The following is a 54,171-nucleotide window of genomic DNA, read 5'->3' as shown; positions in this document are numbered from 1 at the left end:
CGATCCGCACCCACTGATCGTCACGCAACGCGTATCGCCGCATTCCCCGGCTGCTCCACAACTTGCCGGCACCCTATGAATCACTCCAGCACCATCCTGGGAATCCCCCATCTGAGGACACGCCCTAGACCTGTGCCAAGTATTCGGGAGCGGAACATCGTGCAAGGCCGGTCACTCGTGCTGCTCCTGACGCTGGCGGTTGGCTGCGCCGCCCTCGCCATGGGGCTGCGACAGTCCTTCGGCCTCTATCTCGCCCCGATGACCACCGCCCTCGGCTGGTCAACAAGCGGCTTCGCCCTGGCCATTGCCATCCAGGTGCTGGTGAATGGCTTCAGTCAGCCCGTCGTTGGCCAGCTTGCGGACCGCTTCGGCGGGCGCGCCGTGGTGATGGGGGGCGCGCTGCTCTACGCCGTCGGCATTGCCGGCATGGCGCTGTCACCCAGCCTCGGGGCCTTCACCTTCTTCGCCGGGCTCATCATGGGCATCGCCGTCTCGGCGGCCGGCATGCCGGTGATCGTCGCCTCCCTCACCCGCCAGCTGCCCGAAACGATGCGCGGCCGCGCGGCGGCCCTCGGCACGGCGGGCTCCTCGATCGGGCAGTTCATGGTGGTGCCGCTCTCGGGCCTCGCCCTCTCCGGCCTCGGCTGGCAATGGGCGCTGCTGGCCATGGCCGCGGCCGCGCTGCTGATGATCCCCCTGGCCCTGTCCCTCGCCGGCCATCCTCCGGCCAAGGCCGCGGCGGCCGAGCCGGAGGAATCCGCCCGCGAGGCCCTTTCCCGCGCGCTGCGCTCCCGCATGTTCTGGTGCCTCTTCTTCGGCTTCTTCGTCTGCGGGCTGCATGTCTCCTTCCTGGCCGTGCACATGCCGGGCTTCGTCGCCCTGTGCCACCTGCCGATCCAGGTCGGCGCTTGGTCGATCTCGCTGATCGGGCTGTTCAACATCATCGGCTCGCTGGGCGCCGGGGAGCTGACGCAGCGCTGGAAGCGGCGGGAGCTTCTGGTGGCGATCTACGCCCTGCGCGCCCTGCTCATCGCCGTGTTCTTCATGGCCGAGAAGACCACCGCCTCGGTGCTGATCTTCTCCGCGCTGATGGGCGTGCTCTGGCTCTCCACAGTCCCGCCGACGGTCTCGCTTTGCGCCCGGCTCTTCGGCACGCGCTGGCTGGCCACCATCTTTGGCCTCGTCTTCCTGGGCCACCAGATCGGCGGCTTCCTCGGCGCCTGGCTCCCCGGTCTCATCTTCGACCGCACGGGCAACTACGACGCCATGTGGCTCATCTCCATCGCGGCGGGGGTCTTCGCGGCGCTGATCCACCTGCCGCTCCGCGAGCCGGCACCGGCGGCGGTGCCCGCCGCCGCGTGAATCCACGCCGGGCCGGGGTGGACAGGCGGCGCGTCCTCCCCTTTATCTGGCCGGACTTCCAGTCTTGAGGGGCGTGACATGCGGCGAAGCTGGGCGAAGTGGATTCTGGTCGCGGCACTGGCCGCGCCGCTAGCGGCGGCGGATGCGCAGCAGCAGCCACAGGCCGCGCCGCATGCCTGGCTCTTCGGCACCTGGACCGGCGGCATCTATCCGGCCACCGAGACCGAGGGCGCGAGCTGCGCCGCCCAGCCCACCGTCATTTTCACGCGGGACGTCATCATGCGCGTCTCGGTGCTCGAGGTCCCCTATCGTCAGCGCCTGATCGAGACGGTGGCCGGCGGCCCGGACAGCGTGGAGTTCCGCCTGGCGCCCGCCTCCGCCGCCATTGCACCCCTAGGCGGCCGCCTGCCGCCTGACAGCGCCTTCGGCTGCGCCAATCCCAATAACCTGCGGGTGGAGCGGCGCGGTCCGAACGAGATCGTCTTCCCGAACTGCGCCGAATTCCCCAGCCCGCTGAAGCGCTGCACCACGGCCCCGTGAGCGGCCATGCCGGATGACGCCCCGCCCATCCGGCTGACCGCACACAGCCTCGGCCCCAATCCGCCGGCCCTGCGCCCCTCCCCGGGGCGGCGGGGCTGGATGGATGCCACCCCCCAGGGCTTCGCCAACCGCTGCCTACCGCTGACCATCGCCAATGCCCATGGCTGGGAGGTGGTCGGCGACGGCAGCTACGAGGCCTGGTGGAACGGCGGCGGCGCCCCTGCCGACATCGCCATCCGCACGGAAAAGCCGGGCCGCCCCACCCCCACCAGCCATTTCGGCGCGGGGGTGCTGACCTTCCACATCGACCTGCTGTTCCGCACCGATCCCGGGATCAGCCTTTGGATCTCCGGCCCGCCCAATGCAGCGAAGGACGGCATCGCGCCGCTGACCGGTATCGTAGAGACCGACTGGTCGCCCGCCACCTTCACCATGAACTGGCGCTTCACCCGCCCGCGCCATCCGGTGCGCTTCGCCCCGGGCGAGCCGATCTGCTTCCTGTTTCCCATTCCGCGCGACCTGATCGCCCGCGTGCAGCCGGAAATCCGCCCGGTCGCCGAGGACCCAGCCCTCGCCGAGGCCCACCGCGCCTGGAGTGCCTCCCGCAGCGCCTTCAATGCCGGGCTGAAGGAGCCTGACAGCGAGGCCCGCGCCCAGGGCTGGCAGCGCGGCTACCACCAGGGCCGGATCGAGGGGAAGTCAGCGGAGGACCACCTGACCCGGGTACGGCCAAAGCCCTTCCGCGGCGGTTCCTGCCAATCGCAGCCCGCTCCTGACACGGAGCCCTGCTGAACCGGCGCGGAGAAGACGAGGCGGAGAAGGCGGGCGGCGGAAGCCATGTCGCGGCCACGGGGTCTGTGCCCCTTGCGTCTCTCCTGTCCCCCGATGAGCCTGCCTCCGTTCCGAATTGCGCCAACGCCGACATGAAGCGGGAGAACGGGCCCTCGCCCCCCCCCCCGCCTCGCCTGACCAAAGAGCTTCCATGTCCTCCGAACTCCCGCCTGCGCCCGAGTTGGCTGCCACCCTGGCCGTCGCCCTGCTCGCCGGGCTGGCGCGCGGGTTTTCCGGCTTCGGTTCCGCGCTGATCTTTATTCCCCTGGCCAGCGCCACCCTCGGCCCGCGGCTTGCGGCACCGCTGCTGATGTTGGTGGACAACCTCACGGCCTTCCCGCTGATTCCGGCCGCTTGGCGCCGCGCGGACCGGGGGGAGGTCGCCTCGCTGGTAGCCGGCGCCCTGGTCGGCGCGCCCGCCGGAACCTGGGTCCTCCTCCACCTGGATGCGGAGACGCTTCGCTGGGGAATGTGCGTCCTGGCCATCGCCATGCTGGCGCTGCTGGCCTCGGGCTGGCGCTATCACGGCCGCCCGGCCCTGCCCCTTTCCCTGACGGTCGGCGCGGCTTCGGGCCTGCTCTCGGGCGCCGCCCAGATGGGCGGTCCGCCGGTCGTCGCCTATTGGCTGGGCGGCGCCATCCCTGCCGCACGGGTGCGGGCGAACATCATGCTCTTTTTCGCCGCCAGCGGAGTGATCAGCGCCGTCACCTATCTGATCAGCGGGCTGCTGGCGCCGACCGTGCTGCTGCTGACGGCGCTCGTTGCCCCCGCCTATGCCCTCGGCATCTGGGGCGGCAACCATCTCTTCGGCCGGGCGAGCGAGAGAACCTTCCGCCGCGCCTGCTTCGTCCTCATCGCCTTGGCCGCCCTGCTCGGCCTGCCGGTCTGGGAAAGATGAGGCTCGACCACAGCCGCAAAAGTTGATATCAACACATCCTTCGAGGAGGTTGCCACGATGCCCAGCCACCCTGTCGTCACCCGCGAGGATTGGACCGCCCGCCGCAAGGCCCTTCTGGAAAAGGAGAAGGCCCATACCCGCGCCCGGGACGCGCTGAACGCGGAACGCCGCGCCCTTCCCTGGGTCCGGCTGGAGAAGGCCTACGCCTTCGACACCCCCGACGGCCCCAGGGACCTCGCCGGCCTCTTCGACGGCCGCGACCAGCTGATCCTCTACCATTTCATGCTCGCCCCCGGCTGGGCGGCGGGCTGCGAGGGCTGCTCCTTCATCGCCGACCACTTTGACGGCGCCCTGCCCCATCTCAATGCCGGCGGCGTCACCCTGGCCGCCGTCTCCCGCGCTCCTCTGCCGGAGATCGAGGCTTATCGCACTCGGATGGGCTGGCGCTTCCCCTGGGCCTCCTCCGCCGGATCCGACTTCAACTTCGACTTCGACGTCTCCTACACGCCCGAAGCGCGGGCGCGCGGCGAGGCCCGCTACAACTTCGCGCCGATGACCAAGGAATTCGACGAGTTGCACGGCATCAGCGTCTTCGCCCGCGAGGACGGGGAGGTCTTCCACACCTATTCCACCTATGCCCGCGGCATGGAGGAAGCGCTCGGCGCCTTCATGCTGATGGACCGCGTGCCCAAGGGCCGGAACGAGGACGGCACCATGAACTGGGTCCGCCGCCACGACGAATATGCCGCGACAGCGGCGCCTCGGTCCTGTTGCCACAGCTAGGGCGGAACGGCCGGAGGAGTTGATCCCGGTCTGGCGGCGTCAGGCCAGCCGCCGGCGCAGTTGGCGGGGCGCCTGCCCGGCAACATCTTGAACCCGTGTATCCGGAACGACGGCCAAGTGCATAATGCCCTGGTCCCGGTACAGAACGACTTTGCACCCGCCGCATCCCGACCGCTGCTTCATGCGGCCAACCGCCTGCCGGCCGGTCTCACGCCGGCAGCGTCACCAGCGCCGAAAGCCCGCCCTCGGGCCGGTTCTGCAATGCGACGTCCCCACCATGCGCGCGGAAGATGTTGCGCGCGATCGGCAGCCCGAGCCCGACCCCGCCCGTCTCGCGGTTGCGGCTCACCTCCAATCGCCGGAAGGGCTGGAACACGGCCTCCTGGCTCTCCTCCGGAATGCCCGGCCCGTCATCCTCGACGCGCAGCTGAATCTGCCCCGCCTGCGGCGGTGCCAGCACCACCCGGGCGTTGCCGCCGTAATTCGCGGCGTTGGCGACGAGGTTCGCCAGCGCCCGCTTCAGCGCGATCGGCCTGCCGCGTATCGTCAGCCGCTCCGGCCCCTCGAAGGCGAAGGCCTCCGGCTCGACATCGGGGCGCGCATCGGCCGCCTCGTCCAACACGGTGCGGCACAGGGCAGCGAGGTCCAGCGGCACCGAGGGCTCGGCCGCCGCGTCGTCACGGGCGAAGGCGAGAGTGGCCGTTACCATCGCCTCCATCTCCTCCAGGTCGGAGAGCATCTTCGCACGCTGCTCTTCGTCCTCCATGAACTCAGCACGCAGCTTCAGCCGCGTGATCGGCGTACGCAGGTCATGCCCGATCGCCGCCAGCATCTGCGTGCGATCGCCGACGAAGCGGCGGATGCGCTCGGCCATGGTGTTGAAGGCGTGCGCCGCGGTTGCCACCTCGCGCGGTCCGTCCTCCGGCATCGGCGGCGCGTTCACGTCACGCCCCAGCGCATTGGCAGCCAGCGCCAGGTCGCGCACCGGCCGCGTCAGCCGCCGGGTGGCCCAGACGATCAGCATCGCCGCCATTGCCGTCATCAGTACGAAGGCGACAAGGAAGGTCTCGGAATGCCAGGGCCGCAGCGGGGGGGCATGAACCCTGAGGTTCAGCCATTGCGTGCCCTCGGGCAGCCGCATGGAGACATAGAGGGTGCCGAAGCGCATCCCTGCCTGGATCTCGCGGGGCCGCAACCGCGGCGGGCCGCCCAGCAGGATCTCCGGCCGGATCATGCGCAGCACCGCCGGCGGCGCCGGCAGCATGCCCACCCGCACAACCGGCTGGTCATCCACCGCGGCCTCCAGCCCCGGAGGAAGCTCCAGCTCCGCGAGGATGGAGCTCCGCCGATCCGGCGCCGTCACGCTCATCGCGCGCCACAGAGCGAAGGTGCGCGCCGACATCTCCCGCTCGGTCGCCGCACGCTGCAGGTCCACGCGGTCCAGCGCATGGATCGTTAGCCCCGCTGCCTGCACCGCCATCAGCGCCAGCAGCAGGAACAGCGCGGTCCGTGCCGCCAGGGTGGCCGGCAGCACGCGCCGCAGCAGCGCCTTCATCGGATTGGATTCCTCAACGGGGCGGCGTCACGCCGCCCGCTCGACATCCGCGGCCAGCACGTAGCCGCCGCCCCGAACGGTCTTGATCAGGCTGGGGTTGCGGCCGTCATCCTCCAGCTTGCGCCGCAGGCGGGAGACCGCGACATCGATCGCCCGGTCGAAAGGCCCCGCCTGCCGCCCGCGCAGCAGGTCCATCAGCATGTCGCGGGTCAGCACGCGGTTGGGCCGCTCCACCAGCACTGTCAGCAGCTCGTACTCGCCGCCGGTGAGCGAGACCTCAACCCCGTCCGGGTTCAGCAGCCGCCGGCGCTGCGGCTCCAGCATCCAACCGCCGAACCGGATGGCGCTGGGCAACGGGTCCCGCCGCGTGCCCTCGCCATGGACGCGGCGCATCACGGCGCGGATGCGCGCCAGCAGCTCCCGCGGGTTGAAGGGCTTGGCGACATAGTCATCCGCGCCCAGTTCCAGGCCGACGATCCGGTCCGTCTCCTCCCCCATGGCGGTGAGCATGACGATCGGCACATCCGACTGGCTGCGCAGCCAGCGAGCGAAGTCCAGGCCGGACTCGCCCGGCATCATCAGGTCCAGGATGACGATGTGGTAGCGCCCGAGCGGCCAGGCCCGCCTCGCCTCCCGCGCCTCCCGCGCGGTGGTCACGCGGAAGCCCTGCTTCTCGAGGAAGCGAGCGAGCAATTCGCGGATTTCGCGGTCATCGTCGACGACCAGGATGTGCGGGGCGGGTTCCATGTCCTGTTACATAGCGCAGGCAGGCCCGGTGTCGCGGGGGCAGTTGTTACATTCCATGTCGGAACGGCCCTCCGTTGCGCGCCGTATCACCAAGCGCTGATCAGGGTTGGATTACCGCCCCTCCGCGCCCAAGTCCCGGTCAACGGCGGTGCCCTTCCCCCCAATCCCCGGGGCACTGCCGCAGGAACGGCGGCGGGACAGTCGCATCCCCCCTTGTCGCGGCGCCCGCCGCCGTTCACCTCCCTTTCCGATGCAGACCATCCCGGAATGGGCCGAACGCGGCCTCGCCGCCCTCGCCCTGTCCGATCCGGCGCTGCAGGGCGTCCTTGCCCGGGCCGGCCCACTGCCCTGGCGCGGCCGTCCGCCCGGCTTTCCGGGCCTGCTCCGCGCCATCTGCGGACAGCAGATCAGCAACCGCGCCGCCGGCGTCATCTGGGGCCGCCTTCGCCTCCTGCCTGGCGCGCTTGAGCCGGCGGGGCTGCTGGCCCTGGACGATGCGGAGCTCTGCGGTCTCGCGGGCCTCTCCCGCCCCAAGGCGGCCCATGCCCGAAGCCTCGCCACGGCCATTCTGGAGGGCCAGTTGCGCCTGGATGCGCTGCCCTCGATGGAGGACGAGGAGGCCGTCGCCCATCTGTCCGCTGTCCGGGGCCTGGGCCGCTGGACAGCCCAGGTCCATCTACTTTTCGCCGAGAACCGCCCGGATATCTTCCCGGAAGGTGACCTCGCCCTGGCCGCCGCCCTTGCCCATCTCCGCGGCCTGCCGGCCCGACCGACCCCGCGCGCCCTGGCGGCGCTGGCGGAGGAATGGCGCCCCTGCCGTTCCTTGGCTGCCCGGCTGCTCTGGCATCATTGGCGCCACGCCACCGGCCGCCCCGGCGCGGATCCCGAGGATGACGGCTGAGGCCTCCGGCAGGCCTAGGCCCCATCTGTGTCAGTAGCCGAGGGCGACTGCCACCTCACCCAGCATCCAGAAGGCCGGAAAGGCGATGACGAAGGCCAGCATGGCTTCGCGCAGCGCATCGTTCGGAATGATCGGGCGGGTCGCGGCATGGAGGTATCGCATGGACAGTAGTGAACAAATCATGAACGCAAACCGCAAGCACGGAATCGCCCGGCATGAGTCGCGGCCCCGGCCAGCGTGTCCCCCGCGCATCACACCGTTCCCCAGGACGCAACCGGGACCCATGGCCGCGCGTCTTCGCCAGTAGGCGACCCATGCGGCACGGACTACTCCGCCCCCTCGCCCGGCACGGCACTTGCTGCGACGATCGCATGGCGGCCTCTCTCGGCTGCACTAACGGAGGACAGGGTGGCGGCCTTCGACGAAATGAATGATGGGCGTGGGATACGTGCTCCCTACAGCGGTATTGCCCGGTATCTCGCCTCTGCGGGCGCGGAGGCGCTGGAAGCCAAGCGGCGCGAGGCGGAAATCCTGTTCCGCCGCATCGGCGTCACCTTCGCCGTCTACGACCAGGGCGGCGATCCGGAGCGGCTGATCCCCTTCGACGTGATCCCCCGCGTCATTGCCCGCGATGAATGGGAACGCCTTCGCCGCGGGCTGGAGCAGCGCGTCCGGGCCCTCAATGCCTTCCTGGCGGATGTCTATGGGCCGCGCCGTATCCTGAAGGAAGGCATCGTCCCCGCCGAGCTGGTGCTGAAGAATGAGGGCTACCGCGAGGCGATGGAGGGTTTCACCCCCCCTGGCGGCGTCTACACAGTCATCTCCGGCATCGACCTGGTGCGCACCGGCCCCGAGGAGTTCTTCGTCCTCGAGGACAATTGCCGTGTTCCCTCCGGCGTCTCCTACATGCTGGAGAACCGGGAGGCGATGGTGCGCCTCTTCCCCAGCCTCTGCGCCGCCCACCGCATCGCGCCCGTCGGCCACTACTGCGAGGAACTGCTGGAGACGCTGAAATCCCTCGCGCCCCCTGCCTGCACCGGCGAGCCCACCGTTGCGGTGCTCACCCCCGGCCCCTTCAACTCCGCCTATTACGAGCACTCCTTCCTGGCGGATGAAATGGGTGTAGAGCTGGTCGAGGGCGCCGACCTCGTCGTGCAGGACGACACGGTCTACATGCGCACCACCGCCGGCCCGCGACGCGTGGATGTCATCTACCGCCGGGTCGACGATGAGTTCCTCGATCCGCTGGCCTTCCGCCCAGACACCATGCTCGGCGTGCCTGGGCTGATCGCCGCCTACCGCGCCGGTCGCGTCACCCTGGCGAATGCCCCCGGCGCCGGCATCGCCGATGACAAGGCGGTCTATCCCTTCGTTCCCGCCATGATCCGCTTCTACCTCTCGGAAGAGCCGATCCTGCAAAACGTGCCAACCTATGTGTGCGAGCAAGAGGAGGACCGCGCCTATGTGCTCGACCATCTGGAGGAGCTGGTGGTGAAGCTCGCCCGCGGCTCGGGCGGCTACGGCATGCTCATTGGCCCGCACAGTACGGCCGACCAGCGCGCCACCTTCGCCCAGCGCATCCGCGAGAAGCCCGGCGACTACATCGCTCAGCCCACACTGGCTCTCTCCACCGTGCCCACCCTCTGCGAGAACGGCATGGCGCCCCGCCATGTCGACCTCCGCCCCTTCGTGCTGTTCGGCAAGAACCAGGTGCGCATGGTGCCGGGCGGCCTCACCCGCGTCGCACTGCGGGAGGGCTCGCTGGTGGTGAACTCCTCCCAGGGCGGCGGCACCAAGGACACCTGGGTGCTCGAGGAGAATCCTCCGCCCACGGCGCAATCCATGGAAGGTGGGGCCATGGAGGGCGCAGGCATGAGCCAGTCCCTCGGCGGCATGACCCAAACGGCCAGGAAGCAAGGCTGATGCTGGCACGCACCGCCGACAGCCTCTTCTGGCTTGGCCGCTACATGGAGCGCGCCGGAAACACCGCGCGCGCCCTGAACGCGACCCTCCGCACGGCCGCCCTGGCCGCCCCGCGCGGCATGGAGACAGCGGAATGGGCCGGCCTGCTCGCGGCCACCGGCACAAGCGGGCATTTCACCGAACTCTACGGGGCGCCCACCCCGGGCCAGGCCGCGCGCTGGCTGACCCTCGACACGCTGAACCCCTCCTCCGTCGCCGCCTGCTTCGAGGCCGCGCGCCGCAACGCCCGCGCCGTTCGCACCGCCCTGACCGTGGACATGTGGCAAGCGGTGAACGACACCTGGATCGACCTGCGCAAGCTCGATCCCGGTAATGCCGGCGGCGATCGGCTGGTGGGCTTCAATGACTGGGTCATGGCACGGGCCGTATTGTTCAACGGCGCCGCCATGGACACCATGCTGCGCGATGACGCCTGGCGCTTCGTCCGCCTGGGCACGATGCTGGAGCGTGCGGACAATACCGCGCGCCTCCTCGCCGCCCGCGCCCCCGCCTTCTCCCCCAATGCCGAGGAGGATGCGGCGAATTACGCGGAATGGCAGGGCGTGCTGCGCTCCGTCTTCGCGTTGCGCGCCTACCAGCACCTGTTCCGCGAACGCCTGCACCCTGCGCGGGTGGTGGAGCTTCTGTTGATGCGCCCCGAGCACCCGCGCTCCGTCTCGGCCTGCTACGAAGAGATCAGCGCCATCCTCAGCGTGCTGGCCATGTCGGAAGGCGAAGACCGCGTCGACTGCCGGCGCCTGGCGGCCGCCCTACGCGGCCGCTGCGTTGCCCATAGCCCCGCGCGGCTGCTGGAGATCGGCCTGAGCGACCTGCTGGCGGAGATCATCGATGGCAATGCCCGCCTCGGAGCCTCGATCGGGAAGTGCTTCCTGATCGGCTGACGCCGGCGCATGGCCGGCCTCCGCGGGCCGGCCGAAACCACGGCGCAGCAGCCGGGTTCCCCTCCCGCCATCGGGGGAGCCACCGGAACCATGACTTATTGCGTAGGCCTCTTCCTGCGGGACGGCCTGGTGATGCTTGGCGACACCCGCACCAATGCAGGGGTCGACAATGTCTCCACCTTCTCCAAGCTCTACACGGTGGGGGTACCCGGCGATCGCGCCTTTTGCCTGCTCTCCGCCGGCAATCTCGGCATCACCCAGGCCGTCTGGAACCGCCTCCAGGAAGGCCTGCCGCTGGATGGTGAAACGCAGACGCTCAAGAGCGTCGCGAGCCCTTTCCGCGCCGCCCAGCTCGTCGGCGCCGCCATCCGCGCCGTCTATGCCGCGGACGGGCCGGCGCTGAAGGCGCAGGGCCTCACCTTCTCGGCCTCGTTTCTCCTGGGCGGGCAAATCGCCGGCCGGCCGCACCGGCTCTTCCTCGTCTATGCCGCCGGCAACTTCATCGAGGCGACGCCCGACACACCCTTCCTGCAGATCGGCGAGCACAAATACGGCAAGCCCATCATCACCCGCGTGCTGACCCATGACATGCCATGTGTCGACGGGGTGAAGCTCGTCCTCGTCAGCATGGACGACACCATCCGCACCAACCTCTCTGTCGGCCTGCCGCTGGACCTCTGGGTGTATCGGGCGGATTCACTGGAACTGCCGGAGGTGCGGCGGGTCGGTGCGGAGGACCCTTATTTCGTGGTCCTGCGCGACGGCTGGTCCAGCCGCCTACGCCAGACCTTCCGCGACCTGCCGCCGCCCGAATGGCTGTAGCGGCCTATCCGGCCGCAGCACTCCGCCCGACCCGCACGGGCACAGCCTTGGCCGCCGGCACCTTGCTGCCCTCCGCATAGTGCCAGAGCGGGATCAGCGGGTTGCATTCCGGGTAGTAGCCGCCGATCGCCCCCTTTGGGATATCGTAGAATACCACCTGCAGCCCATCCACCCGCCGCTCCGCCTCGCCCTCCACCGCCGTGGTCAGTGACACGCGGTCGCCATTGCGCAGTCCGAGGCGCCCGGCATCTGCCTGGTTCATCAACACCACCTCCCGCGTCCCGCTGATGCCGCGGAAGCGGTCCTCATAGCCATAGACTGTGGTGTTGAACTGGTCGTTGGACCGGAGCGTGACCAGCTGCAGGATCTCGGGATCGTCCAGCTCCGTCGCCAGATCGGCGCGCAGGCCGGAAGGCACCAGGAAATTCGCCTTCCCCGTCTCCGTCTTCCACTCGCGCTTCCGGGCCGGAAGCGGGCGCGGGAAGCCGCCCGGCTCGTGGACGCGGCGATTGTAGTCCTTGAACATATCGGGATAGGTCGCCTCGATCGCGTCCCGGATACGCCCGTAATCCGCCACCCACTCATCCCAGGGCAGCTTCGGGTTCGGTGCCAGCGTGGCCTTGGCGAGGCCTGCGACAATGGCGGGTTCCGACAGCAGGTCGGGCGAGGCCGGCTCCACCTTGCCGAGCGAGGCATGGATGCTCGTCATCGTGTCCTCGCAGCTGACGAATTGCGGCCCGCTCGCCTGCACATCCTCCTCGATGCGCCCGCGACAGGGCAGCAGATAGGCCACTTCGCCATTCACCAGATGGCTCCGGTTCAGCTTCGTGGCCACTTGCACCGTCAGCCGGATGCGCGGCCAGGCTGCCTCCATCCGCACCGTGTCCGGCACCGCCCGGATGAAGTTGCCGCCGAGGCCCAGGAAGGCCTGCACCCGCCCTTCCAATATGGCCTCGCAAGCCTCCACCGTGTTCAGCCCCGCCTCCCGTGGCGGCTCGAACCCATACTGCTCCGCCAGACGGTCCAGCGGCACCAGCGAGGGCTTCTCGGTGATGCCGACGGTGCGCTGCCCCTGCACGTTGGAATGCCCGCGCACCGGCAGGATGCCCGCGCCTGGCTTGCCGATGTTCCCGCGCAGCAGCAGCAGGTTCACCAGCATCCGGATGCTCTCGACGCCCTTCTTGTGCTGCGTCAGCCCCATCCCGTAGATCGCCATGGCCGATGGCGCGGCGCCATAAATGCTCGCCGCGTCCCGCATCGCCTGCTGCGTCAGCCCGGACCACCGCTCCAGCTCCGCCCAGTCCTGGCTGCGGCACCAGCCGGCGAAGGCTTCAAGGCCCTGTGTGTGCTGCGCGATGAAGGCATGGTCCAGCAGAGGCCGGCGCCCGGCCGCCATGGCGGTATCGTCTGCCTCGATCAGCGCCTTGCAGACGCCGGCAATTGCCGCGATGTCGCCGCCGGCCCGGACCTGGTGGTATTGCGACGAGATCCGCGTCTCCCCGCCCGTCAGCATCTCCACCGGCGATTGCGGGTTGGTGAAGCGCTCCCAGCCGCGCTCCTTCAGCGGGTTGAAGGTGATGACGGGCACGCCGCGCCGCGACGCCTCCTGCAGCGGATGCAGCATGCGCGGCGAGTTCGTGCCCACATTCTGCCCGAAGGAGAGAATGCAGCCGGTGACATGGAAGTCGTCCAGCGTCACCGTCCCCACCGGCGCGCCGATCGCCTGCGGTAGCGCCACCGAGGTGCTCTCGTGGCACATGTTCGAGCTGTCGGGCAGGTTGTTGTGCCCGTAGATCCGGGCGAAGAGTCCGTACATGTAGGACGTCTCGAGCGAGGCGCGGCCCGAAGCATAGAAGACCGTCCGCTTCGGGTCCATGCCGCGCAGCTCCGCGCCGATTTCGCGGAAGGCATCCTCCCAGGAGATCGGAACCCAGCGGTCCTGCGCGCGATCGAGCCGCATCGGATGCGTCAGCCGCCCCGCCGCCTCCAGGTCATGGTCGGACCAGCCGCGCAGCTCCGTGATCGTATGCGTTTCGAAAAACTCCAGCGGCAGCCGCTTGCGCGTGATTTCCCAGGCCGTCGCCTTCGCGCCGTTCTCGCAATACTCGAAGGGATGCGGCTCGCGCGGCTTCGCCCAGGAGCAGGAGACGCAGGAATAGCCGCCCGGCTTGTTCTGCCGCAGCAGGACCGCATTGCCCGTCGCGATCCGTTCCTCGCGCAGCAGCCGCGTCTCGACCGAGCGGACCGATCCCCAGCCGCCAGCGGGACCTTCGTAAGGCTCGGTGCTCACATGCTGCGTCATGACGCCACTCCCACTCTTATGGGCTTTCAGATCTGGATCTCGTCCGCGATGCGTGGCTCGTGCATCGGGCAGCCGGAATGCGTGGCCCGGAACCCTGAGGACATCTCATAGGCCGGTTTGCGCACCCGGTTGATCGAGCCGAGCGGCCGGTGCGCCGCCAACCCGTGCCAGGGGCTGAACGACATGCCGAGATCGACGGCCTTGGAACGCGCCTCGTTCCAGGAAGGCTGCGCCGAGACCCTGATGCGGCCCACCGTGACATAGGGGCTGATCTCCTCCGGCCATTCCACGGAGGAATCCTCGATCGGCATCCGCTCCGGATCGGTGCAGAGCTGCACGCGCATCTCCCACTCGCCCTCCTGGGAGGCGAAGAAGGCCATCACCTCCTCCCGCAGCGCATCCGGCCGCCCCGCCACATCGATCCGGCGGCCCTTCAGCGCCCTCAGCATCGGTGTCACCGGCGCGACCGAGTACTTGGCCATGTAGGGCCCATAGAGGAAGGGCGTGGCGCTGTAGAAGGTCTCGCCCAGAATATGCGTGTTCGGATGGCCGCCGATGGACTTCAGCGCCGGGCTCTCCCCGCCCAAAACCTCCAGCACCGTCTCGGCGCCGCGCAGCACTGCCGAGACGGCCTTCTTGTAGCCCTGCGGGATATCCGTGGTCTTCGCCAGCAGCTTCGCCGCGCCCAGGAAGGCCTTGGCCGTCGGCGTGCCGAAGGCGGGCGAGTTGACCATGACGAAATCCTGCGTCGCCTGCCCCTCGGAGCCCGGAAGGCGCTCGCCCTCCACACCCACCACCTTGATGGCCAGCCCGCGCGGAACCGAGATGCTGTCGTCCAGCAGGTCGCCGGGATTGGTGGAGAAGCGCATCACCACCGGGTAGGTCCCAGGCCTGGCGAAGAGCCCCTGCGCATAAGCGGGCGCGAAACCGTCCGTAACCCGCAGCTCGCCCCGGAGCAGCCCGTGGCTCTTCGCATGCACGCTGCGGACGGGGTAGCCGTAATCCCGGTAGGTCGTCTCCGCGATGCTACGCATGGTCTCGGTCAGCTCGCGGGCCGTCTCCCCTTCCCCGGGCTCGGCATGTTCCATGTCGGGCTCGTATCGGATGGGGCGAAAAGACATGCCGACCTCCAGCTGTTCAGGGGGGTCAACGCGCGGTTCCGGACCATGTTTCGGTGCGGCGGCCTGCCTGTGGCTGCACTGCAACATCAGACAGATGAATTATCACAGGGCTGTGAATTTCGATCCTGGCATTGCTAAACTTTTACCCATGAGCAGTTTCCGAGCCGAGGCCATCGCAGGCCGCGTCGTCCTGGTCCACGACATGCCGGACCAGGTCGTCATCTCCGAATTCGACGCCGCCGAGGCGTCGACCCTCCTCCGGCAGATCGAGACCGCGCTCGCCCAGGTCGTGCGCGGCCTCTCCGAGCAGGCCTCTGGGCCGCTCCGGCCGGAAACCGTAGGCTAAATCAAAGACAGGGGCTTCGCCCCTGAACCACCGGGGGCCGAACGTGGCCCCCGGACCCCGCGGGGTGTTTTCAGGCGGCCAGGGCGCCCCGGATGGCGGCCAGCGCCTCGCTGGACTTCTGGCCCTCCGGTCCGCCGGCCTGGGCCATGTCCGGGCGCCCGCCGCCGCCCTTGCCGCCCACGGCCGCCGAGGCCGCGCGCACCAGCGCCACGGCATCTGCCTTGCCCTTCCCGGCCTCGCCCACGGCGACCACGATGCTGGCCTTCCCCTCGGCCGAGGAGACGAGCCCGACCACATCGGCCGTGCCGCCCTTCAGGATGGCCTCGGCGAGCCCCTTCAGGTCGCGCGCAGGCACTTCGCCCAGGTCGCGCAGAGCCACGCGCAGTCCGGACAGCTCCTCCACCTCCGAGGCTGCGCCGCCGGTTGCCAGCTTGCGCCGCAGATCGGCCAGTTCGCGCTCCAGCTTGCGGCGCTCCTCCATCAGTGCGGCGACGCGGGCCGGCACCTCGGCGGGTGGCGCCTTCAGCGTGGCCGCGGCCTCGCGCAGCGTCCGCTCGGATTCCTCGACCAGCGCCAGGGCCGCCGCCCCCGTCACCGCCTCGACGCGCCGCACGCCGGCGGCCACGGCGCTCTCGCCGACGATCTTGAACAGCCCGATATCGCCCGTGCGGCCGACATGCGTGCCGCCGCAAAGCTCCAGGCTGTACACGCCGTGGCGCTCGGTGGCCTCCGGGTCGTAACCCATCCCGACCACGCGCACCTCATCGCCATATTTCTCGCCGAACAGCGCCATGGCACCGGCCTTCACCGCCTCGTCGGGCGTCATCAGGCGGGTCACCACCTCGGCATTTTCGCGGACGCGGGCATTCACCTCGCCCTCCACCCAGGCCAGGTCCTCGGTGGACATGGGCGTGGGCTGGGAGACGTCGAAGCGCAGCCGGTCCGGCGCATTCAGGCTGCCCTTCTGGGCGACATGCGTGCCCAGCCGGCGCCGCAGCGCCTCGTGCAGCAGATGGGTCGCGGAGTGATGCGCGCGGATGCTGCCGCGGCGGGCATGGTCCACCTCCGCCACAACAGCGGCATCCTTCGTCGCGGTGCCCGCCTCCACCGTACCGAGATGCACGAAGAGGCCGAGCTTCTTCTGCGTGTCCCGCACCACGATCCGCAGCCCGTCCGGGCCGGTGATCGTGCCGGTGTCGCCCACCTGGCCGCCGCTCTCGGCATAGAAAGGCGTCTGGTTCAGCACCACCGCCACCTCGGTGCCGGCTGGGGCGTTCTCCACCTCGGCGCCATTCGCCACCAGCGCGACGATCGAGGCTTCGGCCCGCTCGGTGTTGTAGCCCTGGAACTCGGTGCCGCTACCCAGCCGCTCCTTCAGGTCGAACCAGAGGGATTCCGTCGCCGCCTCGCCAGAGCCGGACCAGGCGGCCCGCGCCCGGCGGCGCTGCTCGGCCATGGCGGTCTCGAAGCCTGCCGTATCCACCGGCCGCCCCTCGGAGCGCAGCGCGTCCTGGGTCAGGTCCAGCGGGAAGCCGAAGGTGTCGTAGAGGCGGAAGGCCACATCGCCCGGCAGCGCCTCGCGATCGCCCAGCTTCGCCGTCTCCTCGGCCAGAAGGCCGAGGCCGCGCTCGAGCAGCGAACGGAAGCGCGTCTCCTCCAGCCGCAGCGTCTCGGTGATCAGCGCCTCGGCCCGCACCAGCTCCGGATAGGCCGCGCCCATCTGCCGGATCAGCACCGGCACCAGCCGCGGCAGCAGCGGGTCCTTCGCGCCCATCATGTGCGCGTGGCGCATGGCGCGGCGGAGGATGCGACGTAGCACATAGCCACGGCCCTCATTGGAGGGCAGCACCCCTTCGGCGATCAGGAAGGCGCCCGAACGAAGGTGATCCGCCACCACGCGATGGCTGGCCTTGAACGGCCCGTCCGGCTCCTGCCCGGTCGCCTCGGCGCTGGCCAGGATGATCGCGCGGAAGGTGTCGGTGTCGTAGTTGTCGTGGACGCCCTGCAGGATGGCGGTGAAGCGCTCCATCCCCATGCCCGTGTCGATCGAGGGGCGCGGCAGCGGACGGCGCGTGCCGGGCGGCCCCTCCTCGTACTGCATGAACACCAGGTTCCAGATTTCGATGAAGCGGTCGCCATCCTCATCCGGGCTGCCGGGCGGGCCGCCGGGAATCTTGTCACCGTGGTCGTAGAAGATTTCGCTGCAAGGCCCGCAGGGGCCGGTGTCGCCCATGCGCCAGAAATTGTCCGAGGTCGCGATGCGGATGATCTTCTCGTCCGGCAGGCCCGCGATCTTCTTCCAGAGATCCGCCGCGTCCTCATCCTCATGATAGACGGTGACGAGCAGCTTCTCCTTGGCCAGGGCAAAGTCCTTCGTCAGCAGGGTCCAGGCATGGGAGATCGCCTGTTCCTTGAAGTAGTCGCCGAAGGAGAAATTTCCCAGCATCTCGAAGAAGGTGTGGTGCCGGGCGGTGTAGCCGACATTGTCCAGGTCGTTGTGCTTGCCGCCGGCGCGCACGCATTTCTGGGCGGTCGTCGCGCGCGAATAGGGACGCCGCTCCTGCCCGGTGAAGACGTTCTTGAACTGCACCATGCCGCTGTTGGTGAAGAGCAGCGTCGGGTCGTTGCGCGGAACCAGCGGGCTGCTCTCCACAACGGAATGGCCGTTGCGGGCGAAGTAATCCAGGAAGGTGGCGCGGACGTCGTTGCTGCTGGTCATCGGGCGGGCGGCGTCTTCTTCGGTCAGGGGGATTCTCCGGTGCCTTAGCGCGCGCCCCCCACCGCGTCGAGTGGGAGGCGTCCCAGATCCCTGTGGCAGCCGCGCTCCGCAGGCCCGGGGTGGCACTACGCCTCTGGGCTCCGCTCCCCGGCGCCGGGCACCTCCGGCCGCGCCGCCACGCGGGGGGGCAAGGGCGGCGGCATCACCCCGGCTGCCCGGCGGATGGCGAGAAGCGCACGCTCCTCCTCGGCACATAGCGGTCCATCCGCCTCCGCCACCTCCGCCGCCGCCTGCACGACCAGCAGGCTCCAGGGCGCGCCGACCAGCATGTTCATCCGGCGCGAGAGAAGCTGGGGCAGGCTCACGCGCCCGGCCTGGAGCGCGGCCACGCAATCGGCGAAGCCCGCCAGCGCAGCCGGCATCCCGGCATCCTCCACCAGCCCGGTCCGGTTCAGGACAGCCATCACGGCCATGCGCTCCGACGGCTGGATCCGTCCATCGGCCTGCGCCGCCACCGCAACTGCGGCGATCACAGCCTCCAGCAGCCGCGCGCGGCAGCCGCCGGAACAGGGAAGCTCCTCCCCCGGATCGCTTCGGCGGAGCCTGTCGTCGATGGAGCCGAGGCTTTCATTCCGGATGTCCATGCGCGCCGTCCCTTCGGGCGGCCCTTGGATGCCTCCGTGCTCCCGGCCCGCTTGCCGGGACGCGCGGCGAGCCGGGCCGCGTTTCGCGTTACCCTGGGAAGGCCGGACAGGAGGCCGGCACGACGGCCGCCGCCTCTCCGGCTGCCGTCCTATCTCGCCGTCCTGCGGGGTGATGCAGCCACGGGCATGTTCGGCGGATGGTCGATGCGCGGGACCATGGCAGACGTCCTCCAGCGTTCTTTTCATTGGTGCCGGCCGGGGCGCTGAGCTAGGCCGGACGCTGGAACTCTGGGCGCCCGACGATGCGGGCACAAAATAATAATCGCGCTACTTGGCGCCCGGCGTCCCCCAAAGAAAAAGGGCCGCACCCCGATAAGGTGCGGCCCCTTCCCCGTCCGTCCCGGCCCCGTGGGCCGGCATCGATCACTCGGCCGCGGCAGCCTCTTCGGTGTCGGCGCTGACCATCATGGAATTGGCCACCACGCCCGCCTGGGCGCGGATGCGCTGCTCCACGCTATCCGCCATGGCGGGGTTGTCGCGCAGGAACTGCTTGGCGTTCTCGCGCCCCTGGCCGATCCGCTGGCTGTCACAGGAGAACCAGGCACCCGACTTCTCCACCACCCCGGCCTTCACGCCGAGATCGAGCAGCTCGCCCACCTTGGAGACGCCCTCGCCATACATGATGTCGAACTCGACCTGCCGGAACGGCGGGGCCATCTTGTTCTTCACCACCTTCACGCGAGTCTGGTTGCCCGTGACCTCCTCGCGATCCTTGATCTGCCCGATGCGGCGGATCTCGAGGCGGATGGAGGCGTAGAACTTCAGCGCGTTGCCGCCCGTCGTCGTCTCCGGGTTGCCGAACATGACGCCGATCTTCAACCGGATCTGGTTGAGGAAGATCATCATGCAGTTGGAGCGGGCGATGGAGCCCGTCAGCTTGCGCAGCGCCTGAGACATGAGGCGGGCGTGCAGGCCGACATGGCTGTCACCCATCTCGCCCTCGAGCTCGGCTCGCGGCACCAGCGCCGCAACGGAGTCGATCACCAGCACGTCGATCGCGCCCGAGCGCACCAGCGTGTCGGCGATCTCCAGCGCCTGCTCACCGGCATCCGGCTGCGAGATCAGCAGGTTGTCCACGTCCACGCCCAGCTTGCGGGCATAGCCGGGGTCGAGCGCATGTTCGGCATCGATGAAGGCGCAGGTGCCGCCCTTCTTCTGCGCCTCGGCGACGCATTGCAGCGCCAGCGTCGTCTTGCCCGAGGACTCCGGACCGTAGATCTCGATCACGCGCCCTTTGGGCAGCCCGCCGATCCCCAGCGCCAGGTCCAGACCGAGCGAGCCGGTGGAGATGACCTCCACATCCTCGTTGATCTGCTTACCCCCCATACGCATGATCGAGCCCTTCCCGAAGGACCGCTCGATCTGGCTGAGGGCGGCTTCGAGAGCCTTGTTCTTTTCCATACTGGAGATGCCCCTTACGGCGTCCGGTGCTTACCACCGGTGGTTGAGGAAGCGGCTTTCAGGTCGCCCCGCTCACAACCTTGTTAACCTTCCGAAGCGGTCACGCACAAGCGCGAAACGCCGTTCCGGCCCTGGGTGTTCATATTATGTTCTCAGGCCGGAAATCAAGTCGAACATAGCCTCAGGGGAGCGCGGAAACCACCTCAACCAGCTCCGCCGGACGATAAGGTTTGGGCAGGAACACGATCCCGTCCCGCTCCATCGAAAGCCCCAGCGCGGCCTCAGCATAGCCGCTCATCAGCACCACCGGCAGGCCGGGCCTGTGCCGCCGCGCCGCCCGCGCCAGCGCCACCCCGTCCAGCCCTGGCATGGCGATATCGGACACCATGGCGCCCGGCTCCAGCCCCGCCTCGATCAGTTCCAGTGCCGAGTCGCCATCCTCCGCCTGGGTCACCCGATGCCCGGCCCGCTCCAGCGCCACCGCGGCCAGCCGCTGCAGCGGCGCCTCGTCATCCACCAGCAGCACATGCCGCCCCACCCCTTTGCCCGGCGCGGATGGCGGCGCGGAGGCGGCCTCCTCCGCCTCCCCTTCATGCCGGGGAAGATGGATGCGGAACCGCGTCATCCCCGGCCGGCTCTCGATCTGCAGCGCACCACCTAATTGGCGGACGATGCCATGGACCGTTGCCAGCCCCAGCCCCGTGCCGCCCTGCGCCGCGCGGGTGGTGAAGAAGGGCTCGAAGATACGCGGAAGCATTTCGGCCGGAATGCCGGGACCGGTATCGGTCACCTCCAGCACCGCCCAACGCCCCGGCGGCAAGGCATCCGGCACGCCCGGCTCCTCGCGCAGCGCGACGGCCGTGTCGGTGGCGATGGTCAACCGCCCCTCCCCTGCCCCCGCACCCGCACCCGCACCCGCGATGGCGTCCCGCGCATTCGTGGCCAGGTTCAACAACACTTGGTCTAACTGCACCGGATCGACCCGCACCCGGCGCCCCAGCGCGCCCGGCCGCAGCTCCAGCGCGGTGCTCGGCCCCAGCAGGCTCCGCAACATGGCCGCGGTGCCGGCGACCGCCTCATCCAGGTCGATTACCCGTGGCTCCAGCTGTTGCCGCCGCGCGAAAGCCAGGAGCCGCCGCACCAGGGCCGCCCCGCGCGAGGCAGCGTCCCGGGCCGGCTGCAGCTCCGCCATAGCCTCCGGCGCAACGGCCCCCGCCTGGTCCATCGCCCCCAAAATAATGGACAGCAGATTATTGATGTCATGCGCGATTCCGCCAGCAAGCTGCCCCACCGCCCGCAGCCTCTCGCCGGCTTCCGCCTCCTCCCGCCGCCGTGTCCGCTCGGACAGGTCCTCCACCAGCAGGGCCCGGAGCCCCTCCGGTAACGGCGCCAGCCGGAACAGCGCGAGCACCGGCACCTGCCCCTCCGGCACGGCGAGCGCCACCTCCAGCGGGGCCGCGCCCTCCCCGCCGAGCCATTGCCACACCACCTCCCGCATCCCAGGCTCGACCAGCGCCGCGACCGGCAACCCCTCCCGCAGGGGCAGCGATGGTCCGATCAGCCCGCGCAACGCCAGATTCGTCCGCCGCAGCCGGCCCTGGCTGTCGATAAGCGCGCCGCCGCAAGGCAGCCCGTCCAGCAGGGCCAGCAGCCCCGGCTCCCCCGCCTCCGACCGGAGTCCCCCGAAAGGGGGAAGCCCCAGCCCCTGCCACCCGCTATCCGCCATGGACCGCAGCCTAGCGCGCAGCAGGGGAAGATCCATCATGGGATGACGCGCCGTCACGCCGGCGGCAGCGCCCGCGCACGCCAGACGAAGGCGATGATCTCCGCCACAGTCTGGTAATGCTCCACCGGAATTTCCGTATCCACCTCCAGCCGGAACAGCGCCCGCGCCAGTGGTGGGTTGGAGACCAGCGGCACCCCCGCCTTCCGCGCCGTCTCGCGAATCCGTGCCGCCACTTCATCCGCGCCCTTGGCCAGAATCCGCGGTGCCGCTGAGGAACCCTCCTCATAGCCGAGGGCGACCGCGAAATGCGTGGGGTTGGTGATCACCACCGCCGCCTTCGGCACCGCCGCCAGCATGCGCTGCCGCGCCCGCTGCTGCCGGATGGCGCGCTGCTTCGCCTTCACATGCGGATCGCCTTCCGCGTCCTTCGCTTCTTCCTTCATGTCCTGTCGGCTCATCCGCAGCCGGCGCAGATGGCGGAAGCGCACAAGGAACAGGTCGGCGCCTGCCAAGAGCGCGAAGGCAGCCAGCGTCGCCGCCACCAGCCGCAGCCCCTGATCAGCCACCACCCCCAGCAATGCGGCCGCCGGCTGGTGCATCACCGCCTCCAGCAGGCCGGGGGCCCCGCCCGCATGCCAGATGGCGCCACCCACCAGCGCCATCTTCAGCAGCGTCTTAAAGAATTCGAGGAGCGCCTCCGCCCCCAGGATCCGCTTCACCCCCGCCATTGGGGAAAGCCGCGATAGCTGCGGCGCCAGCCCTTTCGCTGAGACCAGCCCGCGAGTCTGCAGCAGTGTCGTCGCCACCGCTCCCAGCGCGGCCGCGCCCAGCACCGGCAGCAGCACCAGCCCGGAAGGCATTAGCAGTTCCAGCGCCTGCTCTGCCGACAGCTCATGCCCCCGCTCGAAGATGCCGCGCAGCGCCCGCAACAGGTCCCGTCCCATCGAGGGTAGAGCCATCCACGCCGCGAGCAGCAAGGCCGCAAAGCCGGAGGCCTCGCGCGAATTGGGAACCTGCCCATCCTCGCGCGCCTTCTCCAGGCGTCTGCCGCTGGGGGCTTCCGTCCGGTCCTCCGCCTCGCCGCCGCCCTCCTCCGCCATGGCTCAGCGCAGCCCCGGCAGCGTGGACCATCCAGCTTGCAGCGCCTGGTGGAACAGCCCGAGCATCGACGGCGCCAGCAGGGCCAGCAAGGCCAGCCCAGCGAGGATCTGGCCCGGCGCCGCCACGAAGAACACCTGCACCGAGGGTGCCACCCGCGCCACCAGCGCCATGGCCAGGTTGATCACCACCGCCGCCACCACGAAGGGGCCCGCCAGCTGCAGCGCCAGCGCGAGCATCTCGCCGCCCGCCTCGGCCATTTCCGCCGCGGCCGCGCCCGCCGGCCAGGGCGAACCCGGCGGCATCAGCGCATAGGACTCGGCCAGCGCCCGCAACGGCAGAGCATGCAGCCCGCTGGACAGCACCAGCACCGCCGCCGCCAGGGTTCCCAGCCGCCCGAGCGCCGAGGCGCCGCCCCCCAGCGCTGGATCCGGCACCAGGATAGCTGAAAGCCCCAATAGCGACGCCCCCATCTGCATCGCGACCGAAAGTGCCAGGGCCAGCAACCGCGCCAGCCCGCCGATCCACAACCCAGCCGCGACCTCCAGCACCATCAGCCGCACCGCCTCGCCCACGGAATCCGGTGCCTCCGGCAGCTCCGGTGCAAGGACCGGCAGCAACAGCGGCACAAGGCCGAGCGCCACCACCAGCCGCACGGAGGCAGGAACATCCTGCTCCCCCAGCCCGGGTAGAATCATCGCCGCCGCCCCCATGCGCGCCAGCACCAGCACTGCCTGGAAGGCGAGCACCGGCAGTGCGCCGAGGAAGGCGGCCTCTGTCACGGCAGGCCGCCGACTGTGACCATCCGCTCGAACAGCGTGACGGTCCAACCCTGCATGACATCCACCATGAACGGCCCAAGCATCAGCATCATCCCGCCCGCCACCGCCAGCTTCGGCAGGAAGGCGAGCAAGGCCTCCTGGATCTGAGTCAGCGCCTGCAGCACGGAGATGACCAGCCCCACCACCAGCAGGGCGACCAGCAGCGGCACGCCCACCTGTAGGCAGACCCACAACGCATCGCGCATGGACTGCGCAACCAGATCCACTCCCATCCACCGCGTCTCCCGGTGATCAGATCGGCATCCGCATCACGTCCTGGTATGCGGCGACGACGCGGTCCCGCACCGCGACGGCCGTCTGCAGCGCCATCTCCGCGCGGCTCACCGCCAGCACGGTGTCGGTGACGCTCACCGTGCCCATCAATGCGCCGGTGCTTGCTGTATCCGCTTGGCGACCAGTCTCTACCGCCCCTTCGATCGCGCGCTTCAGCGCGCCACCGAAGCCCTCTGCGACGTTCGGCGCGATCGAGGATCCCGCACCCAGCGATGACGCCGCGCTGCGATAGGCGGCAACCGCCGTGCCGATCGGTGCCGGCATCAGCGCAGCGCCTCGATCGCGCGCGTGAGCATGCCGCGCGTTGTCTCGAGCACCGAGAGATTGGCGTTGTAGGAGCGCTGCGCCTCGCGCATGTCCATCACCTCGATCAGGCTATCCACATTGGGCGTCTTCACGTAGCCCTGCGCATCGGCGGCGGGATGCGCAGGATCGTAGTGGCGCGGGAACTCGCCCGGTGCCTGGCCAATGCGCGACACGCCCACCAGCTGAGCCCCCGCCGCACGATCCACGCGGTTGGCGAAGCTGACCGTGCGACGCCTGTAGGGATCCGCGCCCGGGCTTTCGCCGGTGCTGTCACGATTGGCCAGGTTCTCCGCCACCACGCGCAATCGCGTGGACTGCGCCGCCATGCCCGCGGCCGAAATGCGGAGCGCCTTGTCGAGTTCCATCCGACCCTCCTCCTAATCCTTGCGTCGCCTCAGCCGTTGCGCCCAAGCGCCGTGCGGAACATCGCGGTCCAACGCCGGTACAAACCCATTGCCAACGCATGGGCCGAATCCGTGTCCGCCACCTTCATGGCCTGCTCGTCGAGCGAAACGCCGTTACCGTCCGGCGTCACCTCCGCCGCTGGCTCCGCCTTCGCGCGCGGTCCGTCGCCGCCCACGGCCGCCATGTGCCGCGCATCGGTCCGCGCGAGGGTACCCACCCCGCCCGCGCGCGACAGATGCTCCGCGAAGGGAGTGATGTCCCGCGCGCGGTAGCCCGGTGTGTCGGCATTGGAGATGTTACGGGCCAGCACCTCCTGCCGCCGGTCGAGCCAACGCAGCCGGCTCTCGGCAAGATCCATCGGATTGGTGGCGGCCAGGCTCGGGCGATCCATGCCGGGCATCATCCGCCCACTTCCCTAACCGATCCTCAACCGCGCCCCCGCGCGCCGTTAACGAACTCGCAGACTAACCCCGGCAATCTCCGCCGCATGACGAGCACGCCGCAAAATGCCGTACTCGCCGCCGCCGAAGAGCTCGATGGCGTGCTGAGCCTCGCTCGGCTCCTCCTCCTGTCGGGACGGAGCCTCGACCTTCACGGGCTGGACAAGGAAGTCGCGACTATCTGCGACGCCGCCGCCTTGCCGCCGGAGGAAGGCCGCGCCGCGCGCCCTACCCTCAGCGGCCTTCTGGCGAAGGTGGAGGGGCTGCACACCCACCTCTCCACACCGCGTGAATGAGCGGGCCCACGCATGAGCGGGGGTATGAACCAGTGGATCAGCGTTGCCGGCGCACTGGCACTGGTGCTGGGCCTGCTCTGGATCGTGGCGCGTCTGGCCCGGCGTGGTGGCTTGGCGACGGCCGCCCCGCGCCGAATACGCGTGGTGGAGGCAACGCCGGTCGATTCCCGCCGCCGTGCCGTGATCCTGCGCGTCGACGGGCGCGAGGCGCTGCTCGTCACCGGCGGACCGCAAGACAGCTTTATCGCCTGGCTCTGACCTCTGCCATGCTCCTGCTGCTGCCAGGAGCGGCGCTGGCGCAATCCGTCTCGCTTGATCTCGGTGGCTCGGCCTCAGGAAGCACCGCGCGCCTGGTGCAGCTCACCGCCCTTATTGGCCTGCTCTCGCTCGCACCTTCGCTGTTGGTGATGGCGACCGCCTTCGCGCGCATCGTCATCGTGCTTTCCCTGCTGCGCAGCGCCATCGGCGCGCAGGGCATCCCGCCCAACCCGGTGCTGATCGGCCTTGCGCTCTTCCTCACCTTCTTTGTCATGCAGCCGGTGATCGAGACCTCCTGGGCACAGGGCCTGCAGCCCATGCTGGCCAGCCAGATCACGGAACTGGACGGCCTCTCCGCCTCCGCCGAGCCCTTCCGCAAGTTCATGGCTGCCAATGCCCGAGACTCCGACATCGCCCTCTTTCTGGATCTCGCGCAGCTGCCTCCGCCGGCCGGCGCCGATCAGACGCCCTGGCGCGCCCTCGTTCCCGCCTTCATGGTCAGCGAGTTGAAGCGCGGCTCCGAGATCGGCTTCCTGATGTTCCTGCCCTTCCTGGTCATCGACCTGGTCACGGCATCGCTCCTCATGTCCCTGGGCATGATGATGCTGCCGCCGAGCGTGGTGGCCCTGCCCTTCAAGATCATCTTTTTCGTGATGGTCGATGGCTGGCGCCTCGTCTCGGCCAGCCTTGTCCAGGGCTTCTCGGGCCAGTAGCCCTGAACGGAATGCGGCCGCCGTGTCCCCGCGCTCCCAATCCGCCGCCGGGCGCCGCGCTCAGGGATCAACCCTTCGCACGGCCGGCAGTGGCCATCACGGGAACCGGTGGAACACGGCGGCCGAAGCCGCCACTGGCTGGGGCATCGCGGCCGCCGCGCCCCCGCGTTCCCAATCCGCTGCCGGGCGCCACGCCGAAGGGAGTAAACCCTCGGCGCGGCCGGCAGCGGCCATTACGGGAACCGGTGGAACGCGGCGGCCGAAACCGCCTCAGCCCTTCTGGGGAAGATGCTTGGCGATATAGGGCGGCAGCTGGAATGCGCCCACATGGATCTCGGGCGTCCAGTAGCCGGTGGTGCCGAGGATCCCGGCCTTCTCCGCGCGCTTCCGGATCTCGTCGACACCCACGGCACGCATCCCCGCATCCTTCGCCGCCCAACCAAGCGTCATGTAGCCGCCTACATAGGTCGGCACAGCCGCGACATAGGCCCAGATATCCGGAAACACCTTGCCACGTCGCAGGGAGGTCTCGGCCAATTCCTCAGCCTGCATCACCGGCACACCGCACTGGTTCACGATCAGCCCGCGCTCCGAGAGAAGCCGCGCCGCATTCGCGTAGAACTCGTCCGTGAACAGCACCTCGCCCACGCCGATCGGGTCGGTGCTGTCGACGATCACCACGTCGAAGCTCCCGGCTTCCGCCTTGCGGACATAATCGATGCCATCCGCCACCAGCACCTCGGCGCGCGGGTCGTTCCACGCGTCACCCGCGATGCCAGGCATAAACTCCTTGGCAAGCCGGATCACCTCGCCGTCGATCTCGACCATCACGGCCTTCTCGACGTTCTTGTGCTCGAGCACGCGCCTCAGCACGCCGCCATCCCCCGCGCCAATAATCAGCACGCGCTTCGCATTGCCATGCGCCAGCAGCGGCACATGCGTCAGCATCTCCTGATAGACGAACTCGTCCATCTCGGTGATCTGCACCACGCCGTCGAGCAGCATGACACGGCCATGGGTCTCCGACTCGAACACCATGATGTCCTGGAAATCGGACTTCACCCGAGCCAGCTCGCGGGCCACGCGGAAGCGCTGCCCCCAAGCCGGATACAGCGTCTCATTCACCCAGGAATCGGTGGTCATCGCAACTCTCCGGACAAGAAGAAGGGGGCGGACCCTAGGGCCCGCCCCCGGTCACGTCTCGTGAAGCCTTAGTGTCAGGCCTGCATGCCGCGGCGGTGCTCCGCCAGCTGCACCCGCTCCGGCAGGAAGCCGCGCTTCAGGACCGGGATCGCCAGATAGGGGTCGCAGACCCCGCAGACGAAGATATCCAGCGCCGCGTAGGACTTCTCGGGCCAGGTGTGGATCGAGACATGGCTCTCCGCCAGCACGAGCACGCCGCTCACCCCGCCATTCGGCTGGAAGTGGTGGAAGTGGCCGTGGAGGATCGTCGCCCCCGTCTCGATGGCGGCTTCGCGCAGCACCTCGTCGATATGCGCGGGGTCGTCGAGATTCGTCGCCCCCCACAGATCGATGATCAGATGCGTCCCGGCGAAGCGAACGCCGTTTTTCTCGACGAAGTAATCCTTCGTCTCTTCCGTGTGCAGGGCTTCGCTCGGGCTGTAATCCGAATTCATCCCCAGCGGAGCAACAAGAGCGTCCATAGGCGGGCCCCCCATCCTCGACCGGTGATGACCAGGGTGATCGGGAATTCGATCAGGTCAACGGCGCCGGATATGATGCAACCGGCCCCCTACCGCAAGTGAAATTGCCCCTTGCGGGCCGAAAAAAACGCGGCTCCCCCCCGCGCTCGACGCGTGGCTTATCTTGAACTTAGAGCCGCTGTCCGGAAGGCCTCCAGCAGATGAGGGAATCCCCGGAAAAGGTCCAGTTCACGCTGGAGCCTCGGGAGATCGGAAAGCCCCCGTACCGGGTCTTCCGTTAAGAGCCCGAAAGCCTCCTTTGCCGCCCCCTCTGCCATCCGGGCCAGCCAGGCAGAGCGAAGACCCGCCAGCCGCGCCGCATCCCCGCCCAGCGCGGCGAAGGCAGCAGCATCCAGCACGTCCCGCGGCATCGCCGCCGGTTCAGCCTGGGTGGCGAGGGCGGCCAGCGCATCCGAAGCACCCGCCCAGTCCTGCCGCTCCGCCAGCAGGGCCGCAAGCGGCCGCAATCCTGGTAGGCCAAGGGCACGCAGGATGCTCACCGCCTCTCCCGTCGCACCCTCACCGCCTCTCCCGTCGCACCCAACCGCGCCTTCGCCTGTGCCGCCAGCAGGCCACGCCCAACCGCGTCCTCCGGCGCCCCAACCACCGCCTCCAAGGCCGAGAGCGTGCCCGCTGCGTCGCCCTCGGCTAGCCGCAGAGTGGCCAGGCGAAGCGCCAGCCTTGGGCGCTGCGCCAAGGTGCCTCGCTCCAGCGCCTGTTCGGCCAGCACCACGCCGCGATCTGGCAGTTCCATCGCTGCCACCCGCTCCGCCAGCAGGGACAGGGCCTCCGCTCCCCGCCCGTCTCGCGGCAACAGCCCCGCATGTGCCTCGGAAAGCGCGAGCGCTACCATCGGCGCCTCATCGGCCAGCGCCTGCAGCAGGGTCGCCTCCTGCACCGGCCGAAGCGCCGCGATGCGATCCGGAAAGGCCTGGCCGGTCTCCTTCAGCTGGTCGAGCGCGGCGCGCCCATTTCCGACGCCTAGCCGAAGCTCCGCGACTCGTAGCCGCGCCCCGAACTCCTCCTCATCGCCCCGCCAAGCGAAAATTGCAGCTTCCAGCGCCGCAGCCGCACCAGCTGGATCCAGCGAACCAGACTGCAGCCGCAAATCGACCGATCGCCGCAGCGCCCGCGCCCGCGACAGCCGATCCCGCCCCTCCGCCACCGCCGCATAGAGGGTGAGGGCCTCGTCCCCGCGTCCCTCTGCCTCGGCCATTCGTGCGCGTGCATATCCAAGATCGGGCCGATCTCCGGCCGCGCGCAGCAGGCGCCGCGCCGCCGCGAGATCACCGCCCCCGATCATTGCCTCGGCCGCCAGCGGAAGCAGCCGCGCCCGCAGCGCCTCCGGATAGGCGAGGAGGAGCGGCAGCGTCGCCGCGAAGCCCGGCGCGGCTGGCCCATCCCCCGAAGTGGCCGCCAGCGCCGCACGCCAGAACGTCACCTCATCATTCGCCGGGAAGCTTGCGCCGGAGAGGCCCCGTGCCTCCGCCTGCCGCCCCGCCAGCAGCGCCGATGCCGCATGCACCAGCAGGCTGCGGGGATCGGAGGAGGCGCGGGGATCTTCCTGGAAAGACAGACGGATCATCGCCTGTGCCTCCTGCGCGAGCCCGAGGGCCAGCAGCCCCTCCGCCGCTGCCCGACGCAGCGGCAGGCGCGCCAAGGGCGGAGCCGCCGCGATGCTCGCCTGCTGCGCCTTAAGGCGCTCCTGCGCCGCGCCGGAACCCAGGGCGGGAAGCTCCATCAACCGGGTCATGAAGCCGGCTTCGGCCATTTCAGCCATGGTCGTTGCACCCGCGACGCCCGACAGCAGGAACTGGTCGCCCGCCCGACGCAAGGCCACCGAATCTGCCCGCGCGAGCGCCGCGATGCCGAGTTGCGTCGCCACAAGATCCATCTGCGCGAGGCTGCGGGAAACCGGCCCTGCCTGTCCCGCCTCCCGTACCGTGCCCACCAGCAGCGGCAAGCCCGTCTCGGGATCGGGAATCGGCACGGGGCGCCCCGGCAGTGCCACGCGCAGCACCAACCGACCATTCTCGGCCTCGGCCAGGATTGAGCGCTCGCGGGTGGGAGATGGCTTCGCCTCCAACAACCACCGATCGCCTTCGCGTTGCGCGCGCAGCGCGCTTGGTTCCGCGATCGGCAGACGCAGGACCGTTGCCTCGGGCAGCACCTCCACACGCAGCCCACCGAAAACCGCATCCCCCCGGAGCGACGCGGTGTCCAGCGCGTGCGGCTGGTCCAGGACAACAAGCAGCAGATCGCCGCGACGAAGGATCGCCAACCCAGTCTCCGCGGGCACGGGCAGGGCGAGAGCGCGCCCTTCCGCGACCGCCACGGCGCGCAGCGGGAGCCCTGCAGCCGCCGTTTCGTTCCTCCCCTCCGGTGCAGCGCCCGCCCCCTGCGCCGGGGCCTGCACTGAAGCCGACGCCTGGACGGGCGGAGCTGCCCTGGCTGGCAGCGGCTGGGTCGCAACAACAGGCACTGGCGCGGCTGCCGCAACTGGCGCCGCCACTTCGCCAAGGGGAACCGCACCCCGCGTCCGCGGGTTCCGAGGCGCCGACGCAGGCCGCGCCTCCGCCGCCCGTGGCGCAGGCGTGCCACCATCCATCACATCCAGCACCACGCGGCTGCCCAGCCGGTAGTGCCGGAGGCGGGAACCAGGCCGCGTCACGATTCGCAGCCCGTCCGCTTCCGCACTCAGCCCCTGCAAATTTCGCGGCAACCGACGCGGCGAAGGAAGCTCGATGGCAAGGTCCGACCCAAGCCGCACCCTCACGCCGCCCGCATCCTCCTCCACCTGATACGGCAGGCCCGGCGCGGCGAGATCCAGCACCACGCGCCCGTGGCCCGGATGGTCGCCCACCCGCACCCCCACCCGTTCCGCCATCGCGGGCGTCGCGAGAAGAACCAGACTGCAGGCCGCGAAAGCCGCCGCGCCGTGCATCAGCCGAAGCTCGCCAACAGCGCGTCGATTTCCGCCTGGGACGAGGCCGCCGCCATCGGCTGTGGCCCATTTGCCAGCCGCTCGCCCTCCGTGCGCGGCGGCGCGCTGCGGGCGGGCAGCGCGGCGGAAGGCGCGTAACGCCCCGTTGTCTCCCGCACGCGTTGCTCAATCTGCTTCAGCGCATTCACCACCTTGCCGATGCGCTGACCGGTGATGTCTTGGAAGGCGCAGGCCTCGTAGATGCGGGTCACGCAGGCCCCTACTGTCTCCGCGGCAGCCCCCGACAGGCTCGGCTGCAGGTTCTCTAGTGCTTCGCAGGCATCCAGGATCTCGTTGGCGGCATCGGCGGTGCTTTTCACCACCTCGTCCAGCTCATCCGTGGCGGCGGGCAGATGCGTAGCATCCACATTCTCCACCCGCATCGCCGCGATCTCCTCCTTCGCGGCGGCGACCATCCTCCCGAGCGACTCCAGCTCCTGCAGCAGCGCCGCCTCGGTCTTGCCGAGGCCGGTCATGACCTGCAGCGCGATCTCCGCGCGATCGACCTTACGCATGGGCCATCACCTTCTCGATCTTCTCGCGCAAGGTCTCGGCGTTGAACGGCTTGACGATGTAGTTGGAAACGCCTGCCGCACGCGCCGCCACCACGTTCTCGGTCTTGCTCTCGGCCGTGATCATGATGAAAGGCGTGGACTTCAATCGCGCATCCGCCCGCACCTCCTTCAGCAGGTCGAGCCCGGTCATCGGCTCCATGTTCCAGTCGGAGATGACCAGGCCGAAATTCCCGACGCGCAGCTTCGACAGCGCCTCCTGCCCGTCCGTCGCCTCCTCCACATTGTCGAAGTCGAGCTGCTTCAGCAGGTTCCGGATGATGCGCAGCATCGTCTTGTAGTCGTCCACGATCAGCACGCTGGTGTTCTTGTCCAGGGCCATAAGCTTCTCCTCTCAATCTGTCCGGTTGTTCGCGCTGCGGAGCCGGGCCAGCTCCGCGATCAGGCTGCGGGCCCGATCGGGCCGCATGGCCCCGATCACCGGCGCGGCCTTCGCCTCCCGCATCCGGTTCACGAACTGTACGAGCACAGGCATTTCCAAATCGTCGAAAACGGTGGCCGCATCGCGCGGCCGCATCGTCTCGTAGGTTTTCACCAGCCCTCGCCAGCCTGCTTCCTCGCGCTCACCCCGGCCGCGCTCCAGCGCCTCCAGCCGGGCCTGCAACGCCGCCATCTCCTCCAGCCGCGTCGTCAGCCGCCGTTCGGCCGCGCCCAGCATCGCCTCTCGCGCGGAAATCGCCGCCTCGCGCGCGTCCATCTCCAGCCGCCTTTCCCGCAGGCGCCCCAGCAGCGCGCGCTCGGCCTGGTCCACCGGATCCGGCGGCGGCGGAGCAGCCGCCACCGGCGGGGCAGCCCGCGACGGAGCAGGCATCGGCGGTGCCGAAGCCGCCGCGCTCGCGACGATTCCCGCTTCGCCCGGAATTCCTCGCCACAACCCTTCGGCCTTCACCAACGCCAGTCCAGCGCAGGCAGCCAGGATCAGGGGCAGCAGTCTTGGCCGCTGCAGCCGTGCGAACACCGCCCTCAACGCGCCATCCTCAGCGCCTGAAGCAGGTCCCGCTCCGCCTGGCTGCGCGGCGCCACGCCCTCTGCACCGGCCACGGGCTGAGGCGCCGCTCGCCCCTGGCGCACCAGCACCTCAAGCCGGTCGGCCAAACCCTCCGCGCGCTCCACCAAGAAGCGAAGGTCATCCCGTAATGCTTCCGCCTTCGCCGCCTGCCGGGCCTGGACCTCAAGCGTCCCACGCAACCCGGACAATGCCGACTGCGCCTCGCGCGTCGCCACCTCGAATCCCTGCACCCCATCCGCCAGCGCCGCCCGGTCCCGGCGCAGCGCCGCCAATCCTCGCTCCAGCCGCAGCGCAAAGGGCAGCGCCGCAGTCAGCAGCGCCAACAGAACGCCCTGCAGGATCCACTCCGCATTGCTCACGCCGATGCCTCCTCCTCCGCGCCCATCCGCTTCAGCTCGCGCTCGATCCGAACCGCCAACCGATTTTCGCGCCGCCCGAGCATCGCTTCGAACAGCGGCACCTCGCCGCAGCGCAGCCGCACCGGCGCCCCGGGGCCGACATTCAACGTCAGCCGGTCACCGGGCTTCAGGTTGATCACGGTCGAAAGCGGCAGGGGCTGGTCATCCAGCACCACGTCGAGCGCCACATCCGTGTGGCGCAGCTCATCCGCCAGGTGATTCTCCCAGATCGAATCGCGCCCGAACTTCTCGCCCATGAACTGCTGCAGCAGCAGTTCGCGCACCGGCTCCAGCGTGGCATAAGGCAGCAGCAGCTCCATCCGTCCGCCACGGTCCTCCATCTCCACCCGCAGCTTCACCAGGATCGCGGCATTGGACATGCGCGAGATCGCAGCGAAGCGCGGATTCACCTCCAGGCGCTCGAACTGGAACTCGACCGGGCAAAGCGGCTCGAAAGCGGCTGAAATGTCGCGCAGCACCACGCCGATCAGCCGCTCCACCAGCGTCCGCTCGATGGTGGTGTAGGGCCGCCCCTCGATCCGCATCGCGGCCGTGCCGCGCCGCCCGCCCAGCAGCACGTCCACCACGGAGTAGATCATCGCCGAGTCGACGACCATCAACCCGTAATTGTCCCACTCCTTCGCCTTCGTCACCGCGAGCATCGCCGGCAGCGGGATGGAGTTGAGGTAGTCGCCGAAGCGGAGCGAGACGATGCCGTCGATCGAGACCTCCACATTGTCGGAGGTGAAGTTGCGCAAGGTCGTGCTCATCAGCCGCACTAGCCGGTCGAACACGATTTCCAGCATCGGAAGCCGCTCGTAGGAGACGAGCCCGCTGCTGATGATCCGCTCGATCCCAGACTTCGCCTCACCGGCCTCATCGCCATCGAAGCCGAGAAGGCTGTCGATCTCCGCCTGGTTCAGCACCCGCGCCGCATCGGCCCCGCCAGGCGGCGCCTCCTCCTCCAGCGACGCCCCCCAGGCGGCGGCGAGGTCCTCCTCCTCCATCCCGTCGGCCGGGCTCACTGGACGATCATCTCGACAAAGAGCACGTCCAGCACCTTTGCCGGGTGGGCGGCAATTCCGGCGCGGACGCGCAACTCCTCTCGCAGCCGGTATGTGCCTTGGCTGCCCCGCAGCTCCTCGGGGCGCATCTCGCGCAGATAAGTCTGGAACAGGTCCAGCAGCCGCGGCATGGCTGCCTGCACCGCCGCCGCATCGCCTTCGGAGCTTAACTCAAGCTTGGAGCGCAGCCGGATGAAGGTGGCACGCCGCCCCGTCACGTTCAGGTTCGTCAGGATCTCGGGCATGTCCAGGAAGACCGGCGCGCGCGTCGTCTGTCCGGCCGAGGCCGCACCGCCATGCTCCCCCTCGGCCCCATTACCGGAGGACGGGCTGTAAGGCAGCATGCCGCTGAACCAGAGCCCCGCCCCCGCGCCAGCCAGGAGCAGAGGCAACGCCAGCAGCATCAGCTTCTTGCGGCTGCCATTCCCCGGAGCCTTCGCTCCATCCGCCGTGGGTGTCGCCGCCTGCGCCATGGGGTGTCGGGTGCTTCCTGCCGTTCCGATGGAGCGATCCTCGGCCGGCCCCGCTTAACAAAGGCTTTCCCGGCGAGGATTTGCCACCCGTCCGGCATTTCCTGCCCGCCCCCGGCAGGCCGTGCAGCCCGCCCCCCACGAAGTCCCTGGCACGCGGGTTGCGCAAACACTTCCGCAACCATGGCGCCGCAGACTGGCGAACCGGATGCAGAAGGCACACGGCGCGGAGGGATGAACTGATGGACATTGCGGCTACATAGCCCTCTCGCGGCTGGTGACGCAGAATTGCGCGACGGCTGTGCTCGCCCACAACATGGCGAATGCGGAAACCCCCGGCTTCCGCGCCACGCGCTCCGTCTTCGGCGAGTATCTCGAACGCCAGCGGGATTTGCGCGCCCTGCCCGGTGGCGAGTCCGTGCATTTCTCGCAGGACCGCGCCACCTGGCGCGACGAGGCGCCTGGTCCGGTCCAGACCACCGGCAATCCGCTCGACATCGCCATTTCCGGTGATGGCCTCTTCACTGTCCAGACTCCGCGCGGCGAGCGCTACACCCGCGCCGGTCGCTTCTCACTCGGCCCGGGTGGGGGGATCCTGGACATGGAAGGCAACGCCCTGCTCGACACAGCGGGCAACCCTCTCCGCGTCGCTCCCACGGACACGCGCCTGACCATACGCGGTGACGGCACGCTCTCCAGCGAGAATGGGGAGATCGGCCGGATCCGCATCGTCCGCTTCGCCGAGCCGCAGCGCATGCAGGCGGAGGGCGACCGCTTGCTGGCCGCTGGAAACGGCCAGGCCCCGGAGGCCATCGAGCGTCCCGCCCTCGTCCAGGGAGCTGTGGAGGGCAGCAATGTGCGCCCCGTCCTGGAGATGACGCGCCTTACCGCCGAAATGCGGGAATTCCAGTTCATGGCGCAATTCGCGGAGAAGGAGGGCGAACGCCTCTCCAGCGCCGTCGAGCGCATCCTGCGGAAGCGTGGCTGATGCGCGCGCGCCACCTGCACCACCACGGAACAGTCCGGCCCTCGCCGGCGATCGGAGCTTAGCCCATGCGCGCCCTTTGGACCGCCGGCACGGGCATGATGGCCCAGCAGACCAATGTCGAGGTCATCTCCAACAACATCGCCAATATGAGCACCACGGGCTTCAAGCGCCGCCGCGCGGAGTTCCAGGACCTCATGTACCAGAACATGCGCCGCGTCGGCTCGCAGTCCTCCGACACCGGCACCACACTGCCGTCGGGTGCGCAGGTCGGCCTCGGCGTCCGCACGGCCGGCGTCTACCGCATCCACGAGCAGGGCAGCCTGCAGCAGACGGAGAACAAGTTCGACGTTGCCATCCGCGGCAACGGCTTCCTCCAGGTCCAGCTTCCCTCCGGCGAAACCGCCTATACCCGGGACGGCACGCTCGGCCTCTCGCCGGAAGGCGTGGTCGTCACCGCCGAGGGCTATCCCGTGATGCCCGGCATCACCATCCCTGCGAATGCGCGGGATGTAACGATCAACGGCAATGGCGAAGTGCTGGTGAAGATCGACGGACAGGTGGCCCCGCAGAATGTCGGCCAGTTCCAGCTCGCCGTCTTCGCGAATGAGGGTGGGCTTGAGGCGGTCGGTGACAACCTCCTCATGGCCTCCCCCTCCTCAGGTGCCGCGCAGCAGGGCGCGGCCGGCGCACCTGGCTACGGCAATGTCATGCAGGGCTTCATCGAGACCTCCAACGTGAATGTCGTGCAGGAGATCACCAGCCTCATTACCGCCCAGCGCGCCTATGAGATGAACAGCAAGGTCATCACCGCGAGCGACGAGATGCTCAACACGCTCGCGCGGCTGCGCTGAGGAGGCGGGGATGATGCGCTTCGTCCTTGCCCTGCTGCTCCTTGTAACCCTGCTCTGCCAGGGGGCGCGCGCCGATCTTGCCCTCCTCCGCCCGCATGCGGTGGTGGAGGACGCCGCCATCCGCCTTTCGGACCTGTTCGACAATGCCGGGCAAAATGCCGGGCGTGTCGTTGGCCCCGCCCCCGCGCCAGGACGGCGCGTGGTGGTGGAGCCGGCCCAGCTCTTCGCCATTGCACGTGCGAACGGCTTGGCTTGGCGCCCCCTCACCGCCGCCGACACGGTGGTGGTGGAGCGCCCGGGCCGCAGCGTGCCGCGCGAGGAAGTGCTGGACCTCCTTCGCGGCGATCTCGGCCGCATGGGCCTGGACCCTGAGGCAGAGCTGGAACTGCCCGGCTTCCAGCCGCCTATGGTCCCGTTCGCCGCCTTCACGCAACTCGCGCTCGAGCAGCCAGCCTTCGAACCCGCGACGAACCGATTCTCCGCCACGCTGGTCGTGGTGGCGGAAGGCATGCCCACCCTGCGCCTCCGCCTCGCCGGCCGCGGCGTCGCCACCGCAGCCGTGGTGATCGCGACCCGCCGCATGGCGCTGGGCGAAGTGGTGGGCCCCGCCGATCTTCGCCTCGTCCGTCAGCGTGCCGAGCGGGTTCGCCCCGGCCTTGCCACGGATCCTGGTCAGGTCGTCGGCCGGGCGCTGCGCCGCCCGGTCGCGAGCAATCTCCCCTTCGCGCTGAACGACCTCACCCTGCCCACCGTCATCGAGAAGAACGCCATGGTCACCATGCTGATGGAGGGCCCCGGCCTCAGCATGACGGCGCAGGGCCGCGCCATGGCCAGCGCGGCGCGCGGGGAGGTCGTGCCCGTGATGAACCTCGCCTCCCGCTCCGTCATCGAAGGTCAGGCCATCGGCCCCGGCCGCGTGCGCGTCGCCTTCGGCAGCGCCCCGGTCAGCCGCTGAAGGCGGCCGGCATGCGTATCGTCCTGCTTCTCCTGCCGCTTCTGCTCGCGCATTGCGGCACGGCGGAACGCCTCTCCCGCATCGGCCGCGCGCCCGAGATGGCCCCCATCGCCGATCCGACGCGCAGCCCTGGCTACCAGCCCGTCTCCATGCCGATGCCGGCGCCGCAGGATGCGCGGAACCTCTCCGCCAACAGCCTCTGGCGCCCAGGCAGCCGCACCTTCCTGCGAGACCAGCGCGCGGCCAGCGTCGGAGACCTGATCACCATCCTCGTCTCCATCAAGGACACGGCGGATCTATCGAACAGCACCGAGCGCTCCCGCGATAATTCCGAGAATATGGGAATCCCTCGCCTGCTTGGCCTCGATTCCTCCTACACGCGCTTCCTCGCCGAAGGCATCGACCCGTCACGACTCGTCGAGGCCTCTTCCGCCAACACCTCCGCCGGCAACGGCCGCATCCAGCGGAACGAGGCGGTGACGTTGCGCATCGCCGCCACCGTCACGCAGGTGCTGCCCAACGGCAATCTCGTCGTGGGGGGAAGGCAACAGGTGCGCGTGAACCACGAAATGCGGGACCTCAACATCGCCGGCATCATCCGCCCGCAGGACATCGCCAGCGACAATACAGTGCAGCATGACCGGCTGGCAGAAACGCGCATCGCCTATGGCGGACGCGGCACGGTCAGTGACGTGCAGCAGCCCCGCTACGGGCAGCAGGTTCTGGATGCGATCCTGCCCTTCTGACATGCGAAAAGGGCGGGCCGCCCGCAAGCAGCCCGCCCCGCTCATACCAGGATGGCGGCTCAGTTCTTGTCGAGAACCTCGCGGGCCTTGTCCTTCACGCCACCGGCGGCGTTCTGGACCTTGCCCTCTGCGCGCTTGGCCGCACCCTCGGCCTCCATCTTCGTGTCGCCGATCGCCGCGCCCACGTTCTCCTTCACGGCACCACCGGCCTGCTTCAGGGAACCCTCAACGCGGTCCTTATCGATCGCCATGGCGTCTCTCCTTTCCAACTTGCTCTGGGTTAAGAACGTGGGCAGGCAAGCCGGGTTGCCGGGGCGCTGGGCCGCCCAACATGACCGATTGCAACGGAGCGGCGGGGCGGGGACGGCGGATGTGTGGGCGATATTTCCTCCAGCGTGATCCGGCCGGGCTGGCTAACTATTACGGCACGCCCGCCACCAACCCCATGCCGAACTTCGCCCCCAACTGGAACATGGCGCCCACGCAGGACGGCGTCGTGCTGCGCCGTAATCCGCAGACCGGCCACCGCCAGCTGGACCTGCTGCGCTGGGGCCTCGTGCCGCATTGGGCGAAGGATGCGAAAGGTGGCGCGCGGCTGATCAATGCGCGGGCCGATGGCGTCGCGCAGAAGCCTTCCTTCCGAGAGGCCTTCGCCAAGCGCCGCTGCCTCGTCCCGGCCGACGGCTTCTACGAATGGCTTTCGCCGAAGGAGGCCCGCCCGCGGGACCCGAAGCAGCCCTTCGCGGTTGCCTTGGCGAGCGGCGAGCCGATGACTTTCGCCGGCATCTGGGAAGGCTGGAAGGATCCCGACGGCAGTTGGCTTCGCACCTATTCCATCATCACCACCGAGGCGAATCCGAAGCAGGCGCCGCTGCACCACCGAATGCCCGTAATCCTGCCGCGCGAAGCCTAGCCTGCCTGGCTGGGCGAAGCCGAGGTCGAGCCCGAAGGATTGCTCGACCTGCTTCGCCCCTGCCCGCCCGAATGGTTGGCTTGCTGGCCCGTGAGCAAGCGCGCCAATAAGGTCGCGGAGAACGATGCCGATCTCATCCGCCCCGACCCGGCGGTTGACGCCCCCGCTGGGCTGAACGACCCCTCGCCCTACGAACCGCGATAGGTGGAATAGGCCCAGGGCGAGCAGAGCAGCGGCACATGGTAATGCCCCGCGCCCGCCTGCAGCCCGACATTCAGCGCGACCACGCCGAGGAAACCGGGATCGCCGTTGCGTGAAGCGAAATATGCACCCACGTCGAAACGCAACTCATACCGCCCCGCCGCAAACTCTTCCGGTGGCAGCAGCAACTCGTCGGTGCGTCCATCTGCATTGGTCACCGCGCGCCGCAACAGCACCGGCGACGCATCTATGCGCCACAGCTCCACCGACATTCCCTCAGCCGGCACGCCATTCGCGGTGTCCAGCACATGGGTGGAAAGTGCCGAGGCCTTCATTCCGCTACCGCCGCAAGTTCCTGCCGGATTTCGCTCGTCAGCTCATGCTCGTCGTAGCGCAGCAGGCTTTCCAGATGCTGCCCTGCATCCTCCAGCCAAAGCCGCCGGCAGATCCCGTCCACCAGCCGCGCCGTCCCATATTTCATCCCGCTGATCGTCGCCCCCGACAGCCCCATCGACGCTGTGGAGCCGTAGTTGATCATATGCACATGGGCGAGGAACGGCGCCGCCCCGGGCGCCTTCTCCCGCATCGAGAAATCATCCCGCAGATAAGGGCAGGCTCCCAGCGCCGGGAACTCCAGCCCCGCTGGCGGCGTGTACACATCGCGCCACAGCAGAATCTGCTCCGCGAAGGGCGCCAGCTCCGGCCGCAGCGACAGATCGAAGGCCGTCCCCGTGCCGATGATCACGTGATCTCCCCGGTGCTCCCCGCGCGGCGTCGTCACCACCACCTCGCCGCCTTCCTCCCGCGCGCCGGACACCGGGCTGCCCATATGCAGCTCGAAGCGCGGATCGTCGCAGACGCGGTTCCAGGATTCCTGCGGCGGCGGCTGGTTCAGCGCGAAGATGTGTTGCATGAACCGCCAGCGCATCGCATCCGGCATCGCATAGACCTGCCCGAGAAAGCCCGACTGCTCCATCCAGCGGAAGGGATTCACCCGCGGCATCCGCGCCCGCCGGACCAGCATGATGCCCTGCGCCGCCCCAGCCTCAAGCGCCGTCGCCAGATTGTCGAAGGCCGAGGCCCCGGCTCCCACCACCAGCACCCGCTTCCCCGCCAGCGCCGCGAAATCCACCGGGCCGGAGGTATGCGAAACCCGCCCGGTGGGAAGCGCATCGAAGGGCGCCGGGATTGCCCAGCCGCCCATCCCGTCCATGCCCGTCGCCAGGATCAGCTTCCGGGCGCGCACCACCAGCTCGCCCTCGTCTGTGCCGAACACCAGCTCCAGCGGCTCGCTCACCCCGGTTCGCCCGATCCGCAGCAACCGATGCCGATGCGCCACCGGCAGATTCAGCACCGCCTCCACCCAATCCAGGTAGCGCTGCCAATCCACGCGCCCGATCTTGTGCAGCGCCTCCCAGGCCGCCGCGCCGTCGCGCGCCGTGAAATAGGCCCGCGGCGTCAGCGCCGGGATGCCCAGGTCCGGCCCGGTCACATGCTTCTGGGTCCGAAGCGTCCGCATCCGCGCGAAGGTTGTCCAGACCCCTGTCCCGCCCTTCGGCGCGGCATCGAAGACCCGGACCCGCTCCACCCGCTCCCGCAGCAGCCCGAAGGCGGTCACCAGCCCCGTCTGCCCCGCACCGATGATCGCGACATCCAGCACCCCCTCCCCGCGGGAGGGCACCCAGGGATGCCGCGGGTAATCCAGCAGTTCGAGCTGCCGCCTGGCCTCCTCGGCCAGCCGCGCCAAAGCCTGCTCAAAGGGCGCCTCTTCGGAGCCCGGCTGAGGGGAAGCGGAGATGTCATCCGGCATGAATGCGTCCCGGGCAGTTCCAAGGACCGGAGTGGTAGCACGCGCCATGCCGCCCCGGCCCAGGTCCTGCACAGCCCCCCCGCTTGATCTCCACCTTCCGCCCATCGCAAATGCGGAACGCCCGACCGCCGGAAGGACCAAGCATGAGTGCCAGCACCTCCCCCAATCTGATCGCGGCCGTGGACGAGGCCCGCCAGTGGAACCGGCTGATGGAGATGGCGAAGCTCGGCGCCATCACCGGCTCCGACGGCGAACCCGGCGTGAACCGCGCCTGCCTCACCCCGCTGGACCGGGAAGCGCGTCGCCTCCTCATCTCATGGGCCGAGAAGCTCGGCCTCACTGCCTCGGTGGACGAGATCGGCAACCTCTTCCTTCGCCATGAGGGCACGGAGGCCGACGCCGCCCCTATCCTCACCGGCAGCCACATGGACACCCAGCCGAGTGGCGGCCGCTTCGACGGCATCTGGGGCGTCATCGCGGGGCTGGAGGCCGTGCAGGCCATCCGCGAGGCAGGCATCGCCACCCGCCGCCCGATCGAGGTTGTGGCCTGGACGAATGAGGAAGGCGGCCGCTTCGCCCCGGGCTGCATGGGCAGCATGGCCTATTCGCGCTTAAAGCCCTCCACCACCTGGGACGGGGTCGCGGACCCCGAGGGCATCACCTTCCGCGCCGCCCTCGACGCGCATTTGAAGGAGGAGGCCGACCTTCCCCGCCGCCCGCTCGGCGGCAAGCCCTTCGCCTATGTAGAGGCCCATATCGAGCAGGGCCCCCGCCTTGAGGTCGAGGAGAAGGACATCGGCGTCGTCACTGGCATCCAGGGCAGCCGCTGGTTCATCGTGGAGCTGCGCGGCGAAACGGCCCATGCCGGCACCGCTCCCCTCTCCCTCCGCCGCGACGCGGTGCAGGACATGCTCCGGGCCATCACCGCCCTCAACGCCCTGATGACCGACCCGACCGACGTGCTCCGCTTCACCGTCGGCCGTATCGAGGTCTTCCCTAACACCTCCAACTCCGTTGCCGACCTGGTCCGCTTCACCATCGACTTCCGCCACCCGGACAAGGAGCTGCTGATCACCAACGGGGACGCCATCGAGCCCACCATCCGCAGCGCCATCAAAAACTGCGACGTCACCGTCACCGAGCGCTTCCATGCCCTGCCGGTGGAGTTCGACGCCCTCGTCACCGATGCGGTGGAGGATGCCGCCAAGGCCCAGGGCCTCTCCAGCATCCGCCTTCCCAGCGGCGCCTTCCATGACGCCCAGTTCATGGTGCCCATCTGCCCGACGGGTATGATCTTCGTGCCCTGCCGGAAGGGCATCAGCCACAACCCGGCGGAGTATTCGACCTCAGGGCAGCTTGCGGCGGGGGCGCGGGTGCTGGCGGCCACCCTGGTGGAGCTGGCGAACAGGTAGCACCGGGAGGCCTTGCCTCCCGAGCCATCCGCCGGGAGGCGAACGCGCCGCCGGACCCAGCGGTCAGTTTTCGGGGTATCTTATGGCGGTGATCTCGACGGAACTCGGGCCGGCGGGGGTGCGGACGGTCACCTCGTCGCCGACCCGGGCCCGCAGCATGGCCAGCGCCATGGGCGATCCGATGCTGATCTTGCCCGCAGCCAAATTGGCCTCGTCCACGCCGACAATGGTAACCGTCACCTCCTGATCCCGCTCATTCAGATAGGTGACGGTCGCGCCAAAGAAGACGCGGTCCCGCTGCGCCTGCGCCGCCGGGTCCACCACCTCGGCCTGCTTCAGCCGCTGCCCGAGATAGCGCAGCCGCCGGTCAATTTCGCGCAGCCGGCGCTTGCCTTCCTTGTAGTCGGCATTTTCGCTCCGGTCGCCGTTACCAGCCGCCCAGGCCACGATCTCGACCACCCGGTGCCGCTCTGCCTTGGCCGTCTCATACTCGGCCTTGAGAGCCGCCTCGCCCGCTGGGGTCATGTAGAACTTGCCGCCGGGCAGCCTCGGAAGGCTCCCCTCCTCGTCCTCGTCCATCGCTCCGCTTCCTTGCGATACGCCCCGCAAGCCACAAAAAAGCCGGCGCCCCTGTCGGGGCCGCCGGCCTTCCGGATCCGGTTCGGGCGAAAGCCCTATTTCGGTGCGAGCACCATGATCATCTGGCGATTTTCCAGCCGGGGCATGGATTCCACCTTCACGGCCTCGGCCATTTCGTTGCGGATCCGCTCCAGAACCTTCACGCCCAGATCCTGGTGGGCCATCTCGCGGCCGCGGAAGCGCAGGGTCACCTTCACCTTGTCGCCTTCTTCGATGAAGCTCTTCATCTGCCTCATCTTCACTTCGTAGTCGTGGTCGTCGATATTCGGACGAACCTTGATTTCCTTGATCTCGACGACCTTCTGGCGCTTGCGCGCCTCGTTGGCCTTCTTCTGCTGCTCGTACTTAAACTTGCCGAAATCGGTGATCTTGCACACCGGGGGCTCGGCGTTCGGGCTGATCTCAAGCAGGTCCATGCCGACGTCATAGGCGCGCGCGAGGGCATCGCGTGCGCTCATCACGCCAAGCATCTCCCCGTCCTGGTCGATCAACCGGACCTGGGCGGCGCGAATCTCCTCGTTCACCCGCGGTCCGTCGCGGGTCGGGAGTGTATTGGGCATCGGGCCTCGGGCCAGGGTAGTCTCCTGTCGTGGTGGTAACGGTGGCTTTATGGTGCGCGGTAGCGGCGTCTGCAACCGCTACGCATCAAGGTCAAGCCAGTTTTCGAATCCGGTCTGACCCCGGAAAGATCAGGCAGCTGCCTCGGCCGGGGCCAAAATAGGCGCCCCCTGGCGGTCCGGCGGTGCCGCCTCGGACAGCATCCGGGCGATGGCATCGGCCAGTGGCAGGGTTTCCTGCTCCCGTCCGGGCAGGCGGCGCAATACAAGATTGCGCTCCTCTGCCTCACGCCGCCCGACCACTGCGAGGATCGGCACCCGGGCCTCGATATGCTCGGCGACCTTGCGGTTGATCTTCTCGTTCCGGATGTCGACGGAAACCGCCAGCCCGGCCGCCCGCATGGCCTCGGCGACCTCCTCGGCATAGGGCGCGGCATCGTCGACGATGCTTGCCACCACCACCTGCACGGGGGCCAGCCAGAGTGGGAAGCGCCCGGCATGCTCCTCGATCAGGATGCCCAGGAAGCGCTCGAAGGATCCCAGGATGGCGCGGTGCAGCATGACCGGGCGGTGCTTCGCCCCGTCCTCGCCCACATATTCGGCGTCGAGCCGCTCCGGCAGCACGAAGTCCACCTGGAGGGTGCCGCATTGCCAGTCGCGGCCGATGGCATCCCGCAGCACGAATTCCAGCTTCGGGCCGTAGAACGCGCCCTCCCCGGGGTTCAGCTCGTATTCCACCCCGGCCGTCGCGCAGGCCTCGCGCAGCGCGCCCTCGGCCCGGTCCCAGGTGGCATCGTCGCCAGCCCGCTTCGCCGGACGATCGCTGAACTTCACCCGGAAGGACTGGAAGCCGAAATCCCGGTAGATCGAGGAGAGCAGCTCCACGAAACGCACCGTCTCCGAGGCGATCTGGTCCTCGGTGCAGAAGATATGCGCATCGTCCTGGGTGAAGGCCCGGACGCGCATGATCCCGTGCAGCGCTCCGCTCGGCTCATACCGATGGCAGGCCCCGAACTCGGCCATGCGCCAGGGAAGCTGCCGGTAGCTCCGGATGCCCTGGTTGAAGATCTGCACATGGCAGGGGCAGTTCATCGGCTTGAGGGCGAGAACCCGGTCCTTCTCGGACTCATCCTCGACCGTCGCGATGAACATGCTCTCCCGGAACTTCTCCCAGTGGCCGGACTCGATCCAGAGCTTCCGGTCCAGAAGCTGGGGCGTCTTCACCTCGTCATAGCCGGCGGCATCCAGCCGGCGGCGCATGTAGTCCTCCACCGTCCGGTAGAGGCGCCAGCCCTTGGGATGCCAGAAGATCGAGCCCGTTGCCTCCTCCTGGAGGTGGAACAGGTCCATCTCCCGGCCGATCTTGCGATGGTCCCGCTTTTCCGCCTCCTCCAGCTGGTGGAGATGCGCGTCCAGCTCCTTCTGGTCGCGCCAGGCCGTGCCGTAGATGCGGGACAGCACTGGGTTGCGGTGGTCGCCGCGCCAATAGGCCCCGGCCACCTTCATCAGCTTGAAGGCCGTCCCGACATCGCCGGTCCCGCGCATATGCGGCCCGCGGCACAGGTCCAGCCAGTCGCCCTGGCGGTAGATCGAGATCGTCTCGCTTTCCGGCAGGTCCCGGATCAGCTCCGCCTTGAACCGCTCGCCCTTGCCCTCGAAGAAGGCGATCGCCTCCTCGCGCGGCCATTCCTCGCGCACGAAGGACGCGTTTCGGGCCACGATCTCCCGCATCTTCGCCTCGATCGCCGGGAAATCCTCGGGCGTGAAGGGGGCGTTGCGGGAGAAGTCGTAATAGAAGCCATTCTCGATTGCGGGGCCGATCGTCACCTGCGTGCCCGGGAACAGCTCCTGCACCGCCTCGGCCAGCACATGGGCGGCATCATGCCGGATCATCCCCAGAGCCTCGGGGTCCTTCCGCGTGACGAAGCGCAGCCGCGCATCCGCATCGATGGGGACGGAAAGGTCGCGCAGCACCCCGTCCACCTCCATTGCCAGGGCCGCCTTCGCCAGCCCCGGACCGATGGACGCGGCCACGGTCGTGCCAGTCACAGGACCGTCGAAGGATCGAACGGAACCGTCGGGCAGCGTGATCGCGGGCATGGGGGCGCATGGGCCTTTCGCAGGGGTTTTCGGGGCTTCGCGATGTGTCGCGAAGGGCCGGGAGCGATGGCACCCGCCCTGGCCAAGGTCAAGCGCGGGCTGGTCGGGGCAGCCTCCCACGCTCCTCGGATCCCATAATCCGTACCGAAGCCTAGGTCCGAAAGCCTTGTGCCGGCCCTCACCCACGCGCCTAAACTCGCCCACCCCGGTGGAGCATGCTGCATGACGAGACTGATCGGCCTCTCCGGAAGCCTGCGCCGCGCGTCCCTCAACACCGCCCTGCTCCGCGCTGCCGCAGGAATGATGCCGGAGGGATCGACGCTGGAGGTCCACACCCTCCATGGCATCCCCCTCTATGACGGCGACCTGGAGGCCGCGGAGGGCATCCCTGCCGCCGTCACCGTCCTGAAGGAGGTGATCGCCGGCTCCCAGGGCCTGCTCCTCGTCACCCCCGAGTACAACAACGCCATGCCCGGCGTGTTCAAGAACGCCATCGACTGGCTGAGCCGCCCGGGGGCCGACATCCCCCGGGTCTTCGGGGGCAAGCCGGTGGCGGTGATCGGGGCCTCGCCCGGCGGCTTCGGCACCATCCTCGCCCAGCATGCCTGGCTGCCCGTGCTCCGCACCCTCGGCACCGCCTCCTGGTTCGGCGGCCACCTCATGGTCTCCCGCGCCGGCAGTGCCTTCGATCCGGAAGGCGTCCTGACCGACCCCAAGGTCCAGGCGCAGCTCCGCGCCTTCCTTGAGGACTTCGTAGCCTTCAGCAGCGGGCGCGGCTGAAGGCGGAACGCCCGCGGGCGCCGCTCAGTCCCGGAACACCACCGTCCGGAACCCGTTCAGCAGCACCCGGTCCTCCAACTGCCAGAGCAACGCGCGGGAGAGCACCCGCCGTTCGATGTCCCGCCCCTGGCGGACCAGATCGTCTGGCGTGTCGTTATGGCTGATGCGTTCCACGTCCTGCTCAATGATCGGCCCCTCATCCAAGTCAGCGGTTACGAAATGGGCGGTGGCTCCGATCAGCTTCACCCCGCGCGCATGCGCCTGATGATAGGGCTTCGCGCCCTTGAAGCCCGGCAGGAAGGAGTGGTGGATATTGATGCAGCGCCCCGCCAGCTTCGCCGCAAGCCCATCCGAAAGCACCTGCATGTAGCGGGCGAGGACCACCAGTTCCGCCCCCGTCTCGCGGATCACGCGCCAGACTTCCGCCTCCTGCTCCAGCTTGGTCTGCTTCGTCACCGGCAGATAGTGGAAGGGCACGCCGGTGAAATCCAGGTGCTGGTAGGTCTCGAGCGGATGGTTCGAGATGATGCCGGTCAGCTCCATCGGCAGCTCCCCCAGGCGCCAGCGGTAGAGGATATCGGCCAGGCAGTGGTCGAACTTCGAGACGAGAACGATGACCTTCCGCTTCTCGGCTCGGTCCCGCAGGGCCCACTGCATCGAGAAGCGCTCGCCCACCGCCTCCAGCCCGGCGCGCAGGGCGGCTACGTCCAGCCGGTCCTCCGGATGGTCCAGCGTGATGCGCGCGAAGAAGCGGTGGCTCTCCACGTCGTCATATTGCTGCGCCTCGCGGATATTGCCGCCATGCTCGAAGATGCAGGTGGCCACCGCGGCCACGATACCCGGGCGGTTCGGGCAGGACAGGGTCAGGACGTGCTCGGGCCTGGGCTTGGATATTTCGGGCATGGCGGACTCGCGTCTGTCGCTGCCGGCGGAGCGGCATCGCCTGTGCCTCTGCCATCATGGACGCCGCCCGGCCAGCCCCCGCCCGCGCGGAAGCGCCCGCCGCCTAGCCGGGGTCGCCGATCCCTTGCCGCCGAGCGGCCTAGCTGGCCACCACGTAGTCCCGCAGCGCCGCCGCCTCGCCCACCGCCTCGTCGATCCGCGCCTTCACCAGGTCGCCGATCGAGACGATTCCGCGCAGCGTCTCGCCCTCCAGCACCGGCAGATGCCGCACCCGCCGGTCGGTCATCATCTCCAGCGCCCGGGTGATCGGCGTATCGAGGGTGACGGTGTGGAGCACACGCGTCATCACGTCCGAGGCTACCAGCCCGTCCACCGAGCCCTCATCCTCCGCCAGTGCCCGCACGACGTCCCGCTCGGACAGGATGCCGAGGATCGGCCCCTCTCCACTCCGCACCAGCACGGCGCCGACGCGGTGGCGGACCAGGGTGCGCGCCACCTCTACCAGCGCCAACTCCGGCGCCACGCTCACCACGGCGGATCCCTTCCCCCGCAGGATGGTCGAAATCGTCATGACGCCCTCCACCGGCCTGTCATTTCGATAATCTGGCAGCCGCGCCGGGGTCACTCACAAGCGGAAAGCGCCACGCTCACCCTGGCTTGAACGGAAGCCAGGGCACACGCCTCCCACGGGAACATCCGGTGAGGCGGAAGGCAGGGCCGGTGGCGGCCAGAGGCGGCCGGGGGGGCGCCTCAGGCTGCCTCGGCGGCGGCGGCCTGCTTCGCCTCCGCGCCGGAAAGCTGGGTCCGCACCAGTTCCGCGAAACGGCCGCCCAGCGCCACCAGCTCCTCGAAGCTGCCGCGTTCCACGATCCGCCCCTGCTCGAAGACCAGGATCTCGTCGGCATCCCGGATCGTCGAAAGCCGGTGCGCGATGATGAAGGTGGTCCGCCCGGCCATCAGTGCCTTCAGAGCCTTCTGCACCCGCGCCTCGGTCGCCGCGTCCAGCGCGCTGGTCGCCTCGTCCAGGATCAGGATCGGCGGGTCCTTCAACAGCGCCCGCGCGATGGACAGCCGCTGCTTCTGCCCACCCGAGAGGGTGGTGCCCCGCTCCCCCACCATGGTGTCGTAGCCCTGGGGCTGGCGGGTGATGAAGTCATGCGCCTCCGCCATGCGGCAGGCATGCTCGATCTGATCCTGGGTGGCGTCGGGCCGCCCGATCAGTAGGTTCTCGCGGATGGTGCGGTTGAACAGCATGGCGTCCTGGAACACCACGCCGACATTGCGCCGAAGGCTCTCGAGCTTGATGTCGCGCAGGTTGTGCCCGTCGATCGTGATGCGCCCGCTCACCGGATCCCACAGACGCTGGAGCAGCGACATGGCGGTGGACTTGCCCGCGCCGGTTTGGCCAACCAGCGCCACGGTCTTCCCGGGCGCCGCCTCGAAGCTCACGTCGTTCAGGATCAGCCCGCCGCCCGGATAGCCGAAGGCGACCTTGTCGAAGGCCACCGCCCCCTGCACCCGTGGCAAGTCGATGGCGTCCAGGCGATCCGGCACCGAGCTGCGCGCATCCAGCACGGAGAATACCTCCCGCAGCCCGGGCACCTGCATCAGCAGCCGCGAGACGAAGCCCACCGCTCCTTCCAGCCGCCCGATCAGCATGGTGGCGAAGCCCATGAAGGACACAATCTCGCCGACGGATGCCTGGCCTCTCATGTGCAGCCAGGTGCCCAGGATAAAGATGGTGATGACGCTGATGGTGCTGGCCGAGCGCGTCAGGACGGACACCACCGCCCACCAGTTCAGCACCGGGAACTGGTGGTCCAGCACCTGCCGCATGATGTCGCCGAACAGCTTCGCCTCGGCCGCCATGCGGGTGAAGGACTGCACCACCACGACATTGGACAGCGCGTCCTGCGCATTGCCCGCGAGCTGCGTCTGCAGCCCCTCCACGGTCTCCTGCGCCTCCTGCGTGCGGCTGACCACGAAGGCGGCCACCGCGCAGAACACGACCACGAGGACCAGCAGCACGATGGCCAGTCGCCAGTTCATCAGGAAGGTCAGCGGCAGCAGCACCAGCATGGTGATGAAGGTGGTGAGGTGCTCGCGGAAGAAGGACAGCCATATCCCGAACAGGTGGTCCGTTCCCACCAGCATGATCTTCATCAGCCGGCCGGACTGCGTGTCGCCATGGAAGGAGAGCGGCATGGCCAGCACATGCTGGAAGTAACGGTGCATCACCGCCAGCCGGTTCCGGTGCGCCATGCGGTCTGACAACAGACTGACCGCCACATTCGCCGCGATCCCCGTGAGCCCGACGGCGCCCCAGACCACGAGCAGCGACACGGCCTGGCGCCACACCTCGTCCTCCGGGAGCCGGTCCGCCCCCGAGAGCACGTCCACCACCCGTCCAAACAGCACCGGCTCCAGGAATTGCAGCCCTGCCACCGCGAGCGAGGCGAGAGCCAAACCGATCGCCACCCACTTGTCCGGGGCAAGAAGCCCCAGCACGCGGGCGTAGGTTTGGAGAAAGCCCATGCTGATCCCGATCCTCACCAGCCACAACCAAACCGGCCCGTATTCCGGAGCCCGCGGCCCGGCTCCACCCGCAACGCCTCAGCCCGGGGCGGGATGCAGGCGAGGATGCACGGCATCCGATGCGGCGCGCCAGAGGTGACGGCAGGGGATGGAGCGCCGATGCGCGCCCCTTGCAAGCGGCGCGACGCTGCGGCAGGAAGTCTGATCGCTCCGCGATTCCTCACACAGGGCAAAAGACCCCGCCGCGGAGACAACGGAGGATGTCCATGACCCTGTCGCGCCGCACGGCCCTCGCCGTGCCCTTCGCCGCCACCCTCTCCACGGCCCTTTCCAGCACTGCCCGTGCCCAGGGCTCATGGCCTGCCCGCCCCGTCCGCGTCGTCGTCCCCTTCACGCCGGCCGGCACGACGGATGTCGTAGCCCGCATCCTGTGCGAGCGCCTGCAGGCCCGTCTCGGCCAGCCCTTCACCGTTGAGAACCGAGCCGGCGCCGGCGGCAATGTCGGCTCCGATTATGTCTCGAAGGCGGAGCCCGACGGTTACACCTTCCTGATGCAGACCATATCGAGCGGGGCCATCAACTACACCCTTTACGGCGACCGCATGCCTTATAAGCCGGAGGACCTCGCCGAGGTCGGGCTGGTCATCCGCGTGCCCAACGTCATCTTCGTCACGAATTCGCTGCCCGTTCGCACGTTGCAGGAGCTGGTGGCCTATGCGAAGGCCAACCCGAACAAACTCAACATCGGCTCCTCGGGCGCCGGCACCTCCCTCCATGTCACCGGTGAGTTGCTGAAGATGGAAGCGGGCATCAACATGACGCATGTTCCCTTCCGTGGCGCCGGCCCGATGTTGGCCGAGGTGATGGCCGGGCGCGTCGAGGTGGCCGTGGACAACCTGCCATCCGTCATCGGCCATCTCCGGGATGGCCGCTTGCGCCCCCTCGCCGTCACCACCAAGGAGCGCACCCCCGCCCTGCCGGACTGCCCGACCACCGCAGAGGCCGGGCTACCGGGCGTGGAGGCCACCGCTTGGTTCGGCGTCCAGGCCCCCGCCCGTACCCCCCGCGCGATCATCGAGCGCCTCGGCGCCGAGATCGACGCGGTCGTTAAGGAACCCGCAACCAAAGCCCGATTTGCGGACTTGGGCGGGATGATGCCTGGCCTGACCCCGGATGGCGGTACCACGCCTGACACCTTCACTGCCTTTGTGCGGGCCGAAACCCGCAAGTGGGGCGATGTGGTCCGGAAGTCCGGCGCAACAGTGGAGTAGTCTGAATGACGTTTGGTAACATCACCCGCCGCAGCACGCTGCTGGCGGTGCCCGCACTCGCCGCGCCGGCGACGCTGCGGGCACAGCCGGCCTATCCCAGCCGCTCAATCCGCATGGTCGTCCCCTTCCCGGCGGGCGGCGCAACGGACCTGACGGCGCGTGTGGTGGCGGAGCGGATGAATGTCCTGCTCGGCCAGCCGGTGGTGATCGACAACCGCCCCGGCGCCGGCGGCAATCTTGGCGCGGACATGGTCGCGAAGGCTGATCCCGACGGGTACACCCTGCTCACCTGCACGATCGGCACGGCCAGCATCAACCAGTTTCTCTACACGCGCCTGCCTTATGACCCCATGAAGGACCTGACCAGCATCGCGCTGATCAACGAGGTGGCGAACGGCATCGTCGTTCCCGCCAACTCCCCCTTCAAGACCCTGCAGGACGTGCTGGCGGCGGCCAAGGGCAAGCCCGGCCAGCTGAACTACGGCACCCCGGGCAACGGTACCTCCGGTCATCTCTGCGGCGAGTACCTGAAGACCAAGGCCGGCGTGAACCTCACCCATGTGCCCTATCGCGGCACCTCTCAGATCATCCCGGACGTCCTCGCGGGCCGGGTGGAGGTCGCGATCGACAACCTCCCTGGCTACCTGCCGCATATTGAGGCGGGCCGCATGCGCTGCCTTGCCGTCACCTCCGCGAACCGCTGGTTCAACCTGCGCGATATCCCCACGGTAAAGGAGTCCGGCATTCCGGACTTCGAGGCCGTGGCATGGTTCGGTTTCCAGGCCCCCGCCAAGGTGCCGCGCCCGATCATCGACAAGCTCGCCCAGACCGTGACCGGCATCGTCGCCGAGCCCGCCATTGCGGAACGGCTGCGCGAGATCGGCAGCAGCCCGAAGCCCCTCGGCCCGGCCGAGTTCGACCGCTACATCACCGCCGAGAACGACAAGTGGCGCGATGTGGTTAAGGCTGCCGGCGCCAAGCTCGACTGACGCTGGCGGAGGCGACGCCTAGAACTCCGCCTCCACCTCCAGCTCATGGATCGGCGGCTCGGGCTCCTCCTGGGCCGCCGCGATCCATTCCGCCATGGGTGCCCATTCCATGATCGTCTGGGCATAGGCCGCGCAGGCGCCATCCAGCTTCACATCATAGGTAAGAAAGCGCGTCACCACCGGCGCATACATCGCATCCGCCATGCAGGGCCGCTCCCCGAACAGCCAGGGCCCCTTCCATGTGCCGAGGCAGTCCCGCCAGATCTGCAGGATGCGCTCGATATCCGCTTGCGGTCCGGACCAGATGCGGAAGCCCGGCCGGTGCGCCCGCAGGTTCATCGGCAGCGAGGCCCGCAAGGCGTGGAACCCGGAATGCATCTCCCCCGCGATTGAGCGGCAGCGGGCGCGCGCGGTCGGATCCCCGGGATAGAGCCCCGCCGCCGGCCGGATCTCCGCCAGGTATTCCGCAATGGCCATGGTGTCCCAAACCCGCAACTCGCCATGGATGAGGCAGGGGATGCGGATCGATGAGGCCTGCATCAGGAGCTCCGCCCGCGCGGCCTCGTCCTGGAGGTTCACGACCTCCACCCGGAAATCCAGGCCGGCCAGCCGCGCGAGCAGGAAGCCCCTGAGCGACCAGGAGGAGTAGTTGCGGCTGCTGATGAGGAGGCGGGCCTGATCCATTGCGTTCCTGTCCCCTTGGGCCCCGTTCGCCGGGTCCTTCCCTGAACCAGCCGGCGCCCCGGGGCGCCCTGTCCCCGGCCAGCCTTGGCGCAGAGCGAAGCATGTTCCATGCCCTGATACGCCCCAACTTGGCGCCGCCCGCAGCCGCGCGCCAGCCCCGAAGCTGCCCTCGGGCCATCCGCCGTGCAACCCGGCCCTTGCACCCCTGCCCTGCTACCCACGCGGCGCCGGTCGGGATGAGGGACCGTTGACCAAGCAGGCCGGATTAACCACCATGCGACACTGTGATCACAACCCTGCCCGGCCCGGGCCGTTCAAGTTCCATGCTGCTGAACCGACTGCCACAAACCGCATGATCTATAGCCTCTGGCAGACGCAGCAGGACTTGCAGTTCCCGATGCGAGCCTTCGCTGAGAGCGCGGGCCGCATCCTGCGCCAATGGGAGTCGGTGACGGCTGCCATGCCGCTGGCCGCCCCCTATATTCGCCGCGCGAGTGCCGCCTTCGAGCTGATTGCCCGCGCCAGGACCACCCATGCCCGTCCGAATTACGGCTTCACCACCACCCGCGTCGGCAACCACGATGTCGAGGTGACGGAGGAGGTGGTCGACGAAACCCCCTTCGCCACCCTGCTCCGCTTCGCGAAGGACACGCCGGTCCAGCAGCCCCGCGTGCTGGTGGTGGCCCCCATGTCCGGCCATTTCTCCACCCTGCTCCGAGGCACGGTGGAGGTGCTGCTGCCCGACCACGACGTCTATATCACCGACTGGATCAACGCCCGGGACGTCCCGCTCTCTGCCGGTGAATTCGCCTTCGACGATTTCACCGACCACATCATCCGCTTCCTTGAGGTGATGGGCCCCGGCAGCCATGTGCTCGCCGTCTGCCAGCCCGCGCCCGCAACCCTCGCCGCGGTGGCAGTGATGGCCGAGGACCGCAACCGGGCCACACCCGCCAGCATGACCCTGATGGCGGGCCCGATCGACACGCGGATCAGCCCGACCACGGTGAATGACCTCGCGCAGTCGAAGCCGATCGAGTGGTTCGAGCGGAACCTCATCGGCACAGTGCCAGCCCGCTATGCCGGCGCCGGCCGCCGCGTCTATCCCGGCGCCATCCAGCTCCAGGCCTTCATGTCGATGAACATCGGCCGCCACCTGAAGGCGCACCGGACCCAATACGACAACATCGTCGCCGGGGACTTCGAGAGTGCCGAGGCCCACCGCCGCTTCTACGATGAGTATTTCGCGGTGATGGACCTGCCTGCCGCCTACTACCTCGAAACCGTGCAACGGATCTTCCAGGAGCACGACCTCCCGCGCGGCCAGCTCATGCACCGCGGCCGCCGCGTCCGCCCCGAGGCCATTCGCCGCACCGCCCTTCTCA

At 68.9% G+C, this 54,171-nt stretch carries 58 protein-coding genes (1 of these 58 running past the window's edge); 23 read left to right on the top strand and 35 right to left on the bottom strand.

Translation table 11 applies throughout. The features are described 5' to 3' along the window. The first annotated feature begins 159 nt into the window (after positions 1–159). From GSE44_RS14400 to GSE44_RS14380, 5 genes are all read left to right on the top strand, one after another. Complete coding sequence (locus tag GSE44_RS14400; protein ID WP_235924810.1) at positions 160–1,362, top strand: MFS transporter; 1,203 nt, start codon at positions 160–162, stop codon at positions 1,360–1,362. Positions 1,363–1,440: 78 nt separating this feature from the next. Next, positions 1,441–1,902, top strand: a complete 462-nt coding sequence (locus tag GSE44_RS14395; RefSeq protein ID WP_159349520.1) for a hypothetical protein — start codon at positions 1,441–1,443, stop codon at positions 1,900–1,902. Positions 1,903–1,908: 6 nt separating this feature from the next. Then, positions 1,909–2,694 carry a DUF6065 family protein gene (locus tag GSE44_RS14390; protein ID WP_159349519.1) on the top strand — a complete coding sequence of 262 codons (786 nt, stop codon included), beginning with the start codon at positions 1,909–1,911 and terminating at the stop codon, positions 2,692–2,694. Between the two features lie 190 nt (positions 2,695–2,884). Next, on the top strand, positions 2,885–3,631 hold the full coding sequence (locus GSE44_RS14385) for a sulfite exporter TauE/SafE family protein (protein WP_159349518.1): 747 nt from the start codon (positions 2,885–2,887) through the stop codon (positions 3,629–3,631). A 57-nt stretch (positions 3,632–3,688) separates the two neighbouring features. Continuing rightward, positions 3,689–4,414: a DUF899 domain-containing protein gene (locus GSE44_RS14380; protein WP_159349517.1), complete on the top strand. Its 726-nt coding sequence runs from the start codon at positions 3,689–3,691 to the stop codon at positions 4,412–4,414. 208 nt (positions 4,415–4,622) lie between these two features. Here the strand turns inward: GSE44_RS14380 and GSE44_RS14375 are convergent, their stop codons facing one another. Continuing rightward, the gene (locus tag GSE44_RS14375; protein ID WP_159349516.1) at positions 4,623–5,969 is read right to left on the bottom strand and encodes an ATP-binding protein; all 1,347 of its coding nucleotides are present in this window, start codon (positions 5,967–5,969) and stop codon (positions 4,623–4,625) included. Between the two features lie 27 nt (positions 5,970–5,996). Further along, on the bottom strand, positions 5,997–6,716 hold the full coding sequence (locus GSE44_RS14370) for a response regulator (RefSeq protein WP_159349515.1): 720 nt from the start codon (positions 6,714–6,716) through the stop codon (positions 5,997–5,999). Positions 6,717–6,966: 250 nt separating this feature from the next. Between GSE44_RS14370 and GSE44_RS14365 the strand changes: the two genes are divergently transcribed. Then, entirely contained in the window at positions 6,967–7,617 is a 651-nt protein-coding gene (locus GSE44_RS14365; protein WP_159349514.1) for a DNA-3-methyladenine glycosylase family protein, read from the top strand. A gap of 30 nt (positions 7,618–7,647) precedes the next feature. On the opposite strand, the gene GSE44_RS14360 is transcribed toward GSE44_RS14365, so the two are convergent. Continuing rightward, the gene (locus GSE44_RS14360; protein WP_159349513.1) at positions 7,648–7,800 is read right to left on the bottom strand and encodes a hypothetical protein; all 153 of its coding nucleotides are present in this window, start codon (positions 7,798–7,800) and stop codon (positions 7,648–7,650) included. 225 nt (positions 7,801–8,025) lie between these two features. Here GSE44_RS14360 and GSE44_RS14355 point away from each other — a divergent pair, with 225 nt between their 5' ends. The 3 genes from GSE44_RS14355 to GSE44_RS14345 all read left to right on the top strand — a co-directional run bounded on the left by GSE44_RS14355 (position 8,026) and on the right by GSE44_RS14345 (position 11,303). Beyond that, positions 8,026–9,540 (top strand): circularly permuted type 2 ATP-grasp protein, encoded by a 1,515-nt coding sequence (locus tag GSE44_RS14355; protein ID WP_457852166.1) that lies wholly within the window; start codon positions 8,026–8,028, stop codon positions 9,538–9,540. Next, the gene (locus GSE44_RS14350; RefSeq protein WP_159349512.1) at positions 9,540–10,481 is read left to right on the top strand and encodes an alpha-E domain-containing protein; all 942 of its coding nucleotides are present in this window, start codon (positions 9,540–9,542) and stop codon (positions 10,479–10,481) included. Before GSE44_RS14355 ends, GSE44_RS14350 begins: the two co-directional genes overlap by 1 nt. Before the next feature lie 90 nt (positions 10,482–10,571). Continuing rightward, a complete protein-coding gene (locus GSE44_RS14345) occupies positions 10,572–11,303 on the top strand; it encodes a peptidase (protein WP_159349511.1) in 732 nt (243 codons plus the stop codon). A 4-nt stretch (positions 11,304–11,307) separates the two neighbouring features. Here GSE44_RS14345 and GSE44_RS14340 read toward each other — a convergent pair whose 3' ends face one another. Together GSE44_RS14340 and GSE44_RS14335 are read right to left on the bottom strand one after the other, a co-directional pair. Then, positions 11,308–13,605 carry an FdhF/YdeP family oxidoreductase gene (locus tag GSE44_RS14340; RefSeq protein WP_159349510.1) on the bottom strand — a complete coding sequence of 766 codons (2,298 nt, stop codon included), beginning with the start codon at positions 13,603–13,605 and terminating at the stop codon, positions 11,308–11,310. Between the two features lie 26 nt (positions 13,606–13,631). Next, on the bottom strand, positions 13,632–14,726 hold the full coding sequence (locus tag GSE44_RS14335; protein WP_201306068.1) for a catalase family protein: 1,095 nt from the start codon (positions 14,724–14,726) through the stop codon (positions 13,632–13,634). A 148-nt stretch (positions 14,727–14,874) separates the two neighbouring features. On the opposite strand from GSE44_RS14335, the gene GSE44_RS14330 reads away from it, so the two are divergent. Further along, complete coding sequence (locus tag GSE44_RS14330) at positions 14,875–15,072, top strand: hypothetical protein (protein ID WP_159349509.1); 198 nt, start codon at positions 14,875–14,877, stop codon at positions 15,070–15,072. Between the two features lie 70 nt (positions 15,073–15,142). On the opposite strand, the gene alaS is transcribed toward GSE44_RS14330, so the two are convergent. From alaS to GSE44_RS14280, 10 genes are all read right to left on the bottom strand, one after another. Further along, positions 15,143–17,791 carry an alanine--tRNA ligase gene (gene alaS, locus GSE44_RS14325; protein ID WP_159349508.1) on the bottom strand — a complete coding sequence of 883 codons (2,649 nt, stop codon included), beginning with the start codon at positions 17,789–17,791 and terminating at the stop codon, positions 15,143–15,145. Between the two features lie 125 nt (positions 17,792–17,916). Next, complete coding sequence (locus GSE44_RS14320; RefSeq protein ID WP_159349507.1) at positions 17,917–18,435, bottom strand: TerB family tellurite resistance protein; 519 nt, start codon at positions 18,433–18,435, stop codon at positions 17,917–17,919. A 423-nt stretch (positions 18,436–18,858) separates the two neighbouring features. Further along, entirely contained in the window at positions 18,859–19,896 is a 1,038-nt protein-coding gene (recA, locus tag GSE44_RS14315; RefSeq protein WP_159349506.1) for a recombinase RecA, read from the bottom strand. 181 nt (positions 19,897–20,077) lie between these two features. Next, the gene (locus GSE44_RS26255) at positions 20,078–21,661 is read right to left on the bottom strand and encodes an ATP-binding protein (RefSeq protein WP_268893657.1); all 1,584 of its coding nucleotides are present in this window, start codon (positions 21,659–21,661) and stop codon (positions 20,078–20,080) included. A 14-nt stretch (positions 21,662–21,675) separates the two neighbouring features. Continuing rightward, a complete protein-coding gene (locus GSE44_RS14305; RefSeq protein WP_159349505.1) occupies positions 21,676–22,722 on the bottom strand; it encodes an EscU/YscU/HrcU family type III secretion system export apparatus switch protein in 1,047 nt (348 codons plus the stop codon). Between the two features lie 3 nt (positions 22,723–22,725). After that, positions 22,726–23,502, bottom strand: a complete 777-nt coding sequence (locus tag GSE44_RS14300; protein WP_159349504.1) for a flagellar biosynthetic protein FliR — start codon at positions 23,500–23,502, stop codon at positions 22,726–22,728. Continuing rightward, entirely contained in the window at positions 23,499–23,774 is a 276-nt protein-coding gene (locus tag GSE44_RS14295; protein WP_159349503.1) for a flagellar biosynthetic protein FliQ, read from the bottom strand. The genes GSE44_RS14300 and GSE44_RS14295 overlap by 4 nt, the downstream gene beginning before the upstream one ends. A 19-nt stretch (positions 23,775–23,793) precedes the next feature. Continuing rightward, positions 23,794–24,099 carry a flagellar hook-basal body complex protein FliE gene (gene fliE, locus GSE44_RS14290; protein WP_159349502.1) on the bottom strand — a complete coding sequence of 102 codons (306 nt, stop codon included), beginning with the start codon at positions 24,097–24,099 and terminating at the stop codon, positions 23,794–23,796. Continuing rightward, positions 24,099–24,506, bottom strand: coding sequence for a flagellar basal body rod protein FlgC (gene flgC, locus GSE44_RS14285; protein ID WP_159349501.1), 408 nt, complete (start codon positions 24,504–24,506; stop codon positions 24,099–24,101). The genes fliE and flgC overlap by 1 nt, the downstream gene beginning before the upstream one ends. Before the next feature lie 29 nt (positions 24,507–24,535). Next, entirely contained in the window at positions 24,536–24,937 is a 402-nt protein-coding gene (locus tag GSE44_RS14280; protein ID WP_235924809.1) for a flagellar basal body rod protein FlgB, read from the bottom strand. Between the two features lie 96 nt (positions 24,938–25,033). On the opposite strand from GSE44_RS14280, the gene GSE44_RS14275 reads away from it, so the two are divergent. The 3 genes from GSE44_RS14275 to fliP are packed head-to-tail and all read left to right on the top strand — an operon-like array spanning position 25,034 to position 26,253. Then, on the top strand, positions 25,034–25,282 hold the full coding sequence (locus tag GSE44_RS14275) for a hypothetical protein (RefSeq protein WP_159349499.1): 249 nt from the start codon (positions 25,034–25,036) through the stop codon (positions 25,280–25,282). Positions 25,283–25,294: 12 nt separating this feature from the next. Further along, positions 25,295–25,540, top strand: coding sequence for a flagellar biosynthetic protein FliO (locus GSE44_RS14270; RefSeq protein WP_159349498.1), 246 nt, complete (start codon positions 25,295–25,297; stop codon positions 25,538–25,540). 8 nt (positions 25,541–25,548) lie between these two features. Next, on the top strand, positions 25,549–26,253 hold the full coding sequence (gene fliP, locus GSE44_RS14265) for a flagellar type III secretion system pore protein FliP (RefSeq protein ID WP_159349497.1): 705 nt from the start codon (positions 25,549–25,551) through the stop codon (positions 26,251–26,253). Positions 26,254–26,523: 270 nt separating this feature from the next. Here fliP and speE read toward each other — a convergent pair whose 3' ends face one another. The 10 genes from speE to GSE44_RS14215 form a co-directional block, all read right to left on the bottom strand. Beyond that, on the bottom strand, positions 26,524–27,396 hold the full coding sequence (gene speE / locus GSE44_RS14260; protein ID WP_159349496.1) for a polyamine aminopropyltransferase: 873 nt from the start codon (positions 27,394–27,396) through the stop codon (positions 26,524–26,526). Positions 27,397–27,470: 74 nt separating this feature from the next. Then, positions 27,471–27,917: an adenosylmethionine decarboxylase gene (gene speD, locus GSE44_RS14255; protein WP_159349495.1), complete on the bottom strand. Its 447-nt coding sequence runs from the start codon at positions 27,915–27,917 to the stop codon at positions 27,471–27,473. Positions 27,918–28,075: 158 nt separating this feature from the next. Continuing rightward, on the bottom strand, positions 28,076–28,456 hold the full coding sequence (locus tag GSE44_RS14250; RefSeq protein ID WP_159349494.1) for a hypothetical protein: 381 nt from the start codon (positions 28,454–28,456) through the stop codon (positions 28,076–28,078). Continuing rightward, a complete protein-coding gene (locus tag GSE44_RS14245; RefSeq protein ID WP_159349493.1) occupies positions 28,453–30,900 on the bottom strand; it encodes a hypothetical protein in 2,448 nt (815 codons plus the stop codon). Before GSE44_RS14245 ends, GSE44_RS14250 begins: the two co-directional genes overlap by 4 nt. Continuing rightward, the gene (locus GSE44_RS14240; protein ID WP_159349492.1) at positions 30,900–31,454 is read right to left on the bottom strand and encodes a protein phosphatase CheZ; all 555 of its coding nucleotides are present in this window, start codon (positions 31,452–31,454) and stop codon (positions 30,900–30,902) included. The genes GSE44_RS14245 and GSE44_RS14240 overlap by 1 nt, the downstream gene beginning before the upstream one ends. Continuing rightward, positions 31,447–31,833 carry a response regulator gene (locus tag GSE44_RS14235; protein WP_159349491.1) on the bottom strand — a complete coding sequence of 129 codons (387 nt, stop codon included), beginning with the start codon at positions 31,831–31,833 and terminating at the stop codon, positions 31,447–31,449. Before GSE44_RS14235 ends, GSE44_RS14240 begins: the two co-directional genes overlap by 8 nt. Before the next feature lie 12 nt (positions 31,834–31,845). After that, positions 31,846–32,478: a MotE family protein gene (locus tag GSE44_RS14230; RefSeq protein ID WP_159349490.1), complete on the bottom strand. Its 633-nt coding sequence runs from the start codon at positions 32,476–32,478 to the stop codon at positions 31,846–31,848. Further along, on the bottom strand, positions 32,475–32,879 hold the full coding sequence (locus GSE44_RS14225; RefSeq protein WP_159349489.1) for a DUF6468 domain-containing protein: 405 nt from the start codon (positions 32,877–32,879) through the stop codon (positions 32,475–32,477). Before GSE44_RS14225 ends, GSE44_RS14230 begins: the two co-directional genes overlap by 4 nt. Beyond that, on the bottom strand, positions 32,876–33,943 hold the full coding sequence (gene fliM, locus GSE44_RS14220) for a flagellar motor switch protein FliM (RefSeq protein WP_457852165.1): 1,068 nt from the start codon (positions 33,941–33,943) through the stop codon (positions 32,876–32,878). Before fliM ends, GSE44_RS14225 begins: the two co-directional genes overlap by 4 nt. After that, positions 33,940–34,455, bottom strand: a complete 516-nt coding sequence (locus GSE44_RS14215; protein WP_159349488.1) for a flagellar basal body-associated FliL family protein — start codon at positions 34,453–34,455, stop codon at positions 33,940–33,942. The genes fliM and GSE44_RS14215 overlap by 4 nt, the downstream gene beginning before the upstream one ends. A gap of 256 nt (positions 34,456–34,711) precedes the next feature. Between GSE44_RS14215 and GSE44_RS14210 the strand changes: the two genes are divergently transcribed. The 4 genes from GSE44_RS14210 (at position 34,712) to flgH (ending at position 37,992) form a co-directional block, all read left to right on the top strand. After that, positions 34,712–35,440, top strand: a complete 729-nt coding sequence (locus tag GSE44_RS14210) for a flagellar hook-basal body complex protein (protein WP_268893658.1) — start codon at positions 34,712–34,714, stop codon at positions 35,438–35,440. Between the two features lie 65 nt (positions 35,441–35,505). Further along, the gene (flgG, locus tag GSE44_RS14205) at positions 35,506–36,291 is read left to right on the top strand and encodes a flagellar basal-body rod protein FlgG (RefSeq protein WP_159349487.1); all 786 of its coding nucleotides are present in this window, start codon (positions 35,506–35,508) and stop codon (positions 36,289–36,291) included. A 10-nt stretch (positions 36,292–36,301) separates the two neighbouring features. Beyond that, entirely contained in the window at positions 36,302–37,246 is a 945-nt protein-coding gene (gene flgA, locus GSE44_RS14200; RefSeq protein ID WP_159349486.1) for a flagellar basal body P-ring formation chaperone FlgA, read from the top strand. 11 nt (positions 37,247–37,257) lie between these two features. Beyond that, positions 37,258–37,992, top strand: coding sequence for a flagellar basal body L-ring protein FlgH (gene flgH / locus GSE44_RS14195; protein ID WP_159349485.1), 735 nt, complete (start codon positions 37,258–37,260; stop codon positions 37,990–37,992). 59 nt (positions 37,993–38,051) lie between these two features. Here flgH and GSE44_RS14190 read toward each other — a convergent pair whose 3' ends face one another. Beyond that, positions 38,052–38,243, bottom strand: coding sequence for a CsbD family protein (locus GSE44_RS14190; protein WP_328799081.1), 192 nt, complete (start codon positions 38,241–38,243; stop codon positions 38,052–38,054). Between the two features lie 119 nt (positions 38,244–38,362). Between GSE44_RS14190 and GSE44_RS14185 the strand changes: the two genes are divergently transcribed. Continuing rightward, positions 38,363–38,905, top strand: a complete 543-nt coding sequence (locus GSE44_RS14185) for an SOS response-associated peptidase (protein ID WP_235924807.1) — start codon at positions 38,363–38,365, stop codon at positions 38,903–38,905. A gap of 188 nt (positions 38,906–39,093) precedes the next feature. On the opposite strand, the gene uraH is transcribed toward GSE44_RS14185, so the two are convergent. Then, entirely contained in the window at positions 39,094–39,441 is a 348-nt protein-coding gene (uraH, locus tag GSE44_RS14180) for a hydroxyisourate hydrolase (protein WP_159349484.1), read from the bottom strand. Beyond that, the gene (locus GSE44_RS14175; RefSeq protein WP_159349483.1) at positions 39,438–40,916 is read right to left on the bottom strand and encodes a SidA/IucD/PvdA family monooxygenase; all 1,479 of its coding nucleotides are present in this window, start codon (positions 40,914–40,916) and stop codon (positions 39,438–39,440) included. Before GSE44_RS14175 ends, uraH begins: the two co-directional genes overlap by 4 nt. A 143-nt stretch (positions 40,917–41,059) precedes the next feature. On the opposite strand from GSE44_RS14175, the gene GSE44_RS14170 reads away from it, so the two are divergent. After that, positions 41,060–42,328: a M20 family metallo-hydrolase gene (locus GSE44_RS14170; RefSeq protein WP_159349482.1), complete on the top strand. Its 1,269-nt coding sequence runs from the start codon at positions 41,060–41,062 to the stop codon at positions 42,326–42,328. 63 nt (positions 42,329–42,391) lie between these two features. Here GSE44_RS14170 and greB read toward each other — a convergent pair whose 3' ends face one another. The 3 genes from greB to thrS form a co-directional block, all read right to left on the bottom strand. Next, positions 42,392–42,907: a transcription elongation factor GreB gene (gene greB, locus GSE44_RS14165; RefSeq protein ID WP_159349481.1), complete on the bottom strand. Its 516-nt coding sequence runs from the start codon at positions 42,905–42,907 to the stop codon at positions 42,392–42,394. 95 nt (positions 42,908–43,002) lie between these two features. Next, complete coding sequence (infC, locus tag GSE44_RS14160) at positions 43,003–43,527, bottom strand: translation initiation factor IF-3 (protein ID WP_159349480.1); 525 nt, start codon at positions 43,525–43,527, stop codon at positions 43,003–43,005. A gap of 129 nt (positions 43,528–43,656) precedes the next feature. Further along, the gene (thrS, locus tag GSE44_RS14155; RefSeq protein WP_159349479.1) at positions 43,657–45,624 is read right to left on the bottom strand and encodes a threonine--tRNA ligase; all 1,968 of its coding nucleotides are present in this window, start codon (positions 45,622–45,624) and stop codon (positions 43,657–43,659) included. Positions 45,625–45,846: 222 nt separating this feature from the next. Here thrS and GSE44_RS14150 point away from each other — a divergent pair, with 222 nt between their 5' ends. Continuing rightward, positions 45,847–46,404 (top strand): NADPH-dependent FMN reductase, encoded by a 558-nt coding sequence (locus GSE44_RS14150; protein ID WP_159349478.1) that lies wholly within the window; start codon positions 45,847–45,849, stop codon positions 46,402–46,404. Positions 46,405–46,428: 24 nt separating this feature from the next. Here the strand turns inward: GSE44_RS14150 and purU are convergent, their stop codons facing one another. The 3 genes from purU to GSE44_RS14135 form a co-directional block, all read right to left on the bottom strand. Further along, positions 46,429–47,307 carry a formyltetrahydrofolate deformylase gene (gene purU / locus GSE44_RS14145; RefSeq protein ID WP_159349477.1) on the bottom strand — a complete coding sequence of 293 codons (879 nt, stop codon included), beginning with the start codon at positions 47,305–47,307 and terminating at the stop codon, positions 46,429–46,431. A 139-nt stretch (positions 47,308–47,446) separates the two neighbouring features. Then, the gene (locus tag GSE44_RS14140) at positions 47,447–47,878 is read right to left on the bottom strand and encodes a CBS domain-containing protein (RefSeq protein WP_159349476.1); all 432 of its coding nucleotides are present in this window, start codon (positions 47,876–47,878) and stop codon (positions 47,447–47,449) included. A gap of 179 nt (positions 47,879–48,057) precedes the next feature. After that, the gene (locus tag GSE44_RS14135) at positions 48,058–49,842 is read right to left on the bottom strand and encodes a glucan ABC transporter ATP-binding protein/ permease (protein ID WP_159349475.1); all 1,785 of its coding nucleotides are present in this window, start codon (positions 49,840–49,842) and stop codon (positions 48,058–48,060) included. Positions 49,843–50,108: 266 nt separating this feature from the next. On the opposite strand from GSE44_RS14135, the gene GSE44_RS14130 reads away from it, so the two are divergent. Together GSE44_RS14130 and GSE44_RS14125 are read left to right on the top strand one after the other, a co-directional pair. Then, entirely contained in the window at positions 50,109–51,113 is a 1,005-nt protein-coding gene (locus tag GSE44_RS14130; protein ID WP_235924806.1) for a Bug family tripartite tricarboxylate transporter substrate binding protein, read from the top strand. A gap of 5 nt (positions 51,114–51,118) precedes the next feature. Further along, positions 51,119–52,102 (top strand): Bug family tripartite tricarboxylate transporter substrate binding protein, encoded by a 984-nt coding sequence (locus GSE44_RS14125; RefSeq protein WP_159349473.1) that lies wholly within the window; start codon positions 51,119–51,121, stop codon positions 52,100–52,102. An 18-nt stretch (positions 52,103–52,120) separates the two neighbouring features. Here the strand turns inward: GSE44_RS14125 and GSE44_RS14120 are convergent, their stop codons facing one another. After that, a complete protein-coding gene (locus GSE44_RS14120; protein WP_159349472.1) occupies positions 52,121–52,786 on the bottom strand; it encodes a glutathione S-transferase in 666 nt (221 codons plus the stop codon). A gap of 352 nt (positions 52,787–53,138) precedes the next feature. On the opposite strand from GSE44_RS14120, the gene GSE44_RS14115 reads away from it, so the two are divergent. Then, positions 53,139–54,171: the 5' portion of a polyhydroxyalkanoate depolymerase gene (locus GSE44_RS14115; RefSeq protein WP_159349471.1), read on the top strand. It continues 197 nt past the right edge of the window; only the first 1,033 of its 1,230 coding nucleotides appear in the window; it begins with the start codon at positions 53,139–53,141; its stop codon lies beyond the right edge, outside the window.

The organism is Muricoccus harenae (genome assembly GCF_009848505.1).
In the GTDB taxonomy this organism is placed as follows: domain Bacteria; phylum Pseudomonadota; class Alphaproteobacteria; order Acetobacterales; family Acetobacteraceae; genus Roseomonas; species Roseomonas harenae.
Note: the sequence above shows the minus strand (reverse complement) of the source record. Positions and strands in the feature narration are given on the sequence as shown.

Coding starts and splice junctions, on each gene's coding strand:
- GSE44_RS14270 (WP_159349498.1), top strand. CDS start 25,295: ATGAGCGGGGGTATGAACCAGTGGATCAGCGTTGCCGGCGCACTGGCA.
- GSE44_RS14370 (WP_159349515.1), bottom strand. CDS start 6,716: ATGGAACCCGCCCCGCACATCCTGGTCGTCGACGATGACCGCGAAATC.
- GSE44_RS14375 (WP_159349516.1), bottom strand. CDS start 5,969: ATGAAGGCGCTGCTGCGGCGCGTGCTGCCGGCCACCCTGGCGGCACGG.
- speD (WP_159349495.1), bottom strand. CDS start 27,917: ATGGACGCTCTTGTTGCTCCGCTGGGGATGAATTCGGATTACAGCCCG.
- GSE44_RS14215 (WP_159349488.1), bottom strand. CDS start 34,455: ATGGCGCAGGCGGCGACACCCACGGCGGATGGAGCGAAGGCTCCGGGG.
- GSE44_RS14390 (WP_159349519.1), top strand. CDS start 1,909: ATGCCGGATGACGCCCCGCCCATCCGGCTGACCGCACACAGCCTCGGC.
- GSE44_RS14275 (WP_159349499.1), top strand. CDS start 25,034: ATGACGAGCACGCCGCAAAATGCCGTACTCGCCGCCGCCGAAGAGCTC.
- GSE44_RS14125 (WP_159349473.1), top strand. CDS start 51,119: ATGACGTTTGGTAACATCACCCGCCGCAGCACGCTGCTGGCGGTGCCC.
- GSE44_RS14320 (WP_159349507.1), bottom strand. CDS start 18,435: ATGGACATCCGGAATGAAAGCCTCGGCTCCATCGACGACAGGCTCCGC.
- uraH (WP_159349484.1), bottom strand. CDS start 39,441: ATGAAGGCCTCGGCACTTTCCACCCATGTGCTGGACACCGCGAATGGC.
- GSE44_RS14235 (WP_159349491.1), bottom strand. CDS start 31,833: ATGGCCCTGGACAAGAACACCAGCGTGCTGATCGTGGACGACTACAAG.
- GSE44_RS14150 (WP_159349478.1), top strand. CDS start 45,847: ATGACGAGACTGATCGGCCTCTCCGGAAGCCTGCGCCGCGCGTCCCTC.
- GSE44_RS14295 (WP_159349503.1), bottom strand. CDS start 23,774: ATGGGAGTGGATCTGGTTGCGCAGTCCATGCGCGATGCGTTGTGGGTC.
- greB (WP_159349481.1), bottom strand. CDS start 42,907: ATGGACGAGGACGAGGAGGGGAGCCTTCCGAGGCTGCCCGGCGGCAAG.
- alaS (WP_159349508.1), bottom strand. CDS start 17,791: ATGACCAGCAGCAACGACGTCCGCGCCACCTTCCTGGATTACTTCGCC.
- GSE44_RS14140 (WP_159349476.1), bottom strand. CDS start 47,878: ATGACGATTTCGACCATCCTGCGGGGGAAGGGATCCGCCGTGGTGAGC.
- GSE44_RS14365 (WP_159349514.1), top strand. CDS start 6,967: ATGCAGACCATCCCGGAATGGGCCGAACGCGGCCTCGCCGCCCTCGCC.
- GSE44_RS26255 (WP_268893657.1), bottom strand. CDS start 21,661: ATGATGGATCTTCCCCTGCTGCGCGCTAGGCTGCGGTCCATGGCGGAT.
- GSE44_RS14305 (WP_159349505.1), bottom strand. CDS start 22,722: ATGGCGGAGGAGGGCGGCGGCGAGGCGGAGGACCGGACGGAAGCCCCC.
- GSE44_RS14135 (WP_159349475.1), bottom strand. CDS start 49,842: ATGGGCTTTCTCCAAACCTACGCCCGCGTGCTGGGGCTTCTTGCCCCG.
- GSE44_RS14360 (WP_159349513.1), bottom strand. CDS start 7,800: ATGATTTGTTCACTACTGTCCATGCGATACCTCCATGCCGCGACCCGC.
- GSE44_RS14380 (WP_159349517.1), top strand. CDS start 3,689: ATGCCCAGCCACCCTGTCGTCACCCGCGAGGATTGGACCGCCCGCCGC.
- fliE (WP_159349502.1), bottom strand. CDS start 24,099: ATGCCGGCACCGATCGGCACGGCGGTTGCCGCCTATCGCAGCGCGGCG.
- flgH (WP_159349485.1), top strand. CDS start 37,258: ATGCGTATCGTCCTGCTTCTCCTGCCGCTTCTGCTCGCGCATTGCGGC.
- GSE44_RS14350 (WP_159349512.1), top strand. CDS start 9,540: ATGCTGGCACGCACCGCCGACAGCCTCTTCTGGCTTGGCCGCTACATG.
- GSE44_RS14335 (WP_201306068.1), bottom strand. CDS start 14,726: ATGTCTTTTCGCCCCATCCGATACGAGCCCGACATGGAACATGCCGAG.
- purU (WP_159349477.1), bottom strand. CDS start 47,307: ATGCCCGAAATATCCAAGCCCAGGCCCGAGCACGTCCTGACCCTGTCC.
- recA (WP_159349506.1), bottom strand. CDS start 19,896: ATGGAAAAGAACAAGGCTCTCGAAGCCGCCCTCAGCCAGATCGAGCGG.
- GSE44_RS14385 (WP_159349518.1), top strand. CDS start 2,885: ATGTCCTCCGAACTCCCGCCTGCGCCCGAGTTGGCTGCCACCCTGGCC.
- GSE44_RS14170 (WP_159349482.1), top strand. CDS start 41,060: ATGAGTGCCAGCACCTCCCCCAATCTGATCGCGGCCGTGGACGAGGCC.
- flgA (WP_159349486.1), top strand. CDS start 36,302: ATGATGCGCTTCGTCCTTGCCCTGCTGCTCCTTGTAACCCTGCTCTGC.
- GSE44_RS14130 (WP_235924806.1), top strand. CDS start 50,109: ATGACCCTGTCGCGCCGCACGGCCCTCGCCGTGCCCTTCGCCGCCACC.
- GSE44_RS14345 (WP_159349511.1), top strand. CDS start 10,572: ATGACTTATTGCGTAGGCCTCTTCCTGCGGGACGGCCTGGTGATGCTT.
- GSE44_RS14395 (WP_159349520.1), top strand. CDS start 1,441: ATGCGGCGAAGCTGGGCGAAGTGGATTCTGGTCGCGGCACTGGCCGCG.
- GSE44_RS14175 (WP_159349483.1), bottom strand. CDS start 40,916: ATGCCGGATGACATCTCCGCTTCCCCTCAGCCGGGCTCCGAAGAGGCG.
- GSE44_RS14240 (WP_159349492.1), bottom strand. CDS start 31,454: ATGCGTAAGGTCGATCGCGCGGAGATCGCGCTGCAGGTCATGACCGGC.
- GSE44_RS14245 (WP_159349493.1), bottom strand. CDS start 30,900: ATGCACGGCGCGGCGGCTTTCGCGGCCTGCAGTCTGGTTCTTCTCGCG.
- GSE44_RS14330 (WP_159349509.1), top strand. CDS start 14,875: ATGAGCAGTTTCCGAGCCGAGGCCATCGCAGGCCGCGTCGTCCTGGTC.
- GSE44_RS14185 (WP_235924807.1), top strand. CDS start 38,363: ATGTGTGGGCGATATTTCCTCCAGCGTGATCCGGCCGGGCTGGCTAAC.
- GSE44_RS14120 (WP_159349472.1), bottom strand. CDS start 52,786: ATGGATCAGGCCCGCCTCCTCATCAGCAGCCGCAACTACTCCTCCTGG.
- GSE44_RS14340 (WP_159349510.1), bottom strand. CDS start 13,605: ATGACGCAGCATGTGAGCACCGAGCCTTACGAAGGTCCCGCTGGCGGC.
- speE (WP_159349496.1), bottom strand. CDS start 27,396: ATGACCACCGATTCCTGGGTGAATGAGACGCTGTATCCGGCTTGGGGG.
- thrS (WP_159349479.1), bottom strand. CDS start 45,624: ATGCCCGCGATCACGCTGCCCGACGGTTCCGTTCGATCCTTCGACGGT.
- infC (WP_159349480.1), bottom strand. CDS start 43,527: ATGCCCAATACACTCCCGACCCGCGACGGACCGCGGGTGAACGAGGAG.
- fliP (WP_159349497.1), top strand. CDS start 25,549: ATGCTCCTGCTGCTGCCAGGAGCGGCGCTGGCGCAATCCGTCTCGCTT.
- GSE44_RS14280 (WP_235924809.1), bottom strand. CDS start 24,937: ATGGATCGCCCGAGCCTGGCCGCCACCAATCCGATGGATCTTGCCGAG.
- flgG (WP_159349487.1), top strand. CDS start 35,506: ATGCGCGCCCTTTGGACCGCCGGCACGGGCATGATGGCCCAGCAGACC.
- GSE44_RS14190 (WP_328799081.1), bottom strand. CDS start 38,243: ATGGCGATCGATAAGGACCGCGTTGAGGGTTCCCTGAAGCAGGCCGGT.
- flgC (WP_159349501.1), bottom strand. CDS start 24,506: ATGGAACTCGACAAGGCGCTCCGCATTTCGGCCGCGGGCATGGCGGCG.